The sequence below is a fragment of the Streptococcaceae bacterium ESL0687 genome (assembly GCA_029392475.1).
Classification (GTDB): Bacteria; Bacillota; Bacilli; order Lactobacillales; family Streptococcaceae; genus Floricoccus.
In genome coordinates this window covers 575,163-632,833 of sequence record CP113940.1, presented here as the reverse complement: position 1 = coordinate 632,833, position 57,671 = coordinate 575,163, and the positions used below count along the sequence as shown (strand labels likewise).

General features: G+C 37.9%; 61 protein-coding genes and 1 other annotated feature (2 of these 62 cut by a window edge). Of the genes, 15 read left to right on the top strand and 46 right to left on the bottom strand.

What is annotated here, in order from left to right; translation table 11 throughout:
• Nucleotides 1-787 carry the 5' portion of an acyl-CoA dehydratase activase-related protein gene (locus OZX60_03235; protein WEV45758.1) on the bottom strand. The gene continues 3,470 nt to the left of window position 1, outside the view, so the window shows 787 of its 4,257 coding nt (coding positions 1-787); it begins with the start codon at nt 785-787; its stop codon lies beyond the left edge, outside the window.
• A gap of 130 nt (nt 788-917) precedes the next feature.
• Between OZX60_03235 and OZX60_03230 the strand changes: the two genes are divergently transcribed.
• Nucleotides 918-1,529, top strand: coding sequence for a TetR/AcrR family transcriptional regulator (locus tag OZX60_03230; GenBank protein ID WEV45757.1), 612 nt, complete (start codon nt 918-920; stop codon nt 1,527-1,529).
• A 350-nt stretch (nt 1,530-1,879) separates the two neighbouring features.
• Nucleotides 1,880-2,146, top strand: coding sequence for a hypothetical protein (locus OZX60_03225; protein WEV45756.1), 267 nt, complete (start codon nt 1,880-1,882; stop codon nt 2,144-2,146).
• A gap of 50 nt (nt 2,147-2,196) precedes the next feature.
• Here OZX60_03225 and OZX60_03220 read toward each other — a convergent pair whose 3' ends face one another.
• Both OZX60_03220 and OZX60_03215 read right to left on the bottom strand, forming a co-directional pair.
• Nucleotides 2,197-3,165 carry a ketopantoate reductase family protein gene (locus OZX60_03220; GenBank protein ID WEV45755.1) on the bottom strand — a complete coding sequence of 323 codons (969 nt, stop codon included), beginning with the start codon at nt 3,163-3,165 and terminating at the stop codon, nt 2,197-2,199.
• Nucleotides 3,166-3,290: 125 nt separating this feature from the next.
• Nucleotides 3,291-4,286: a linear amide C-N hydrolase gene (locus OZX60_03215; protein ID WEV45754.1), complete on the bottom strand. Its 996-nt coding sequence runs from the start codon at nt 4,284-4,286 to the stop codon at nt 3,291-3,293.
• A 163-nt stretch (nt 4,287-4,449) separates the two neighbouring features.
• Between OZX60_03215 and OZX60_03210 the strand changes: the two genes are divergently transcribed.
• Nucleotides 4,450-4,689: a hypothetical protein gene (locus tag OZX60_03210; protein ID WEV45753.1), complete on the top strand. Its 240-nt coding sequence runs from the start codon at nt 4,450-4,452 to the stop codon at nt 4,687-4,689.
• A 13-nt stretch (nt 4,690-4,702) separates the two neighbouring features.
• Here the strand turns inward: OZX60_03210 and OZX60_03205 are convergent, their stop codons facing one another.
• The 4 genes from OZX60_03205 to OZX60_03190 form a co-directional block, all read right to left on the bottom strand.
• Nucleotides 4,703-5,269 (bottom strand): hypothetical protein, encoded by a 567-nt coding sequence (locus OZX60_03205; GenBank protein WEV45752.1) that lies wholly within the window; start codon nt 5,267-5,269, stop codon nt 4,703-4,705.
• Nucleotides 5,266-5,886 (bottom strand): hypothetical protein, encoded by a 621-nt coding sequence (locus tag OZX60_03200; protein ID WEV45751.1) that lies wholly within the window; start codon nt 5,884-5,886, stop codon nt 5,266-5,268. The genes OZX60_03205 and OZX60_03200 overlap by 4 nt, the downstream gene beginning before the upstream one ends.
• 215 nt (nt 5,887-6,101) lie before the next feature.
• A complete protein-coding gene (locus OZX60_03195) occupies nt 6,102-7,295 on the bottom strand; it encodes a restriction endonuclease subunit S (GenBank protein WEV45750.1) in 1,194 nt (397 codons plus the stop codon).
• A 10-nt stretch (nt 7,296-7,305) separates the two neighbouring features.
• Nucleotides 7,306-7,926, bottom strand: coding sequence for a DUF1054 family protein (locus OZX60_03190; protein ID WEV45749.1), 621 nt, complete (start codon nt 7,924-7,926; stop codon nt 7,306-7,308).
• A gap of 204 nt (nt 7,927-8,130) precedes the next feature.
• On the opposite strand from OZX60_03190, the gene OZX60_03185 reads away from it, so the two are divergent.
• The 3 genes from OZX60_03185 to OZX60_03175 all read left to right on the top strand — a co-directional run bounded on the left by OZX60_03185 (nt 8,131) and on the right by OZX60_03175 (nt 9,586).
• Nucleotides 8,131-8,727 carry a hypothetical protein gene (locus OZX60_03185; protein WEV45748.1) on the top strand — a complete coding sequence of 199 codons (597 nt, stop codon included), beginning with the start codon at nt 8,131-8,133 and terminating at the stop codon, nt 8,725-8,727.
• Between the two features lie 24 nt (nt 8,728-8,751).
• Nucleotides 8,752-9,336, top strand: a complete 585-nt coding sequence (locus OZX60_03180) for a DUF5067 domain-containing protein (protein ID WEV45747.1) — start codon at nt 8,752-8,754, stop codon at nt 9,334-9,336.
• A gap of 103 nt (nt 9,337-9,439) precedes the next feature.
• A complete protein-coding gene (locus OZX60_03175) occupies nt 9,440-9,586 on the top strand; it encodes a hypothetical protein (protein ID WEV45746.1) in 147 nt (48 codons plus the stop codon).
• 73 nt (nt 9,587-9,659) lie between these two features.
• Here OZX60_03175 and guaC read toward each other — a convergent pair whose 3' ends face one another.
• The 9 genes from guaC to OZX60_03130 form a co-directional block, all read right to left on the bottom strand.
• On the bottom strand, nt 9,660-10,646 hold the full coding sequence (gene guaC / locus OZX60_03170) for a GMP reductase (GenBank protein WEV45745.1): 987 nt from the start codon (nt 10,644-10,646) through the stop codon (nt 9,660-9,662).
• Nucleotides 10,647-10,831: 185 nt separating this feature from the next.
• Nucleotides 10,832-11,716 (bottom strand): 4-hydroxy-tetrahydrodipicolinate synthase, encoded by an 885-nt coding sequence (dapA, locus tag OZX60_03165; protein WEV45744.1) that lies wholly within the window; start codon nt 11,714-11,716, stop codon nt 10,832-10,834.
• Between the two features lie 10 nt (nt 11,717-11,726).
• A complete protein-coding gene (locus tag OZX60_03160; protein WEV45743.1) occupies nt 11,727-12,809 on the bottom strand; it encodes an aspartate-semialdehyde dehydrogenase in 1,083 nt (360 codons plus the stop codon).
• A 371-nt stretch (nt 12,810-13,180) separates the two neighbouring features.
• Nucleotides 13,181-13,471 (bottom strand): 50S ribosomal protein L27, encoded by a 291-nt coding sequence (gene rpmA / locus OZX60_03155; GenBank protein WEV45742.1) that lies wholly within the window; start codon nt 13,469-13,471, stop codon nt 13,181-13,183.
• Nucleotides 13,472-13,486: 15 nt separating this feature from the next.
• The gene (locus OZX60_03150; protein WEV45741.1) at nt 13,487-13,813 is read right to left on the bottom strand and encodes a ribosomal-processing cysteine protease Prp; all 327 of its coding nucleotides are present in this window, start codon (nt 13,811-13,813) and stop codon (nt 13,487-13,489) included.
• 1 nt (nt 13,814) lies between these two features.
• Nucleotides 13,815-14,126, bottom strand: a complete 312-nt coding sequence (gene rplU / locus OZX60_03145) for a 50S ribosomal protein L21 (protein ID WEV45740.1) — start codon at nt 14,124-14,126, stop codon at nt 13,815-13,817.
• A 38-nt stretch (nt 14,127-14,164) separates the two neighbouring features.
• Nucleotides 14,165-14,237: a sequence feature (ribosomal protein L21 leader region), on the bottom strand.
• A gap of 31 nt (nt 14,238-14,268) precedes the next feature.
• Nucleotides 14,269-14,643: a DUF1934 domain-containing protein gene (locus OZX60_03140; protein WEV45739.1), complete on the bottom strand. Its 375-nt coding sequence runs from the start codon at nt 14,641-14,643 to the stop codon at nt 14,269-14,271.
• On the bottom strand, nt 14,633-15,598 hold the full coding sequence (locus OZX60_03135; GenBank protein WEV45738.1) for an alpha-ketoacid dehydrogenase subunit beta: 966 nt from the start codon (nt 15,596-15,598) through the stop codon (nt 14,633-14,635). Before OZX60_03135 ends, OZX60_03140 begins: the two co-directional genes overlap by 11 nt.
• A complete protein-coding gene (locus tag OZX60_03130; GenBank protein ID WEV45737.1) occupies nt 15,588-16,547 on the bottom strand; it encodes a thiamine pyrophosphate-dependent dehydrogenase E1 component subunit alpha in 960 nt (319 codons plus the stop codon). The genes OZX60_03135 and OZX60_03130 overlap by 11 nt, the downstream gene beginning before the upstream one ends.
• Nucleotides 16,548-16,749: 202 nt before the next feature.
• Between OZX60_03130 and OZX60_03125 the strand changes: the two genes are divergently transcribed.
• The 4 genes from OZX60_03125 to OZX60_03110 all read left to right on the top strand — a co-directional run bounded on the left by OZX60_03125 (nt 16,750) and on the right by OZX60_03110 (nt 21,609).
• Nucleotides 16,750-18,054: an HD domain-containing protein gene (locus OZX60_03125; GenBank protein ID WEV45736.1), complete on the top strand. Its 1,305-nt coding sequence runs from the start codon at nt 16,750-16,752 to the stop codon at nt 18,052-18,054.
• Nucleotides 18,051-18,866, top strand: a complete 816-nt coding sequence (gene yidA / locus OZX60_03120) for a sugar-phosphatase (protein ID WEV45735.1) — start codon at nt 18,051-18,053, stop codon at nt 18,864-18,866. Before OZX60_03125 ends, yidA begins: the two co-directional genes overlap by 4 nt.
• A gap of 165 nt (nt 18,867-19,031) precedes the next feature.
• Entirely contained in the window at nt 19,032-20,255 is a 1,224-nt protein-coding gene (locus OZX60_03115) for an aminoacyltransferase (GenBank protein ID WEV45734.1), read from the top strand.
• A gap of 115 nt (nt 20,256-20,370) precedes the next feature.
• Nucleotides 20,371-21,609, top strand: a complete 1,239-nt coding sequence (locus OZX60_03110; protein ID WEV45733.1) for an MFS transporter — start codon at nt 20,371-20,373, stop codon at nt 21,607-21,609.
• Between the two features lie 38 nt (nt 21,610-21,647).
• Here OZX60_03110 and metK read toward each other — a convergent pair whose 3' ends face one another.
• The gene (gene metK / locus OZX60_03105; protein WEV45732.1) at nt 21,648-22,841 is read right to left on the bottom strand and encodes a methionine adenosyltransferase; all 1,194 of its coding nucleotides are present in this window, start codon (nt 22,839-22,841) and stop codon (nt 21,648-21,650) included.
• A gap of 338 nt (nt 22,842-23,179) precedes the next feature.
• On the opposite strand from metK, the gene OZX60_03100 reads away from it, so the two are divergent.
• The 3 genes from OZX60_03100 to OZX60_03090 all read left to right on the top strand — a co-directional run bounded on the left by OZX60_03100 (nt 23,180) and on the right by OZX60_03090 (nt 25,894).
• Entirely contained in the window at nt 23,180-23,647 is a 468-nt protein-coding gene (locus OZX60_03100) for a hypothetical protein (GenBank protein ID WEV45731.1), read from the top strand.
• Between the two features lie 109 nt (nt 23,648-23,756).
• A complete protein-coding gene (locus OZX60_03095; GenBank protein ID WEV45730.1) occupies nt 23,757-25,109 on the top strand; it encodes a Mur ligase family protein in 1,353 nt (450 codons plus the stop codon).
• A 5-nt stretch (nt 25,110-25,114) separates the two neighbouring features.
• Nucleotides 25,115-25,894, top strand: coding sequence for a type 1 glutamine amidotransferase (locus OZX60_03090; protein ID WEV45871.1), 780 nt, complete (start codon nt 25,115-25,117; stop codon nt 25,892-25,894).
• A 28-nt stretch (nt 25,895-25,922) separates the two neighbouring features.
• On the opposite strand, the gene OZX60_03085 is transcribed toward OZX60_03090, so the two are convergent.
• The 4 genes from OZX60_03085 to OZX60_03070 form a co-directional block, all read right to left on the bottom strand.
• Nucleotides 25,923-27,164, bottom strand: coding sequence for a TPM domain-containing protein (locus tag OZX60_03085; GenBank protein WEV45729.1), 1,242 nt, complete (start codon nt 27,162-27,164; stop codon nt 25,923-25,925).
• Between the two features lie 150 nt (nt 27,165-27,314).
• Complete coding sequence (gene pyk, locus OZX60_03080) at nt 27,315-28,817, bottom strand: pyruvate kinase (GenBank protein WEV45870.1); 1,503 nt, start codon at nt 28,815-28,817, stop codon at nt 27,315-27,317.
• Nucleotides 28,818-28,892: 75 nt separating this feature from the next.
• Complete coding sequence (gene pfkA / locus OZX60_03075) at nt 28,893-29,855, bottom strand: 6-phosphofructokinase (protein ID WEV45728.1); 963 nt, start codon at nt 29,853-29,855, stop codon at nt 28,893-28,895.
• An 81-nt stretch (nt 29,856-29,936) separates the two neighbouring features.
• A complete protein-coding gene (locus tag OZX60_03070; protein ID WEV45727.1) occupies nt 29,937-33,047 on the bottom strand; it encodes a DNA polymerase III subunit alpha in 3,111 nt (1,036 codons plus the stop codon).
• A gap of 129 nt (nt 33,048-33,176) precedes the next feature.
• On the opposite strand from OZX60_03070, the gene OZX60_03065 reads away from it, so the two are divergent.
• A complete protein-coding gene (locus OZX60_03065; protein ID WEV45726.1) occupies nt 33,177-33,353 on the top strand; it encodes a YjzD family protein in 177 nt (58 codons plus the stop codon).
• A gap of 34 nt (nt 33,354-33,387) precedes the next feature.
• Here OZX60_03065 and OZX60_03060 read toward each other — a convergent pair whose 3' ends face one another.
• Nucleotides 33,388-34,998 (bottom strand): CTP synthase, encoded by a 1,611-nt coding sequence (locus tag OZX60_03060; protein ID WEV45725.1) that lies wholly within the window; start codon nt 34,996-34,998, stop codon nt 33,388-33,390.
• Between the two features lie 205 nt (nt 34,999-35,203).
• Here OZX60_03060 and OZX60_03055 point away from each other — a divergent pair, with 205 nt between their 5' ends.
• Entirely contained in the window at nt 35,204-35,443 is a 240-nt protein-coding gene (locus tag OZX60_03055) for a GlsB/YeaQ/YmgE family stress response membrane protein (GenBank protein WEV45724.1), read from the top strand.
• Nucleotides 35,444-35,829: 386 nt separating this feature from the next.
• On the opposite strand, the gene OZX60_03050 is transcribed toward OZX60_03055, so the two are convergent.
• The 24 genes from OZX60_03050 to rarD all read right to left on the bottom strand — a co-directional run.
• Nucleotides 35,830-36,798 carry an ETX/MTX2 family pore-forming toxin gene (locus OZX60_03050; GenBank protein WEV45723.1) on the bottom strand — a complete coding sequence of 323 codons (969 nt, stop codon included), beginning with the start codon at nt 36,796-36,798 and terminating at the stop codon, nt 35,830-35,832.
• Nucleotides 36,799-36,926: 128 nt separating this feature from the next.
• Nucleotides 36,927-37,610 (bottom strand): hypothetical protein, encoded by a 684-nt coding sequence (locus OZX60_03045; GenBank protein WEV45722.1) that lies wholly within the window; start codon nt 37,608-37,610, stop codon nt 36,927-36,929.
• 139 nt (nt 37,611-37,749) lie between these two features.
• Nucleotides 37,750-38,295 (bottom strand): TIGR01440 family protein, encoded by a 546-nt coding sequence (locus OZX60_03040; protein ID WEV45721.1) that lies wholly within the window; start codon nt 38,293-38,295, stop codon nt 37,750-37,752.
• Nucleotides 38,286-38,753 carry an ECF transporter S component gene (locus OZX60_03035; protein WEV45720.1) on the bottom strand — a complete coding sequence of 156 codons (468 nt, stop codon included), beginning with the start codon at nt 38,751-38,753 and terminating at the stop codon, nt 38,286-38,288. The genes OZX60_03040 and OZX60_03035 overlap by 10 nt, the downstream gene beginning before the upstream one ends.
• The gene (locus OZX60_03030) at nt 38,743-39,516 is read right to left on the bottom strand and encodes a bifunctional hydroxymethylpyrimidine kinase/phosphomethylpyrimidine kinase (GenBank protein WEV45719.1); all 774 of its coding nucleotides are present in this window, start codon (nt 39,514-39,516) and stop codon (nt 38,743-38,745) included. Before OZX60_03030 ends, OZX60_03035 begins: the two co-directional genes overlap by 11 nt.
• A gap of 24 nt (nt 39,517-39,540) precedes the next feature.
• Complete coding sequence (gene truA, locus OZX60_03025; protein WEV45718.1) at nt 39,541-40,299, bottom strand: tRNA pseudouridine(38-40) synthase TruA; 759 nt, start codon at nt 40,297-40,299, stop codon at nt 39,541-39,543.
• 121 nt (nt 40,300-40,420) lie between these two features.
• Nucleotides 40,421-40,945: a DUF308 domain-containing protein gene (locus OZX60_03020; protein ID WEV45717.1), complete on the bottom strand. Its 525-nt coding sequence runs from the start codon at nt 40,943-40,945 to the stop codon at nt 40,421-40,423.
• Between the two features lie 127 nt (nt 40,946-41,072).
• The gene (locus tag OZX60_03015; GenBank protein ID WEV45716.1) at nt 41,073-42,191 is read right to left on the bottom strand and encodes a DUF2961 domain-containing protein; all 1,119 of its coding nucleotides are present in this window, start codon (nt 42,189-42,191) and stop codon (nt 41,073-41,075) included.
• Nucleotides 42,191-44,164, bottom strand: a complete 1,974-nt coding sequence (locus OZX60_03010) for a glycoside hydrolase (GenBank protein WEV45715.1) — start codon at nt 44,162-44,164, stop codon at nt 42,191-42,193. Before OZX60_03010 ends, OZX60_03015 begins: the two co-directional genes overlap by 1 nt.
• A gap of 143 nt (nt 44,165-44,307) precedes the next feature.
• On the bottom strand, nt 44,308-45,129 hold the full coding sequence (locus OZX60_03005) for a PTS system mannose/fructose/sorbose family transporter subunit IID (protein ID WEV45714.1): 822 nt from the start codon (nt 45,127-45,129) through the stop codon (nt 44,308-44,310).
• Nucleotides 45,126-45,935 carry a PTS sugar transporter subunit IIC gene (locus tag OZX60_03000; GenBank protein WEV45713.1) on the bottom strand — a complete coding sequence of 270 codons (810 nt, stop codon included), beginning with the start codon at nt 45,933-45,935 and terminating at the stop codon, nt 45,126-45,128. The genes OZX60_03005 and OZX60_03000 overlap by 4 nt, the downstream gene beginning before the upstream one ends.
• 38 nt (nt 45,936-45,973) lie before the next feature.
• Nucleotides 45,974-46,468, bottom strand: a complete 495-nt coding sequence (locus OZX60_02995; protein ID WEV45712.1) for a PTS sugar transporter subunit IIB — start codon at nt 46,466-46,468, stop codon at nt 45,974-45,976.
• 12 nt (nt 46,469-46,480) lie between these two features.
• Nucleotides 46,481-46,912 (bottom strand): PTS fructose transporter subunit IIA, encoded by a 432-nt coding sequence (locus OZX60_02990; GenBank protein ID WEV45711.1) that lies wholly within the window; start codon nt 46,910-46,912, stop codon nt 46,481-46,483.
• 28 nt (nt 46,913-46,940) lie between these two features.
• Nucleotides 46,941-48,425 (bottom strand): PTS transporter subunit EIIC, encoded by a 1,485-nt coding sequence (locus tag OZX60_02985; protein ID WEV45710.1) that lies wholly within the window; start codon nt 48,423-48,425, stop codon nt 46,941-46,943.
• A gap of 40 nt (nt 48,426-48,465) precedes the next feature.
• Entirely contained in the window at nt 48,466-49,884 is a 1,419-nt protein-coding gene (locus OZX60_02980) for a family 43 glycosylhydrolase (protein WEV45709.1), read from the bottom strand.
• Between the two features lie 120 nt (nt 49,885-50,004).
• A complete protein-coding gene (locus OZX60_02975; GenBank protein ID WEV45708.1) occupies nt 50,005-50,985 on the bottom strand; it encodes a LacI family DNA-binding transcriptional regulator in 981 nt (326 codons plus the stop codon).
• A gap of 164 nt (nt 50,986-51,149) precedes the next feature.
• On the bottom strand, nt 51,150-52,223 hold the full coding sequence (locus tag OZX60_02970) for an ABC transporter substrate-binding protein (protein ID WEV45707.1): 1,074 nt from the start codon (nt 52,221-52,223) through the stop codon (nt 51,150-51,152).
• Between the two features lie 2 nt (nt 52,224-52,225).
• Nucleotides 52,226-52,819, bottom strand: coding sequence for a LemA family protein (locus OZX60_02965; GenBank protein WEV45706.1), 594 nt, complete (start codon nt 52,817-52,819; stop codon nt 52,226-52,228).
• A 33-nt stretch (nt 52,820-52,852) separates the two neighbouring features.
• Complete coding sequence (locus tag OZX60_02960) at nt 52,853-53,713, bottom strand: TPM domain-containing protein (GenBank protein WEV45705.1); 861 nt, start codon at nt 53,711-53,713, stop codon at nt 52,853-52,855.
• Nucleotides 53,706-54,476, bottom strand: a complete 771-nt coding sequence (locus tag OZX60_02955) for an ABC transporter permease (GenBank protein ID WEV45704.1) — start codon at nt 54,474-54,476, stop codon at nt 53,706-53,708. The genes OZX60_02960 and OZX60_02955 overlap by 8 nt, the downstream gene beginning before the upstream one ends.
• Before the next feature lies 1 nt (nt 54,477).
• Nucleotides 54,478-55,275 (bottom strand): ABC transporter permease, encoded by a 798-nt coding sequence (locus OZX60_02950; protein WEV45703.1) that lies wholly within the window; start codon nt 55,273-55,275, stop codon nt 54,478-54,480.
• On the bottom strand, nt 55,259-56,422 hold the full coding sequence (locus OZX60_02945; GenBank protein ID WEV45702.1) for an ABC transporter ATP-binding protein: 1,164 nt from the start codon (nt 56,420-56,422) through the stop codon (nt 55,259-55,261). The genes OZX60_02950 and OZX60_02945 overlap by 17 nt, the downstream gene beginning before the upstream one ends.
• Before the next feature lie 30 nt (nt 56,423-56,452).
• A complete protein-coding gene (murB, locus tag OZX60_02940; protein ID WEV45701.1) occupies nt 56,453-57,361 on the bottom strand; it encodes a UDP-N-acetylmuramate dehydrogenase in 909 nt (302 codons plus the stop codon).
• Between the two features lie 116 nt (nt 57,362-57,477).
• Nucleotides 57,478-57,671, bottom strand: partial view of an EamA family transporter RarD gene (gene rarD, locus OZX60_02935; GenBank protein WEV45700.1) — the 3' portion only. The gene runs 748 nt beyond the window's last position; only the last 194 of its 942 coding nucleotides appear in the window; its start codon lies beyond the right edge, outside the window — the gene reads right to left on this strand; its stop codon occupies nt 57,478-57,480.

Below are 57,671 nucleotides of genomic sequence, written 5' to 3'. Positions count from 1 at the left end.
TTTTTGTTTGGCGGTTTGAATCATCATCAAGGGCCGCTCCCATGGCCACAAATAATTGCGGATTTTCAGGGAAAACAACATTTTCCTCTGCTATATTTAAAGTTTCAATGAAGCGCCTACGGAGCTCACTCATAAAGAAGAGAGGGCCTCCTAAAAAGGCGATGTTTCCTTTGATTTTTCGCCCAGCAGCAAGACCTGCAATGGTCTGATTAACCACGGCCTGAAAGATTGAAGCTGCAATGTCTTCCTTTCTAACTCCTTCATTCAGAAGGGGCTGAACGTCGGTCTTAGCAAAAACCCCGCAACGACTGGCAATCGGATAGATATTTTGGTAATTTTTGGCCAGCTCATTAACACCTGCTGCATCTGTCTTCAAAAGGGCAGCCATTTGGTCAATGAAGGCACCAGTACCACCAGCACAGGTCCCGTTCATCCTCTGCTCAAGCGTCCCATCAAAGAAGGTCATCTTGGCATCTTCTCCTCCAAGTTCAATCATAACGTCAGTTTGAGGAATGAACTTTTCAATAGTTAAGGTAGAAGCAATAACCTCCTGGATAAAGGGGACGTCAATCACGTCAGCAAGACCCATTCCACCAGACCCTGTAATAGAAAGCTCAAGTTCCAAATTCCCAAGCTCGTTCTTTAGTTCTTCCAATACCTTGATGGTCGCATTTTTAACATCTGAAAAATGCCTCTCATATCTTGAAAAGATTAACTCATAATCCTCATCAAAGACCACTACTTTTACCGTGGTCGAGCCTACATCAATCCCTGCCCTATATTTCATATTTCTCCCTTTCAAGCATACATTCAAACAACACTGTGTCGCATATCTATTATATTACACCGCTCATATTTGAATGCAACCATCAAATTTGATATCATATTGCTTAAACAACACTTTGTAGGAGAATGTCGTGAAAATAAAAAAAGATTTAAGGGTAGTTAGAACAAATAGGCTGATTATCAATTCATTTTTACAACTTTTAAGGGAAAAAAGCTTTGATAAAATAACCATCAGTGAAATTTCAAACCATGCCATGATCAACAGGGCCACATTCTATGCCCACTTTAAAAATAAGGATGACCTGTATGAGAGTCTAATCGACTATTTTTTCGAGGACATTTCAGACATCATCAACAGGGAAGATTTGACTGATGAAAGAACCGTCAATGTTAAAAATATTGAAGGGGCCCTTGAGGAAATTTACCACTTTATCAAAAAAAATCCCGAATTTGGCCTGATCCTTCTTGATAGCGGAAATGAACGGCTAATTCGTAGAAAGCTCCTTGATTTTTTAGATGATAAATACCTTGAGCTCCTTGCCCAGCTTGATATTAGAGAAGATGGCCTTCAAGTGCCAACAGACTTTGTTGTAAGTTATATTATAGGCATCTTCACCTCAAGCCTTAAGTGGTGGATGGACAATCTTGATAAAATCACCCCCCAGGAGCTCAGTCATCTGGTGATTAAGCTTATAAGTAATGGTCATTTAACCGTTCTTGGAGTCAATATTAATAGGAGATAAAAATAGCCCCGGCTATTTTTTTATTTACCGGCTGCAAAACAGATAAAATATGTGAAAAACAGGTATACCAATCCGACAATTATTGTGAAAATTAATGATTGGGCTATCTGTTCCTTTGTATAATATTTATCAAAAAATAAGGAAAAATTATCTTTTTTATCAAAGTCCCGGAAAGCTCTAACTCCTCTAAATTACATGGATTTTACTCAAATATTACAGGAAAATATCAGGTTTATGAAAGCGCATAAGAAAATTTATGAAAACGACATATTCATTTTGAAAGCGATTGATTTTATAAGAAAATTAACGTATACTGGTGTCTATAACTTATCAAGGAGATAGAAACAACAATGAACCAAAACAGAGAAAACTTCATCAAATACCTAGGTATCGTAGCATCAATCATCGCTGTAGGAATGTATGTTACCTATATCTCACAAATCAATCTTAACCTTACAGGACACAAAGGTTCAGCCATCCAACCTTTCGTTGCAGGTCTTAACTGTACTTTATGGTCAATCTATGCCCTTTCAGGTGAGAAAAAAGAATGGCCAATCTTCGTAGCAAACGCACCAGGCGTTATCTTCGGCTTCCTAACATTCTTTACAGCCCTATAAGAAATGACAATAAAGGCTAAGGGGATTTTCCTCTTAGCCTTTTTAGCTGTCTATCTAGCAAGTTTATTTACAGGTGGATCAAAGTCCCTAAGTTTTTCTGATAGATGAACCAAATGGGTAACAAATTTTTGAGTGGGAGCCTTTAGACCATGCTCTTCGGCCAAGGATACGAGATAGCCATTAATATAATCAACTTCTGTTGGACGTCCCTTAACAAAATCCTGATACATGGAAGGAAAATGATCTGGTGATTTCACTCTTGAAACTAAATCCATTGATTTAAGCATCCTGGCAGGGGATTCAATAAGTTCAATCCCTGCTGCATGAGCTGCAGCATAAGCTTCTTCAACCATGGGCCTTGCAATATCCTCTAAAAAGTCATCATACTGGATTAGTTGACCAAGTCTTGCCTGAAACATGGTTGCTATCGAATTTTCAACGGAATTAAAGGTAAGCTTGGTTAAAACAGTCCCCATAAGATTATCAGAATACTGAGGTTCTAGACCTGCTTTTTCAAAATCCTTCAAAACTTGGTCCAAGGTCTCTGTTGGCTCCTCGCAAAGGTTGGCATAAACTGAGGCACAAGAACCTATAAAGTCAACATCACCAAAATCATTTAAGATAGTAGCAATCATCGCAGTCCCACCAATAATGCGGTCATCTGAAAAATATTTCTGAAGTTTCTCCAAGTGACCCATGCCGTTCATGGCACCAAGAGCCACTTGCCCCTCCTTAAATTTAGGAGCCAGACGCTTTAAAGTATCCTCCAGCTGCATCTGTTTCATGAAAAAAATCCAAATATCAGGATTGCCTTCATAATCCTCTGGCGAGTAGATACTTACCGGGATAAGCCTCCTATCCTTATGGTCAATAGACCTATAAACCTTATTACCCTGCTTCCTAATAACATCTAAGGACTCTTTGGTAGGTTCCACAAAATCAACCTCAAGACCTGCATCCTGTAATAAAAGTCCGTAGCGTAAGCCCATAGCTCCGGCACCAACAACTGCATATTTCATTTTCCGTCCTCCACTAATCTTACAAATACTTTTGTCTAGGATACTAGCAATCCTCAAAACTTGCAAGAATTTATCGGTTGAAAGCAAAAAGACTCAAGCTGAGCTTGAACCTTTTTTACTCGCTGCTAGTCCTGTTCTTCCAGGCAACTTTCATAGGAAATTTCTTTTTGGTAGGGGTCAAGCTGCCGTTTTTTAAGGGCTGATTTTTTATTGGTCTTAAGATAAAGAGCCTTCTTGGTCAAATCATAAGACACCCAGTAGACAGTGTTGGCCTCCTTAAAGACCCCCTCCTCTTTTTCAAGATTCACCGGAAGCTTCAAAAACTGAAGGAGTCTGCTAATATGCCAGGGGCCATCCTTGGCCTTAAAATCATCCAAGGAATTTACCAGCTGGTAGGCCCGTTTAAAGCGCTCGATAGAAGCTCTAGAATCATCCTGGCAAGCATCTTCTGCTCCTTCTTTTTTCTCCACAAAAAGCCCCCTGTGATTAAACTTCTGAACCCCATTATCAAAGGGAGATGAACTTGTAAGATCCTTAATTATCCTAGCATGCTGGCGGTAGCTAGGACTATTAGTCATAACCCCAAGCCCCGTAAAAAGCCTAAGCCTTCCACCTTTTGTCGGTTCAAGAACAATCATGTCACCACTTGGATCAAGGAAGCTGTAATGAAGGGGATACATAACCTCCTGACCACAAAGTTCAAAGGGCATGTTTACAAGAGCATAATTTTTATAGGCCGCCCTGATTTCTTTCACCGAAGAAAATTTACTGAGAATATAGGTTACAAATTCTTCACCAATAAAAGGAGTAAGTCCCTGCTCTTTAATGGTATCAAGTTCTCCTCTTAGGGCTTCGTCAAAGACCTGATTATTACCAGCAAGTCCACATTCATTTACCCCGTCATAAAGGTCAAAGGAGTCTAGGGCACCAAGCCCCATGATGCTGTATTTGGCCGTCCAGTCCTTAAGTTGGCTTTTAATCCTTGTTCCCCGAGGAATCTTTATAATACCCGAAGGAATGGGGTTTTGAGGACTATCTTCAAAGATGTCCAAGGGAAGATCCATGGTTCGCCCAAAGAAAACTTGCCCCTCAGCTGATTTAATCCGAATACCAGTACACATAATCCCTCCATTAGTAAACTATATAAATTTTAGTAAGTTAACTAATTATAGCACAAAGGAAGAAGTTTAGGCAAAAATCTACTTTGATTATTTGATATTAAGAATTGACTTTTAAATCGCTAGGTTTATAATGGTACCAAACAAGGAAAGTCGAGGAGTTTTTATGATGATTTTTGCGGTAAGCATGTTGCTTTTGAGTCAAATTTTAAGGAAATGGCTTGTACCAAAGATTCCAGCCAAATACTTAAAGTACAAGGGGCTTGCCCTTAGTTTGCTTATCCCTATCTTAGCCCTTATTTTAAGGCTACCTCTTGATTTTAGTGCCCTAAATCTACCCTTCTACATTCTAGCCCTAGCAGGACTTGGAATTTTTATAAGGGACATAAACAAAAAAGGACTGTAGGTCCTTTTTTTGCTTACTTTAATAAACGCCAATCATTATCAATTTTATTATTTGATTTTTTCCAACAATTTTCTATATCAAATAATTTACATTCTTTATATCGATCTTTAGAATCAAAATATGAAATTCTTACTTCATCAAAATCACTATTTACTACATCTGGTTTAGCACAAAAATATAAATCATATTTTGATACTGTAATAGGTTCAATCATAAAAGAATATGTTCCATTATTTCCGTAAGGTTCTTTGTTATTATTTAATTCGAAATGACTACATTGCACTGTTTCACCAACCTTTTTACCTTTTAAGTACAACTGGAGGTTCATATTTCTTACAATTTCATTTTTATTCTTAGTATTACAAAGTTCTAACCATAGAGGAACCTCAAAAACACCGTCTGAATTAAAACCCCATGCATCCCCACTCATTTTACTATAAACTGATTTTACACGTACATTTACCTTTCCTCTGTTATCAAGAACAGCTCGTATTACTGTTTGGACAATATATCCAATATTCGTAGCAACAATTGAAATAACTGCACCAATTATTAGTGAATTAATATCAGCCGTTTTCATCTTTCCTCACTCATTCCATCATAATGGATTCTTTTCTTTATAACTTCATTGATGGTTTCAATCTCTGGAGTATCAACTTTTTCTAAATCTATATCTAAACTATCTAAATTTCCAAAAGTCTTTTCTAAATCATTCAAAACAAAAATAAGTTTATTTTTCACATTACTGATAATCGTCAAAAAAGAAGAAATACTATACTCCTGGGTAATGCTTAAACAAACTACTCCAACTTTATTGTAAACAGATCCAGCTATATTAGTTAAATCCCGTCCTACCTTTGCATTAGTTCGGATTATTTCTTCTATGGTTTTAATATTATCAAGGATACCAACTTCTACTATATACTTTTGTAATTCATTAGGAATATAACTTGCTGGTAAAGGAATGTTAGTAACCTGATAACTCCCATTTATACCAGTATATGATATTTTGTAAGCTATTTTCTTTCGGTAATTAGGAAGTTTTTTATTATCAGGGTAGCCATTCAATTCATTTTTAATCCAGTTCTGAAGACTTTCGTTTTCCAATGAAAATGAAATAATTAAAAGTCTTTGTAATCCTTCTTCTAATGTAATTTTATCTGTAACAATATCCTTAATAAGTTGACTTTTGGCCATCTATATTATCCAACTTTCATTTAGCTTTACGCTCTATATTATAACAGAATTCAATGCATTTATATAATACTCCCATATCATTAATATATCCAAAACAATTCATTAAGTTTTAATTTATGAGTAACATCTAGTAAATAGATATTGAAAAATAAAATTTTTCATCTCATAGTATCGGTGAATTAATGAAGCAAAAAAGGACTTTAAGTCCTTTTTTGTTAGATAAACATCTGCTGTAAAAATCCTTTTTTAAGGGCTTTAAGCTGGTTAAGTTTTCCCTCTGCCTGATTGATATTCTTATCAAGATTTGCGAAGAAGGTGCCGATTTTTTCTTGTTCCTCAAAATCGAGAGTAAAAGATAATAATGTATTTTTCAAGATAGTTAAATGCCTTTTGTAACCTTCTGAATGTGGTTTAAATCGCTCTAAAGAATAAAATAAATAATCACTACCCATATAGTTAGAAGATAAAATTTTAATCCCATCGGTAGATATAAAAAATGGTGTATTTGGTTTATATATGGATAAAGTATGATCTCCAAAAACAACTACTTTACTGTAGTCTTTGAAAGGTTCTCCATTTGCATATCCATCTAAAGGATTGTCACCTTGTTTAAGAACTGGAAATTTTCCATCAGAACTAATACCTGAGATATATTGCTTAGCTGAATAGAACTTCAAAATATCATTAAAGATTACGTTCTTCCACTCCCCTTCAAATCCTTGGAATCTGAGTTGTGGGATTTTTTGCCCTGGGGCTGGGAACATCTGTTGGAGGTAGCCTTTTTTTATTTCTTTAAGGTCTGCCAGTTTCTTTTCATGTAAGGCAATCAATTTATCAAGCTGAGCAAAGAAGGTACCGATTTTTTCTTGCTCTTTATAATCTGGAAAACAGACTGAAGTTTTAGATATATTTGTCTTACTCAATGATAAAACTTTTGTACCCTGCATCAATCTATATAATGATTCATGATAAATTTTACTATTAAGATAATGCCCTAAATATAAGGGAGCAAAAATATTTTTTGGACGGGCTACAATGGTGTGTAAACCTGCTACAATAGGATGTTTTTTAACATTACGTACTTCTATGGATTTTCCAACACTCTCATCTTCGGCAGCATCTGCTATGACAATATCTCCATCGTTTAAAAAAGATTTTTTAAACTTATCCTCAGATGCTCCCCTTATATATGGAATCATCTTATCTGAAGCATCTAAAACAGAATTAAATTTTGTCAAAATATCACCATAATGGATATTTTTAACTTTTTCTTCATCATATACTAGATTTTCACGTGATAATGAATTAGTCGGAACTGACAAATCAAATAAATTATCAAATTTATCTTCTTCCCACTCTCCTTCAAATCCCCTAAATCTAAGTCTTGGTACTTGTTTTTTGTCTGCCATGGTTTTTCCTCTAGGCATCTTGGGCTTTGTTTACAGCTAGAAGATCCTTGTAGAAATCAAGCAGGTAGCTATAGGTTTCTTTGATATAGCTTTCAAGTTCTGCGGGAGTGTTCCACAGGTCTGAGTTGATATCAACGATTCTACCAAATTCAAACTCACCTTTTTTAACATCCCTGAAACGGATGAGGGCTTTTTCAAGGCCTTGATTCATAGGATAGTAGTCATCTTTGGTGTGATCTTTTGAGTAAACAAAGTCATCCGGTAAGGACTCAAGGGCCTCTAGATTATCTAGAAGCAAGTTGGCCATGGCTTCTTCACCTCTTGGGTTGTCAATCATTGATAGGTACATAAAGATATAATTTTTCCAAATACCCAGCTGAAGATGAGGCTCTGACTTGTAGCCACGTTTATTGGTCGAGATGGCCGACCAGGTGTTGTCTGGGGCGTTTTTGGTCCGTCTTCTGTGTTGGGCGATGTGGACGTAGGTTTCGTCTCCTACCTTGTCACTTGCAAGCGGGGCAAGCTCGTCTAAAATCTCCTGGAAGGTTGGTTGGATGACCCTTCTAATCTCAGCCATGCGCCCGTCTAGGTCAAGGGGTTCAAAAACTTTAAATGAATCTTTGGTAAACATATTTTCTCCTCACTGATTGTTTATTTCATTATATATAATCCTCGCTTAAATGAATAGCCTTCTGTATTATTTTTTAGCCCGTTTATTTCTCTTTTAATAAAAACAGAGCACAAAATTGACTTTAAATGAAATATTTACTAATATTATGAAAAGGTTTTCTTTTTTTAAGAAAGTCAATTAGAACGTTTACCACGGGAGGTAATTATGAAAAAGAAAAGTTATATGGCTCTAACCCTTTTATCCCTTTTAGTTCTTGGAGGATGCTCTTCGACAAGTAAAAATACCGAATCTTCGACATCTGAAAGCTCGACAAGTACAAGCACCTCAGTAAGCTCTGAAGCTTCTAAAACTAGTGAAAGTTCAACTAAGGATAAGGCAAGTGATGGCTACACTTATGACGAAGCAACCAAGACCTTTACTAATAAAAGTGGATCTGTCCAAATCCTTAAAGTCGCACGAGTTACCGACTTCCTTGGTGATCCTGCAGTTGAAATTGATGTGAATATGGAAAATAAGACAGATACAACAAGTCCCATATCTTATTTTGATAGAAAACTATTATTCTTTGAACAAAAAGATGATAGAGGACCTAACCGCATGTTCTTAACCCTTCTTCCTGGTGAGGAGCAAGAAGACTCTGCCCAAGGGTATCAAGATCCTTTAGATAGTATTCAAATTACCCCTGGTGAAAAGGTTTCAACTCACTATGTCTTTTATACTGAAAGCAGTAACCCTATCATTGTTCATTTCGTTGATAATTCAGACGGAATTGCTAAGTCAGTTGAATTTCCAATTGAATAAATTACCTTAGGAGGTAAATTAATTATGAAAAAGAAAAATTATATGGCTCTAGCCCTTTTATCCCTTTTGGTTCTTGGAGGATGTTCTTCGACAAGTAAAAGCACCGAATCTTCGACAAGTGCAAGCTCTTCAGTAAGCTCTGAAACTTCTAAAACTAGTGAAAGTTCAACTAAGGATAAGGCAAGTGACGGCTACACTTATGACGAAGCAACCAAGACCTTTACTAACAAGAGTGGAAGCATTCAAATTCTCAATGTTTCAAAAGCAATAGATATTATCAACGACCCTGCAGTAAAAATCGATGTGACTTTGGAAAATAAAACAGACAGGACACTTCCAATATATGAACTAGGTAGCTTATTACTAGTTTTCGAACAAAAAAACGGAGCTGGCCCAAATACATTGGATTCAACTAGTCTTCCAGGTGATGGAATGGTAGAAGGCGATGGGGTTGATGAGTATATAGACCCTCTGTCAGTTGACATCGCACCTGGTGAAAAAGTTTCTGTCCACTATGTCTTTTATACTGAAAGTAGTGAACCAATAATTGCAGATTTCCTTAATAATTCTTACAAAATCGTTAAGGCAGTCGAGTTCCCAATCCAATAATCTTAAGGGAAAAATATTTTTACTTTATCTTTGACTATTATAAGATATAATCTTATAATTTCCCTATAAAGAATTTATATTAATACTAATGAGGTAAGACAATATGGAAAAGAAACATGAATTTGAAGCACCAGATGCACGCGAAGTTGAAACTGCAAAACGTAAGGAAGAACGCTTAGAAAAACAATCAAAATTTGTATTAAATTCTAAGGAAGAACGCGAGCATAAGGCTCAAGGCGATAGAAAATAAGAAACAAATAAAAAGGAGTAGCTCTTAGGCTACTCTTTTTTCCTGTTCACTTTTTAATAAATCTCTAAGAGATTTAGATTGAATCCCCGTTCCAGATTGAATTTTTAACAATTACATAATCAACCTTAGTAAGGGATTTAAGATCACGTCCACCGGCATATGAGATTGATGACTGAAGGTCTTGCTGCATCTCAATTAAGGTGTCTTTTAGGTGACCCTTGTGAGGCAAGATAATCTTCTTACCTTCAACGTTTTTGTGCTCACCCTTTTGGTATTCACTTGCTGATCCGAAGTATTCCTTGTAAAGTTTACCGTCGATTTCAACAGTTTCCCCTGGAGATTCTTCATGGGCTGCAAAGAGAGAACCAATCATAACCATAGTTGCACCAAAGCGGATTGATTTTGCGATATCTCCGTTGGTACGGATTCCACCATCAGCGATGATTGGCTTACTTGCAGCTTTTGCACACCAGCGAAGGGCTGCTAGTTGCCATCCACCTGTACCAAAACCAGTCTTAACCTTGGTAATACATACCTTACCAGGGCCAATTCCGACCTTAGTTGCGTCAGCTCCAGCATTTTCAAGCTCACGAACTGCCTCAGGTGTTCCAACATTACCTGCAATTACAAAAGTTTCAGGTAATTTTTCTTTGATGTGTTTAATCATATTGATTACTGAATCTGAGTGACCGTGGGCAATATCAATTGTGATATAGTCTGGTACTACTCCTTCTTCAGCTAATTCATTAATAAAGTCATATTCATAATCCTTAACACCTACTGAAATAGAGCTGATAAGGCCTTTTTCTGCCATTTTTTTAACAAAAGGTTTACGTCCCGCTTCATCAAAACGATGCATTACATAGAAGTAACCTTCAGAGGCAAGTTTTTCTGCAATTTGTTCGTCGATAATTGTCTGCATGTTAGCAGGAACAACCGGTAATTTGAAGGTATGCTTACCTAAAACTACACTTGTATCCGCCTCAGAACGGCTTTTAATGATACATTTATTTGGTATCAATTGGATATCTTCATAATCAAAAACTGGTAAATTATTCATTTTATCTCCTGATAATCTGTTTTCAGGGGACCGACCCGACCATCCAAAACACGAACGGTTTCGCTACTCCACCATGTAAAATCCCTGTTTTTAGTAGAGCTTCCTAATATATTGTATAAAATATGGACCATATATACAAGAAAAAGTCACTCAAAAGAGTGACTTAACAGATAAATGTTCGTCTTTTACTTGTTATTAATAATTGAAATTATCCTAGTTGCTTCCTCTTCACTTGCGGCTACAAGCGGTAAACGAAGGGGACCAACTTCAAATCCTTGGCTATTTAGTACAGCCTTAACTGGAGCTGGACTTGGTAGAGAGAACATAGCTTTAACCTTTGGAAGTAGTTTTCTTTGAATTTTTGCAGCTTCTTGAACTTTACCTTCATCAAGATTTTCAAAAATTTGGAAGAAATCGTCTCCTGCAACATGCGAGGTAACACTGATTACTCCTTGAGCTCCTAAAGCTTTAGCATGAAAGGCTAAATCATCTTCTCCTGTATAAACTAAGAAGCCTTCTGGCGCCCCTTCAATAAGTTCACTTAAGCGGTCAACACCTGTACATTCCTTGACCCCAATAATATTAGGATGGTTAGCCAGTCGCAAGGTTGTTTCCACCTCTAGGCAGGCCACAGTACGTCCTGGTACATTATAAAGAATGATTGGCAGATCACTTGCATCAGCTATGGCCGTAAAGTGCCTGAATAGTCCTTCCTGACTAGGCTTGTTGTAGTAAGGTACAACAGCAAGGCCTGCAGCAAAACCGCCAAAAGTATCAACTTCTTTAACAAAGTCGACTGAGTCCCTTGTATCATTGGTACCCACACCTGCAATAAGAGGAACACGACCTGCGACAATCTCTTGGACTGCCTGGAATAATTCAAGCTCCTCATCGTGGGTTAGGGTTGGACTTTCTCCAGTTGTACCTGCAAGGATTAGACCTTCAGTATGGTGGGCAAGGAGGTGTTCAATTAATTTTGGCAGGGCCTTAAAATTAATGTCACCACTCTCGGTAAAAGGTGTTACAAGTGCTGTAATTATGTGTGAATCTTTCAAAGGGTTAGCCATCATTTATCTCCTTTTAGTATAGATCAAAAACTACTTCTTCAGTTGGTCTTACAAGGTTTCTTTCGTGGAGGGTTTCAGCAATTTGAACTGAGTTCCAGGCCGCTCCCTTAAGGAGGTTATCTGAAACAACCCACATATGAACCCCATTTGCGACATCTAAGTCCTTTCTTAAACGTCCAACAAAGGTTTCTTTTTGACCACTAGCTGTAATAGCCTGTGGATAAATTTGATTTTTAACATCATCTTCAAGGATGGCACCAGGGAACTGGGCAATAACCTCTTTAATTTGAGCAATATCTGCTGCTTCTTCTGTCTCAATGTAAATAGACTCAGAATGTCCTGTTATTACTGGAATACGAACACAGGTAGCTGAAACTTGAATGTTATCATCTTCCATGATTTTCTTAGTTTCATTGGTCATCTTCATCTCTTCATAGGTGTAGTCATTATCTGTGAAGACATCGATTTGTGGTAGGGCATTGAAGGCAATTGGATAGTGTTTTTTATCCCCTGCTGACGGAAGAATCTGAGCTTTCAAGTCTTTTGGATCAACTCCGTCATTAACTACATCTTTTAGTTCATTGATGGTCTCTTCAATGGCCTTAGCTCCTGCCCCTGATACTGCCTGATAAGTTGAAACAATAATTCTTTTAAGACCAAAATTACGGCGAACTGGCTCAAGAGCTACCATCATTTGGATGGTTGAACAGTTAGGACAGGCAATAATCCCCTTGTGGTCATCAAGAGCTTGTGGGTTTACCTCAGGCACAACCAAAGGAGTATCCTTGTTCATTCTAAAGTGACTAGTATTGTCGACTACAACAGCTCCTGCCTTAACGGCATAAGGCGCAAACTTAGCTGAAACACTACCACCTGCAGAAAAGAGGGCAATATCTACCCCTTCAAAGGAATCTTCTTTGGTTTCTTCGACAACGATATCTTGGCCCTTATATTTCAAAACCTTACCAGCTGAATTGATTGTTGCTAACAATTTAATTTCTTTGATTGGAAGGGTTGATTCTTCAAGCATTCGAATCATCTGAGTCCCTACTGCTCCTGTAGCACCTACAACAGCTACTGTGTATGATTTTGACATATTAAGCTCCTTTTGGAAAATTCTAAATTTTTTATTAATTATACTATGAAAATTTTCGACATTCAACAAAAAGATTGGCTTTTCATAAACTTACAAAAAACTTTCACACAAGCTAAATTTTTTCTACAAAAAAAGACCTATTTCTAGGTCTTCTAATATGGCAGGTATTAAACCTGTGTCCAGCGAGGTTCACACAAGCTGGTCAATATCTCATCAATCCTTGACGGGCTAAGCCCCAGATATCCATGCTCGAAACCGGTACCTAAGTACCAATACTCGACTCATCGCATATATTAATTATAGCCTATCTGAGGCAAGTTTACAAGGGGTAAAATAAAAAGACACTGACCGAAGTCAGTATCTTTCACTTATTACGCTTTTTTAGCTACTGGGTAAACAGAAACTTGTTTTTTATCGCGGCCTTTACGTTCGAAACGAACAACACCTTCGATTTTAGCGAATAAAGTATCATCTCCACCACGACCAACGTTAGCTCCTGGGTGAATATGAGTTCCACGTTGACGGTAAAGGATAGATCCACCAGTTACAGTTTGTCCATCAGCGGCTTTAGCACCAAGACGTTTTGATTGAGAATCACGTCCATTTGATGTAGAACCTCCACCTTTTTTGTGGGCAAATAATTGAAGATTTAATTTCAACATTCTTATTTCCTCCTATTAGTTTTTGTGGGTGAATTCTAAGAAATCACCATACTCAGATGCAATATCTTCCATTGAGAGCTTAAAGTTCTTTAGAAGGATCTGAGCGATTTGATCTTGCTCGGGCGCCATATCAGCTGCGACCTCAAAATACAGGTAACCATCAGAGGCATCAACTAAAGATTTAACTCCAGTCATGCGTTCGATGTTATTTGCAGTTGTGATGGCCATAACTGAAACAGCTGAGCATACGATATCATGACCGAACTCGCCGCTTTGGGCGTGGCCAGATAGCTCATAAGAAACAAACTTACCGTTTTTTTCCTTAATGAAAGCTTTAATCATATTAAGCGTTGATAGCTTTGATTACAACTTTAGTGTAAGGTTGACGGTGTCCTTGTTTACGGTGAGAGTGTTTTTTAGGTTTGTATTTGAAAGTTACAACTTTCTTTTGTTTACCATGTTTTTCAACTTCACCAACTACAGTAGCTCCTGATACGAATGGAGTTCCAACAGTAGTGTTCTCACCACCAACAAGAACAACTTCAGTGAAAGTTACTTCGCTCCCAGCTTCAACATCAAGTTTTTCAACGTAGATAGTTTGACCAACTTCTACTTTTACTTGCTTACCACCAGTTTTTACGATTGCATAAGTCATTGTGATTCCTCCTTATTAGATTTTTATTAGGCCTTAAAGCCTTTAGTCAGACTCGCCTCAGGATGTGGGCCGAAACCTCTTCTACATCTCTTCGAGCGGTTGTACTTCATGAAGGTATCACAAAGTCAACGTTTATATTCTATCATAAGCTAAATCTAATTTCAAGCTTATAATCAGCAAATTTTAAATTATTTTGCAGGAGGCTATAGTCGAGTTCAACAAGTCCTTCTCCCTGCCTAAAGGCACGGGTTTCCGTAACTAACTCTTGAATACCTACAGGAGTTATGATGGTTGCTGGAGCCTGTCCTAGTCTAAATTCCATCTTAGTTTTTGGGTTTGAAAAACGAGTTAAAACCAGACTGTCAGCTCCTATTTTAATAACATTCTTTCTTTCTTCCTCATCCACATAAGACAGGTAGATATTATCCTTCTTCTGGATAACCTCCCCCTGATAGGCATTTTCAATGACCTCTTTTTGGCCTTCGACAAGGATGGTATTTTTGATTTTAATTTTCATGCATTAATTCCTCAATGGCTTGTTTAATTTCTTCTTGGGTCGGGATGAGATTTTCCTCGATTGATTTTGCGGCTGAAATCGGAGAAAATTTTCCACCCAAACGCTTCATAGTACCTTTAAAACCTGCCTCATATAATTGAGTGAAAATTTCTGCTGAAATCCCTGATCTTGCAATACTTTCTGTAAGAATTAAAACTTTATTCGTTTTATTAGCTTCTTTTAACAGACCTTGGATATCCAAGGGGCTTATGGTAACTGGGTCAACGATATTTAAGCTGGGGTTTACATCCATATTTTTAATAATATCAACCATGCGTCCAAGGGCAATAACTGTTAGGTCACTTCCTTCTCTAACAAGTTTTGCCTTACCAAGCTCAACCTCGTAAAGCTCTTCTGGAATATCAATATCTGAGGGCTTTTTATATAGGGACTTGGGTTCAAATAAAATGACCGGATTGTTATTTTTGACAGCTGCAAGAAGGATTCCTTTGGCATCATAGGGATTACTTGGCATGGCAACGATTAGTCCAGGAACATGAGCCAGCCAATTTTCTAGGGACTGGGAATGCTGGGGGCCTGCTCCAGTACCACTGCCTGAAGCTGTTCGAATAACCATGGGAACTTTTTCCTGGCCGTTACTTAAATAATAAATCTTTGCTGCCTCGTTAACCAGCTGATCGATGGCTACGGTTAAGAAATCTGAGAACTGGATTTCAAGAATCGGTCTTTTGCCCATAATGGCAGAACCTGTGGCAATACCTGTGATAGCTGCCTCACTGATTGGCGTTTCAAGCACGCGCCCGGGATATTTTTCAATAAGCCCTGCAGTGGCTCCGAAGCCTCCCCCGTAAGCTCCTACATCCTCACCTAAAAGATAGCTCTCTGGCACTTCCTCAAGGATTTGATGAAGACTTTCATTCACTGCTTGCAGGTAGGTTAATTTTCTAGTCGGCATAAATCTCTCCCTCTAGATTATTTAAATCAAACTCAGCTGGTTCGTCGACCCAGGCCCTTTTAGCATCCATTTCCATCTTCTTATAGGCCTTCTCATCAAGAAGGGCTAATTGATCGGGCGATACATTGTAGTCAGTGATTAAAATATTTCTTAGCTTCAGGATGGGATCTTCATACTTTAAAAATTCATCCTTGCTACGATATTTTTCGGCATCACTTCTTGAATGACCACGAAAACGATAGGTCATGGCCTCAATAAGAACGGGTTCTTTCCTAGCAATCCCTCTTGCTTCTTCAAAAACTCTATCCACTTCAAAGATGTCCTGACCATCTACCCTAAAGCTTTTCATCTTGTAGGCGTCAGCACGGCCTGCGATATTGCCTGCAATCATCTTGCTGGCATCACTTGACATGGCATATTGATTATTTTCGATAACAAAGATAATAGGAAGCTTCCAAATACTTGCAAGGTTTAGGGATTCATGAAAGGTTCCCTCATTGGTTGCACCGTCCCCTGAAAAACAGATAACAACCTGATTCTTGTGGTCCATTTTAAAAGCTGTAGCAAGTCCTAAGGCTATAGGAAAATTCCCTCCAACAATTCCATTTCCTCCCATATTACCGATTGATGGGTCACTAATGTGCATGCTGCCCACCTTACCACCATTGGTTCCTGTTTTTTTTCCAAAAATCTCAGCAAACATCTGATAGCTATCTGTTCCCTTAGCTAGGGCATGACCATGATTTCTGTGGGTCGAAAGGATTAAGTCTTCATCCTCAAGCTGCAGGCAAATTCCAGTAGCTACAGCCTCTTGTCCGTTATATAGATGAGTAGTTCCGTACAGGTTTCCAGCCCGGTTATAGTCATCTAAAATATTTTCAAAGTGCCTAATCTCAAGCATGGTTGAGTACCATTTAAGGAGGCTACTGAGTTCATATTTATTATTCATTACTTTCCTTTCTATTGAATTTAAGCGTGTGGGTCAATTATACCATAAAGCTTAAGCCTGAAAGGAAATCTTTTCCTTCTTTGTTGTACTTTAATGTATTTTAATATACTTTCAATTACCCTTTCAAACTTTGATTTGTTTTTCACAGCAAATTCATGTAATTTAAGGGCTTTTTTCGTATAATAAGGCAAGGAGGTTTCCTATGACCAGTAAAATCGAAAAAGTGTTCAGAGATCCTGTTCATAACTATATCCATGTTGATAATCAAATTATTTATGATCTAATAAATACCCCTGAATTTCAGAGGTTAAGGCGGATTAAACAACTTGGCACTAATAGTTTTACCTTCCACGGTGCAGAGCACAGTCGCTTTTCTCACTGCATGGGTGTCTATCATATCGCCAAAGAAATCACCGAGATCTTTACAGATAAGTATCCAGAAGTCTGGAATCCTGAAGAAAATCTTGTAACCTGGTGTGCTGCCCTCCTTCATGACTTGGGACATGGTGCCTATTCTCATACCTTTGAGACACTTTTTGACACCGACCATGAATATATCACAGTTGAGATTATTACAAACCCTACAACTGAGATTAATAAAATCCTTAAAAGAGTATCTCCTGATTTTCCTGATAAGGTGGCAAGTGTCATCACTCATGCCTATCCTAATCAGCAGGTTGTCCAGCTTATTTCCAGCCAGATCGACGCTGACCGAATGGACTATCTTTTAAGGGATGCTTACTATACAGGGGCTCTTTATGGTCAATTTGATCTAAGAAGGATTCTCAGAGTGATTGAACCCATTGAAAACGGCATAGCCTTTAAAATTCAGGGAATGCACGCTGTAGAAGACTATATAGTCAGTCGTTATCAAATGTATATGCAGGTTTATTTTCACCCGGCAAGCCGGGCCATGGAGGTTTTGCTTAAAAACCTCCTAAAAAGAGCTAAGAAACTCTACTTGGAAGAGCCTACTTATTTTGAACTTTCTTCGAAAAAGCTAATCCCCTTCTTCAAAGGTGACTATAACCTCAAGGATTATCTGGCCCTTGATGATGGTGTCATGAATACCTACTTTCAAGACTGGATGGATTATGATGATAGTATCCTATCTGATTTGGCCAAGTCTTTTATCAACCGAAGGGTTTTGAAATCTATAAAATTTGACCAGGAAGATTTTGGTGAACTTAGTATTCTAAGAAACCTAGTCAGTAACTGCGGTTTCAATCCGGAATATTACACAGGGATTAACTCAAATTTTGATCTGCCCTATGATTTTTATCGGCCCAACCTTAAAAAATCAAGAACTCAAATTGAGATTATTCAAAAGGACGGCAGTTTAATCGAGCTATCAAAATTATCACCTATTGTATCCTCACTTGCAGGTACAACACACGGTGACAACCGCTTCTTCTATCCCAAAGAAATTACTAGCGACAATAACCTTTTCTCCCAGGAGAAACTTGTATTTGAAAAATATATTAGAAATGAGACCTTTATACCATGATTAAACTAGTTGCAATCGACCTTGATGGAACCCTACTAAATGACCGCCACGAGATTACTGATGAAGTTAAAAAAGCCGTCAATGAAGCTAAGAAAGCTGGCGTTAAAATCGTAATTACATCAGGTCGACCACTTCCAGGTGTTGAGCCTATTTTAAAAGAGCTAGGGCTTACTGATCCTGGTGATTACGCTATTACCTATAACGGTGCCCTAGTTCAGGCGACCGATACTGGAGAAGAATTTGTCCGTGAAACCATGAGTGCCCAAGACTTCCTTGACATCGAACTTGAGGGAAGAAAAAGGGGTATCCATCTTCATGCTATCACCTCTGATGGTGTCTACACTCCAAACCGCGATATCGGAAGATACACAGTCAGAGAAGCTTGGTTAGTTAATATGCCTTTATTTTATAGAACGACAGATGAAATCTGTGATTTAGATATCGTCAAGGTTATGTATGTTGATGAACCTGAAATCATTGACCAAACCATCGAAAGCCTACCAGGTGAATTTTACGAGCGCTTTAATATCGTTAAAAGCTTCCCAGTATACTTGGAACTTCTTAATAAAAATGCAAGCAAGGGACAAGCAATTGCTCATCTAGCTGAAAAATTAGGAATCAAAATCGAAGAAACCATGGCCATTGGAGACGAAGAAAATGACCGCTCAATGCTTGAAATGGTTGGTACTCCAGTTGTTATGGAGAACGGGAATCCTGAAATTAAAAAGCTTGCCAGCTACATTACAAAAACAAACAATGAAAGTGGAGTTGCCCACGCCATCAACAAATTAGTCTTAAACAAGGAAGTTTAAGAAGGTCCTCCCTTGATAATAACTGAATTTATTATAAAATAGTAGAAGATCATCTTGCGGGATGGTCTTCTTAAAAATATTTGAGATGTTTAATCCTAAAAAATTCTAAAAAGGGACTAACCTCAAGTAAAAACATAATAAAAAAGATTAGTATTTGGAGAAAAAATGTATACCTACAAAATTGGAATTGATAAGAAGGATCACGATGAGTTTATAAAATCCTCAGAGCTTGTAAACCTCCTCCAATCAAGTTCCTGGGCAAAAATTAAAGATAACTGGGACAATGAGCTTATTGGCTTTTATAAAAATGGCCAAATGGTCGCAAGTGCAAGCCTACTGATTAAAAAACTTCCCCTAGGAATGTCCATGATTTATATTCCAAGAGGACCAATCATGGATTATAATGACGAAAACCTAGTAGCATTTGTAGTCAAAACCCTTAAAAAATATGGTAAAAAAAGAAGGGCTCTTTTCATCAAGATTGATCCGCCAATAATCTACCAGGCTGGAATGCTGGGGCAAGATATGGTCAAGAACAATCAGGCAAAACTTGCTATTGATAATTTAAGAGGGTCCGGAGCCCACTGGAGTGGTTTGACTACTGATATGGCAGCTACCATCCAACCAAGATTTAACGCCCTCATCTACAAGGAAGACTTCAAGGAAGAGGATTTTTCTAAGAAAACCCGTCAGTTTTTAAGGAAGGCCAGAAATAGCTACCCTGTAATTAAATACGGGCAGACTGAGCTTGTTGAAGATTTTTCTATTCTGATGAAAAAAACAGAAGATAGAAAGGGAGTTAGCTTGCGTGATAGCGACTACTATACCAAGCTTCTAACAACCTATCCTGATGAAGCAAGAATTACCATGGTTTACTATGACTTTTCTAAGTTACTAGAGGATGCTCAAAAGCGCCATGACAAGGCTCAAGCCTTCTTGGATAAAAACTCAGCAACTAACGGTAAAAAAATCGCCCACTACCAGGAAGAAGTTAGCCATGCCCAAAAGGATATTGAAAGTATCAGCCAAATAATCAAAACAAATGGGAATATCGTCCCTGTAGCCGGTGGTTTAACCATCAACTTCGCTGGCCATTCTGAACATCTGTATGCTGGAATGGATACTAACTTCCAAAAATACTACCCTTCATATCTAGCCTGGTATCAGTCAATTGAAAATGCCTTTACTAATGGAGCCTCTAGCCTAAATATGGGAGGGTTAGAAAATTCCCTGTCAGAATCTGATGGACTTCTAAACTTTAAGAAAAATTTCAATCCAGTAATTGAAGAGTACATTGGTGAATTTGACATTCCAGTCAACAAACTACTCTTCTCTTTAAGTGAAGCAGCCTATAAGGCCCGTAAAAAATTACGCAATCGCCATAAATAGGATAATAAAAACGACCAGTTGGTCGTTTTTTTGTTTATATAGTCCAGCTATTATTATCTAATCTTTTAGATAAATGATAAAGTTAACCTATTACTTTATTTAAAACGGAGGATTTATGAAAAAAATATTAACCAATAAGCTTTATATGGTCTCCTGGATATCAGACATGATATCAAATTTCGGAGACTCCCTGTACTACTTGGCCCTAATGAATTATGTAATAAGTTTACCCCATAGTAAATTCGCCATATCTATTATTACTATTTCTGAGACTGTACCCTTATTTGCCAGCTTCTTTACAGGCTACTTAGCAGACCGAACAGCTGATAAGGTTAGAAAAATTCAAGAAACTTTAATTTTCAGGATAATTCTTTACCTATTTGTAGCTCTAGTTATGGGATTCAACCCTTCCTTGGCCATTGTTCTAGTCGCAAGTATCGTAAATTTTTTAGCCGATCTGGCTGGACAGTACGAAAATGGTCTATTCACACCCATATCAAATAGAATTGTCACGCCAGAAAATAGAGAAGAAACAATGGCCTTTAGGCAATCAGTTTCAAATGCCTTATATATTGGATTCCAATCTGCGAGTGCCATTTTAATAACTTTTCTTAGCTATCAAACTCTAGCCTTCATTAACGCTTTGACCTTCTTGATTAGTTATCTGGTTTTGATGACGATTCGAAAATCCCTCCAAAATATCCTACAAGAAAATCCTATTCCAGTCGTTCAAGAGGAAGAAAGTAAGCTGATTGATAATCTTTGGAAGCAGCTTAAAACTTCTATCAATTACCTTTTCTCAGTCAAGGAAATTAAAAGCACCTTACTCGCTATACCTATTTTAAATGGTTGTTTGGCTATAGTCATCCCTCTCTTACTTCTCCTCTTTTCTGAAAATAATAATTTAATAATTAAGACGTCAGCCATTACAATTGCTATTTTAACAACTACAGAAGTTTTAGGTGGAATTTTAGGAGGGATTGCTGCCCTATCCATTTTTAAAAACGCTAATCTTTTTACCATACTAAAAGCCAGCCTCTATATTAATCTTTTCCTCTTTGGAGCAATTTTTTTTAAAAACATATATTTGATTGTTGGACTTATCTTCATTTTGAATATTTTGATTGGAGTTGTAAATCCGAAAATGGGAGCTTTAATTTATAATGGAATGCCCGAGGACAAGCTTGCAACAATCTTTGGTGGAATGGTTACCTACTTTTCACTGGGTAATATTATTGCACGAACTCTTTTTTCAATCTTAATACTTTTTCTACCACTTAATTTTTTAGTTTTTCTAATTTTAATATTTGCTACTGCTGCTTTAATTACCTTATATTTAACAACCAATAAATAAAAACGACCAGTTGGTCGTTTTTTTGTTTATATAGTCCACTATTTATCAAGCAGTTTTTTAAGATTTTCAACTTTATCAAGACGTTCCCAAGGAAGGTCAATGTCAGTTCGACCAAAGTGGCCATAGGCTGCTGTTTGACGGTAGATTGGGCGACGTAAATCAAGCATTTGAATAATTCCAGCTGGACGTAAATCAAAGTTTTCCCTGATAGCTTCAATCAATTTATCATCAGAAACCTTTCCTGTTCCGAAGGTATCAATGTGAATACTGATTGGTTGGGCTACTCCAATGGCATAAGACAGCTGGATTTCAGCTGTGTCAGCAAGTCCTGCTGCTACAATGTTTTTAGCAATATAGCGGGCAGCGTATGAGGCTGAACGGTCTACCTTGGTCGCATCTTTCCCAGAAAAGGCTCCTCCACCGTGATGGGCGTAGCCCCCATAAGTATCTACAATAATCTTACGTCCTGTAAGCCCTGAGTCCCCTTGAGGGCCTCCAACTACAAAGCGGCCAGTTGGATTAATGAAGTACTTGGTTTCTGAATCCAGAAGCCCTGCTGGAATGACTGCTTTAATCACCTGTTCAATCACATCATCTTTAATGGTTTCAAGCGTGGCTTCAGGTGCATGCTGGGTTGAAATAACAACAGTATCAATCCTTTTAGCAGATCCGTCCTCATTGTATTCAACCGTTACCTGACTTTTGGCATCGGGTCTTAAATAATCAAGAACCCCCTCTTTCCTCAAATCAGCCAGGCGTTTGACTAGCTTGTGACTAAGTGAGATGGCAAGAGGCATAAACTCCTCTGTCTCACGAGAGGCATAGCCAAACATGATACCCTGATCTCCTGCACCAGTTAAATCGAGCTCATCGATTGTTTGATCTCCGCGCACCTCAATGGCCTCATTAACACCTTGAGCAATGTCTGGCGACTGCTCAACTAGACTAGGATGAACCCCCACAGTCTTGTAGTCAAAGCCAAAGTTTGCATCAGTGTAGCCGATTTCCTTGATGGTATTTCGAACCACACTGTTGATATCAACATAGGCATTAGTTGTTACCTCACCAAAAACATGGACGCTTCCTGTATAAACAGCAGTTTCTGCCGCCACCCGTGCATATGGGTCTTGGGTTAAAATTGCGTCTAAGATGGCATCAGAAATCTGATCAGCAATCTTGTCTGGGTGCCCTTCTGAGACACTCTCACTTGTAAATAAAATCTTCTCGGTCATTATATTCCCCCTACTTTCGTATTTCGGTTACAGGTAGTGGACACAATTATCCAACCATCGGGACTGTAGCCTGCTTATTAAATAGTTAATATTTTATCAAATAATTAACTATCCGATTATAACACAAAAATACCTTGCCTTCTAGGGGACAAAAAGCTTATTATAAGTATCAATTTTAATACTTACAGGAACTAATGTTTTCCTAACTTAAAAATTTATGAGTTTTTTTCTTTAAGCTTTTAAGATTTACATGCCAGTAATTAAGATCCTAATTCCATGGTATAATAGTCACTAATGAAATATCCATACAAAAATATTATTAGCCAAGGAAAAAAGATATGAACAAATTAATTATTAAAGGACTAGTGCTTGCAGGTACACTTTTTACAGTAGGAAGCATGACTGCCTGCTCCTCAAAAGATACTTCTGAATCTTCAAGCTCAATTTCTTCATCAGTAAATAAAGATACCAACAGTGAAACAGACTTTTATACTATTAATAAGATTGCTGAAAATGGCAAGGTGGGAAATGACATTCTTGATTCTGACAAATACAATGACTTAAAGGTAAATGAGACGACCCTTGAAGAAGTAATTGCAGACTACGGACTTCCGACTAATGTCACTGGAGCAAAAGATGGCGATACGGTACTTGAAGCCAGCTGGATAGCAAATGAACCTGGTTATAGTATTGGCCTAAGCTTTAAGAATGGTCCTACTAGTTCCACTTCAGGGGAATGGATTCTGACAGACAAGTATGTCGTTAAAACAGACGAAATTACTGCTCCTGAATATCAAAAACCTTAATCCAGCAAAGAGTCTTTACTGGATCTTTAGGTCTAAGTCCAGTAGACAAAGGAATCCAAATGCGTGAGGATTCCTTTTTTAAAATCTAAAATTATGCTAGAATATCAGTATGAAAATACAATCAATTTTTGCGAGTTCAATGGGTAAATCGGCCCATTTCATATTAAAAAATTTCTTCAAGAGGGGATCTACCTACCCAGGTTCGTTAGCCCTTAAACTTGATCCAAACATTCTTGATTCACTTGCGACAGGTTATGATGAAATTATTGTTGTCACTGGAACTAATGGTAAAACACTAACCACTGCTTTAACTGTGGGTATTTTAGAAGAAGCCTATGAGCTTGTAACGACCAATACAAGTGGGGCAAATATGATTACTGGAATTGTCTCAACCTTTTTAACAGCTCCTAAGGGGTCAAAAAAAGGCAAGAAGGTTGCAGTCCTTGAAATTGATGAGGCTAGCCTGCCAAAAATTACCGAATACATAAAACCAACCCTCTTTGTTTTTACAAATATTTTTAGGGACCAAATGGATAGGTACGGGGAAATTTATACAACCTACGACTTTATCCTAAAGGGTGCAGCCAATGCCCCTGAAGCTACTGTTTTAATGAACGGGGACAGCCCACTCTTTAATTCAAAACCCATCAAAAATAAGGTGCTTTACTACGGATTTGATACTGAAAAACATGAGCCTAAACGGGCCCACTACAATACAGAGGGTGTTCTCTGTCCTAAGTGTCATTCAATCCTTGAATACAAACTAAACACCTATGCCAATCTTGGGGATTATCTCTGCCCTAACTGCGGCTTCAAACGTCCCCCACTTGACTATAAACTAAGTCAGCTGGTTGATATTAAAAACACTTCAAGCGAATTCATCATTGATGGACAGGACTACAAAATTAATGTTGGAGGCCTGTATAATATCTATAATGCTCTTGCTGCTGTAGCTGTAGCTGAATATCTGGGACTAGATAAAAAAGTTATTAAAAAAGGATTTGAAAATAGCCACGCTGTTTTTGGACGCCAAGAAACCTTTAAACTTGGAGATAAGGATTGTACCTTGGTACTTATTAAAAATCCCGTTGGAGCCAATCAGGTTCTTGATATGATTAAGATGGCCCCTTATCCTTTTGCCTTAGCTGTCCTTCTTAATGCCAATTATGCAGACGGAATTGATACCAGCTGGATTTGGGATGCGAATTTTGAAGAAATCACCGAAATGGATGTAACTGGTATTATAACTGGTGGAGTTAGACATTCTGAAATGGCCAGGAGGCTCCGTGTAGCTGGTTTTGACCAAGATAAAATTAAGGAAGAGGAAAACCTAAACCAAGTCCTTGAGGAAATCCTAAAGCAGGACCAAAAGCATGTCTACATCCTTGCAACCTATACTGCCATGCTTGAGATGCGTGAACTTTTAAGAAATAAAAATATAATCTCAGGCGAGATGAAATAGGAGGAATTATGTACAAATCTATTGAATCAAAGGGTGACAACTATACATATTCCCTCAATGGCGCCCACCTTTATGGGGATCTGATGAACACCTACGGGGATAACGGAAATATCCTCATGCTTAAATATGTAGGTGAAAAACTTGGAGCCCATATGACCTTTAACATTGTAAGTTTAGGCGATGAGTTCAAGGCTTCAGACTTTGACCTAGCCTTCTTTGGTGGTGGTCAGGACTATGAACAAGAAATCATCAGCCATGACCTCCCAAGGCAAAGTAAGGAAATCAAAAAGTACATTGAAGACGAGGGTGTCATGCTTGCCATCTGCGGAGGCTTCCAGTTTCTAGGAAAGTACTATGAAAATGCCCAGGGGCAAAAGATTAAAGGACTAGGAGTCCTAGGTCACCATACCCTGAGCCAGAAAAACAATCGCTTCATTGGAGATATTGAAATCTATAATGAAGACTTTGATGAAACCTATTATGGTTTTGAAAACCATCAGGGAAGAACCTTCCTTTCTGAAGATGAAAAACCTCTAGGAAAGGTCGTTTTCGGCCAAGGGAACAACGGAGAGGATCAAACAGAAGGACTTAACTATAAAAACGTCTTTGGAAGCTACTTCCATGGTCCCCTTCTTTCAAGAAATGCCAATCTGGCTTACCGCCTGATTAAAACGGCCCTTATTAAAAAATACGGAGAAGACATTAGCATTCCCGAATTTTCTGAGGTACTGGGGCATGAAACGGGCGGACAAACCGTTAAAGACATAAAAAGAAAGGCTGAGTAAAAACTCAACCTTTTTTCTTTACTATTTTTTACCAACCACCAGAGGCACCGCCCCCACCTGAGGATCCTCCGCCAAAGCTATCACCACCTGACGATTTATTACTTGGATTATAAGAAGATTTAGAATAGTTGTTAGTGATGACTGCACCACTACCGTTATATAACTTGTCCCCCACTAAGATTCCACTTGCAAGAAGGGCTGTATCAGGATTCTTTTCCTTGAATTTCCCAAAGGTTATATTCTTATAGATTTCGTTTAAGGTCAAAAGAACCAAAGGGCCTGCGACAAGCAAATAGTAGAAATCAGTCTTTCCAGGATCACTAGTCCTTTGGTAGTCATCATAGAGATTAGATAGTTCACCATCAACTTTTTTCAAATAATTAAGATAGAAGAAAATAGCAATCAGAAGACTAAGGCTTAGGAACAATAAACCTGATGGAACTATCCTTTTAACCAGTAAATCCGTCTTTAATTTATCAATTCCTTCATTATAGTCATTAACCTTAATATTCATAATAGCAACGACCTTCTCTGATACTTTTTTAATGGCCTGACTGTAGTTTTTATCCTTGAAATCATCCACTACAGAGTCATCATTTATAATGCGGCCGGCCTTGGCATCATTTAGAACTCCTTCCATACCATAGCCGACCTCCAAACGAAATTTTCGGTCACTTACACTGATTAGATAAAGAACCCCATTATCAAGCCCCTTTTTACCAATCCCTACCTTCCTAAAAATCTTAGTAGCATAGGACTCAATACTTTCATTCTTAGGAAGGCTATCAATGGTTACAACCATATACTGAGCCCCATCAGTAAACTGGGCCAAATTTTTATTTAAATTATAAATCTCCTCCCTGGTTGACTGATCAATGATTGATGCATTATCTGATACAAAGATGTTATTATCATCTATCTTAATTGTTTCCCCCTTGTCAATTTCAAGGGTATGTTCGTCCTTGGCTGAAAGGGTGTAGTCTCCCATACCTGCTGCTTGACTTTCATAGGGTGGATTATCAAGCAGGGCCTTTTTTTCTTGTTCAAGAACCTTGATTGAATCATTTATTTTTGTGGCCTGAGGGGGTAGGATAAAGAGGAGATAGACCAGGGAAGTAAAGGAAATAACCGAAAGTATGACCACAGTTATTAGACTGGCCTTTTTAACTCCTTTAATTTTATCCAAATAATAATCATACCTATCTCTGGCATAATTTATATCTAGTGCTTGGTCCAAACTCTTTTTTTGTTTTTTACTTAAATCTTTCAAATTTAGCTCCTAACTACATTACTCCTAGAATATTAATGAATAGCTTGGGTCAATTTTATCATACTAGGAGGTAAAATAAAAAGAGTAGCCAAATTTATTTATAAATAAAAAAACATGACCCGAAAGTCATGCTTTTTTTATCTTTGATGATTAACGAACAGTGCGGATACGCATTGTGTTAGTACGTCCTTCACCTACTGGTACACCTGCAACGATAACAATGTTATCTCCTGATTCAACCATACCTGATTTACGAGCTACTTCTTCAGCAACATCGTACATATCGTCAGTTGATCCTGGACGTTCAGCTACTACTGGGAATACTCCCCAGTTAACCATTAGAGATTTTTGGATTTCTTCGTCAAAAGTGATAGCTAGGATATCAGCATCTGGACGGTATTTAGAGATTAAACGAGCTGTGTTACCAGATTCAGTGATAGCCACTACAAGTTTGATGTCCATGTTAGCTGTAGCATCTTTAACTGCTGAAGCAACAACTTCAGTTACAGTTGAACGGTCGAAGTCTTCTGGGTTAAGACGTCCGTATTGACCTAGAAGGTTTTGAGCGTTTTTGTCGATAGTTGCCATAGCGCGAACTGATTCAACTGGATATTTACCGTTAGCTGACTCACCTGAAAGCATTGTAGCATCAGTTCCGTCGATAACAGCGTTGAATACGTCAGATACTTCTGAACGAGTTGCACGTGGTTTGTCAGTCATTGTTTCAAGCATGTTTGTTGCTGTGATAACGAAACGTCCAGCAGCGTTAGCTTTAGTAATGATTTCTTTTTGGTAAACTGGAACCATTTCAAATGGTACTTCGATACCCATGTCTCCACGAGCGATCATGATACCGTCAGAAACTTCAAGGATTTCGTCTAGGTTGTCGATACCTTGTTGGTTTTCGATTTTTGGAATAAGTTTAACGTTAGTGTTTCCAGTTTCTTCAAGGATAGCACGAACTTCGTTAACGTCTTTTGCAGAACGTACGAATGAGATCGCGATGAAGTTGATTCCTTGCTCAAGACCGAAACGGATATCAGCGTTATCACGTTCAGCAAGTGCTGGGAAAGGAATTTTAGTGTTAGGGATGTTAACACCTTTTTGTTTAGCGATGATTCCGTCGTTTTGAACAAGAACTTCAAATTCGCGAGTTGCTGGGTCTTTAGCTTCAACAGTAAGACCTAATTTACCATCGTCAACAAGGATAGTTTGTCCAACTTCAACGTAGTCGAAGATATCGATTCCACCAGCTACGTTAAGAGCGATAGTACCTTCAGTTGATTTGATTCCTTGCTCAGTAGCTACACGTAGTTTATCACCAGTTTTGTATGAATATTCTTTAGCGTCGCCTTCAAATAATTCTGTACGGATTTCTGGACCTTTAGTATCAAGTAGGAAACCAACTTTTTGTCCAGCAATGTCTTCTGCAAGACGTACAGTTTTCATGCGTTCACCTTGTTCAGCGTGATCACCGTGTGAGAAGTTGAAACGGAATACGTTAGCACCTTCTTCGATTAGTTTAGCAATGTTTTTTGCACTTGCTTCAACGTCTAGTGATTCACCCCAGTAACCATCTTCACCAAAGCGTTTTCCGCCACGGATTTCAACAGCTGGTCCAAGTGTTGCAACGATTTTAACACGTTTATTCATGTTTTGCATGTTTTTGAATGCTCCTTTTTCTTGTAAAGTTAAAGTTTATATATAAATATTATTTATATAGCAATTTTAAGAAATTTCTTGACTAAGCTTGTATAATGCTTTGTCAGCTTGGTGTTTGTGGTTAGTAAGTGTATCAATGATATCACGTGCTACTAAGGTATCTCCATCAACACCAATGGCAAGTCCACCCTTGTCTTCTTTAAGAAGATCAACAGCGTATGCTCCCATACGGCTTGCAAGAACGCGGTCACGAGCAGTTGGAGCTCCACCACGTTGCATGTGTCCAAGGACAGATACACGTAGGTCACCAACATCACCTTGTTCTTGAAGTTTTTCAGCAAATTCTTCACCACCCATAGCACCTTCAGCTACAACGATGATATTGTGTTTCTTACCACGTTTGTAACCTTCTTTGATACGACGAGCAATGTCTTCAAAGCTAAATTCAACCTCAGGGATGATAATTTCATCAGCTCCACCTGCAATACCAGCATTAAGAGCGATGTCGCCAGCTCCACGACCCATAACTTCGATTACGAAAGTACGGATGTGGCTACGAGATGTATCGCGGATTTTATCGATTACATCAAGGGCAGTATTAACTGCAGTATCGTATCCGATAGTGAAGTCAGTACCTGGAATATCATTATCGATAGTTCCTGGAACTCCCACAGCTGGGAAGCCGTGCTCAGTAAGACGCATAGCTCCGTGGTAAGATCCGTCACCACCGATAACTACAACACCTTCGATACCGTGTTTTTTCAACTGCTCGATACCTGCAAGTTGACCTTCAGGTTCCTTGAATTCAGGGTAACGAGCAGAATATAGGAAGGTTCCACCTTGAGATAACTTATCAGCAACATCTTTAGCTGTTAACGGGAAGATATCGCCAGCAACCATTCCAGCGTAACCATAATTAATCCCGAAAACTTCCATGCCTTCAAATAGTCCTTTACGAACAACGGCACGGACAGCTGCGTTCATTCCAGGAGCGTCTCCACCACTGGTTAAAACAGCAATACGTTTCATTAATAAAATTCCTCCATCAATATTTTGACCATTAGTATTATAGCATTATTTATCTCATATGTCCTAGTTTTTAACAATTAATTATTTGTAAATCGCTTTCAAAATGTAGGGTGATAGTTTTTTGTCTAGTAAAACGTTTTCTTCAATGGTAATTTCCAGTTTTTTGGTCATCCCACTGTCTTGCCAGTGAATAATTACCGGTACAAAACCAGGAAACTCCCTTAAAATAGTCGCAAGCTGTTTGTTATGACTTTGGTCCTTAACATTTAGCCATAAATTTTTTTCGCTCTTAAAGCCTTTGATTATTTTTTGAGCGACCATTTGAAGGTTGCCATTACGGGTATTTACTTGACCATTTATCAGATAAACCCCTCCTTCTTCAAGGATCTTCCGGTAAAGGCGGTAGTTTTCTGGAAAAAGGGTTACATCTAAATCACCTGTTGGATCTTCGACCTTCAAGAAGGCCATCTTCTCCCCTGTTTTTGTCTTGTGCTCCCTAAGACTTATCAGTTCAACTAAAATAGATACATCACGCGCTTCAGAAATACTATCAATACTTGTTACCTCACCCTTATAAGAGGCTCTAATATCAGCCAATGGATGGGGGGTTAGGGCAGCCCCTAAGATTTCTGCTTCAAAATTGTAACGCTCTAGTTGGCTGTAATCTTCATAATCCATGTAAGAAAAACTTAGGGCAGTTGTCGCAAATAAATCAAGTTGAATGGTCTGACTGTAGTCAATTAGTTTGGGAAGGTTTTCAAGTAACTTTCTTCTATTGGTATCAAATAGGTCAAAGGCGCCAATTTGAATCAGGGGATTTATCTGGGCTGTTTTTTGAAAATTATCTGGGAGTTTTTTGATAAAATCACTAAAGTCCTTATAAGGCCTATGATTAATAATATGAAGGGCCAAATCCCTACTGACTCCCTTAACATTCTTAAGTCCCAGATAAATTTTTCCGTGGGCTACCTTGTCATAATAAGGCATGTCATTTATAGATAATCTTGTAAAATCCAGATGATTTTTCCTAGCGTCCTTTAAATACAAATCCCTTTTACCATCTTCTAAAAGGACCTCGTAAAAAACTTCCTTATAATAGGTCTTAAAATAGGCCAATTGAACCGCTAGAGCCGCATAGGCATAGGCATGGGATTTATTGAAACCATAGTTGGCAAACTTTTCAATTAGCTCATATATATAGAGGGCTTGATCCCTTGAATGTCCATTTTTTACAGCCCCTTCTATAAAGTCTTCCTTGAGGGCTTCAATCTCCTTCAAATTCTTCTTAGATATGGCACGTCGTAATAAATCTGCCTTGGCCAAAGAAAAGCCTGCATAGATATTTGCAATTTGAATGATTTGTTCCTGATAGATCATAATCCCGTAGGTTGGTTCAAGAATAGGAGCAATTGACATATCTGGATAGGTTATTTTTTCTAAACTATGTTTTCTTCTAATAAAGCTATCAATGTTTTGAGAGGGACCTGGTCTGAAAATTGATGTGGCACTAACAATATCATTAAAGGAATCCGGTTGAAGCTTCCTAAGCATCTTGAGCATTTGAGGATTTTCAAACTGGAAAATCCCCATGGTATTTCCCTCCCTAAAAAGGGACAATACTTCCTGATCCTCTAGGTCTATTTTAGTAAAGTCAATTTTTTTACGGAATCTTTCTAAAACCAAGTCCCGCATTTTTTCAATAAGAGAGAGGTTACGAAGACCTAAGAAGTCAATTTTTAAAAGGCCAATTTCCTCAACGATGTGGGCATCATATTGGCTGATGGCCAGATTATCACCTGGAGCTAGGGGGATGTAGTCTGTTAAATTTTTCTCAGAAAGAATAACACCTGAGGCATGAATAGAGGTCTGCCTTGGAAAACCTTCAATTTTTTGGGCCATTTCATAGACCTTTTGCAGGCGAGGGTTCCTAAAAATCTCGTCTCTTAGGCGATTATTTTTAGCATACTCTTCCTGTAAACCATCCCTACCCGTGATTAACTTAGTAAGACTTATGGCTTCATGATCTGGAAGGCCATAAGCCTTGGCTACGTCCCTCAAGCTTTGCTTGGCGCCAAAGGTTGAATAGGTAACAATTTGGGCTGTGTGCCCCTTGCCGTATCTTTTGTCAACATAAGTTAAAAGCTCTTCTCTCTTGTCTTGGGGAATATCTAAGTCAATATCTGGCATGCTGTTTCGTTCAGGATTTAAAAATCGTTCAAAGAGAAGGTTGTTTCTAACCGGATCAACATGTGTAATCTGAAGGGCATAGGCTACAAGGGAACCTGCGGCAGATCCCCGACCCATTCCCGTATAAATGGAATGATTGCGGGCATAACTTAAAATATCTGCAACAATTAAAAAATAATCATCAAAGCCCATCTTATGGATAACAGATAATTCATAATCAAGTCTTTCCTTGTAGCTGTCGTCAACTCTTCCTAGCTGTTCATTAAGCCCTGCATAGGCATCTTCCCTTAATTCAAGTCTTGCCTCCTTTTGAGGATTAAAATTTGGTAGGGGTAAATTAGATTCCAAATCATAATTAATGGGGGCAAGAAGTTCCCTTAAATTTTCAAGGCTTGCAGGAAAATGACTTGAAAAATAATCTGAATAAGCTAGCCTATCTTTGAGGTATTTGGTATTTTCATATAATATGCTCTCATCAACAATACTTCCACTTTTAATGGCTGAAAGAAGATTTATCGTTTCAATCTCATTTCGGTAAAGGTAGTTAATCTCAGGCAGGGGCAAAAGCGGATAGGGAGAGGTCAAATTCTTAGGACTATCTAAATCAATCCTAGTGTATATCTTGGGCGCATCAAGTTCAAAACCTTGGGGTAGAACAAGGGCTATCCCATCAAGAAGTTCGGTAAACTCTGAAAATTCCCTTCTTTTATAGTTATACTTGGTAGAAATTTTTAATAGATTTTTATAGCCTCTAGTGTTTTCTGCAATAAAACAAATATCAAACGGTAGACCATCCAGTAAAAGGCCAAGCTCAATCCCAATCACAGGCTTTAGGCCCTTCTTTTTAGCCTCCTTTATGAAAGAATATGCTGCGTGCAAATTTCCAAGATCCATAAGTCCTACATACTCATAATTCATGTCATGAGCCAGGTCAATGTAAGCCTTGGGATTGATAGTACTTGATAAAAAACTATAAACTGATTTCACATTTAAAGGGGCAAACATAGTCTTCCTTTCCGTTACTGAATTACTTGCTCAAAGCAAATCTTTATGTTAACATTATAGCGGAATTTGAGGAAAAATGCTGAAAGTATTTTCCAGTATTTTTAAATGATTTGTAGAAAAGAGAATGTTATGAAATTTTTTACAGTGCTTTTTTGGGCTTTAATCTTAGGGCAAGTTATGGGTTACATCTTAAGTGCCCTTCAAGGAACTCCTGATGATTTTAAACTTGTAGCCATTGTTTCAGCAGCTTTTGCTGTTGTTGTCTACATCATCGGAAGCCTAATCAAACCTATGAAGAAGGCTTAATTGCAAAAAAATAAGGACCTAGGTCCTTATTTTTTTATTTTTCTTCTGCGTTTTCAACCGAAGCTTTAATGAAGGCTTTGAAAAGCTCTTCTGGACGGTTTGGACGGCTTGATAATTCTGGGTGATACTGGCAGGCTACGAAGAATTTCTTATCAGTGATTTCAACAATTTCAGCTAGACGGTTGTCAGGAGACACACCTGAGAAGACAAGTCCTGCTTCTTCAAATTGCTCACGGAATTTATTGTTGAATTCATAACGGTGACGGTGACGGCGTTGAACAACCTCTTGATTGTTGTAAGCACGTGCTGCCATACTATTTGCCTTAAGTTTAGCTGGATAAAGTCCAAGTCTTAGAGTTCCACCCATATCTTCGATATCCACTTGGTCACGCATAAGGTCAATAACTGGATAATTTGTTTCTGGATTTAATTCAGATGAATCAGCTCCCTCAAGATTTAAAACATTTCTTGCAAACTCAACGCAGGTTAACTGCATTCCTAGACAGATTCCAAGCATTGGAACATCATTTACACGAGCATATTCAATGGCTGCAATTTTTCCTTCAGTTCCACGTTGACCAAATCCACCAGGAACGATAATTCCATCGGCATCTCCTAGAAGAGTCTCAGCATTTTCACGAGTAAGTTCTGCTGCATTAATCCAGTTTAGATCAATCTCTGTATCATTTGAGTAACCGCCATGTTTAAGGGCTTCAACAACTGAAAGATAAGCATCAGGGAGTTCTACATACTTACCAACAAGAGCAATTTTTGTAGTTTTCTTAAGGCTCATAACGTGATCAACCATGTTAGTCCAATCAGTCATATCAGCAGCTGGTACGTCAAGTTTCAAGTGGTCACAAACGATTTGGTCCATATCTTGAGCTTGAAGATTCAGTGGGATTTGATAAAGGTGTTCAACGTCCATAGACTCAATAACTGCTTCTGGTGCTACGTCACAGAATTGAGCTAATTTATTCTTGATTCCTTGTTCAACAGGCTCTTCTGTACGAATAACTAGCATGTCCGGTTGGATTCCAAGACCACGAAGTTCTTTTACAGAGTGTTGAGTTGGTTTAGTTTTCATCTCTCCTGCTGCCTTAAGGTAAGGAAGAAGGGTTGTATGAACGTACATTACATTGTCACGACCAACATCAGCCTTCATTTGACGAAGGGCTTCAAGGAAAGGAAGAGATTCGATGTCACCAACTGTTCCACCAACCTCAGTAATGATTACATCAGAGTCAGTTGTAGTTGCTGCACGTTTGATTTTTTCCTTAAGGGCGTCTGTAATGTGTGGGATTACCTGAACTGTTGCCCCAAGGTACTCACCACGACGTTCCTTACGTAAAACCTCTGAATAGATTTTACCAGTAGTAACGTTTGAATACTTGTTAAGGTTAATATCAATGAAACGCTCATAGTGACCAAGGTCAAGGTCTGTTTCTGCTCCATCATCAGTAACATATACCTCACCATGCTGATAAGGGCTCATTGTTCCTGGGTCGATATTGATATATGGGTCAAATTTCTGAATGGTAACCTTAAGACCACGATTCTTTAAAAGTCTACCTAAACTTGCTGCTACAATACCTTTACCAATTGATGAAACCACACCACCTGTAACGAAAATGTATTTTGTCATAACTTCCTCTTTCTTATATTTTACAATTAAGGGGATAAAATAAAAAAATTAGCATCCCCGGGGGATGCTACTGTCTGACCTCAAATAGAGGTGCCCGAATTATATACTACCCTAAATTACACAAATGGTCAATAAATAAATCTTCAAATTTGTTATTTATAGGGAATTGTAATATTATGTAATAAAGAAAATGGAGGAAAAAGATATGATCTGGTCACTAATAATCGGAGCTTTAATCGGACTCGTTGCAGGAAAAATTACCAACCAATCTGACAACATGGGAGTCATTTATAAAATTTTCGCAGGTCTTGCTGGTTCTTTTATCGGCCAAAGATTATTCGGAGATGGTGGCTTCAAGCTTGCCGGAATGGCAGTTATACCATCAATTATTGGGGCAGTTATCCTAATAATTGTTATCTCATACTTCACAGATAGAAGAAACTGATTCTCAAAGTAAAAACCATGTTGAGTATAAAATACCCCAAGGTTGAATGGTAAATCATTCAACCTTGGGGTATTTTTTATTAAATTAGCTTACAGAGATAAAGTTATAATTTATAAAATGATTAGTGCTGAAAACATCAGCACAGGGTTTACCAACGATTTTTGGAAACCAAAGATATTACTCAATTAATGTCCCCTAAACGTATAGTCCAGATGATAAAATTCTGAGAACAACTAGAAAAACTATAATCGCTTGCTACAATAGGAAACAAATTAAAGTAAAATTAAAAGAACTTAGTCCTGTATAATACAAAACTAGGTCCCTTAATTAAATTAATCATCCAACTTTTGAGTCATACTATGTTGCTCGGTTTTTTATACTATGGTCTAGTTAGTGGAAACCATATTTACAAGGGCACTTTCAACTAGAGGTGCATTGCTTTCACCATTGGTGATGTCATAGACATTTCTAGTAAGTCCATTTACATATTCAGCAGTAAAGCTCCCTGTTCCCCAGATCCTAAAGGCCTCTGCTCTTTTTGTTATCAACCACTTGTCTTCTCCCTCCCACTTTTCGGCTCCTGGAAGTTCGTTTTCAAGTTCGCGCTGAACTCTGATGGCAGAGTAAAACTCATATTTGCTGGTTCCAGTACCTCTTGGCTTGTAAGGGAGCAATCCTTCCACTTGGCTGGTAAGTTTAACGTCCCCGCGGGCGACTCCTGTATTTACCAACCACTCAACCTTGTATTTTTTTCCCGCAGGAATGTACAGCCTATCCTGAGTTACTATCCAATTTTTAGTGCTTGTGGTCGTCAAGGGTTTAATGCTGTCATAATCGTACCTTGCATTAATTGATGTTGATCCATCCATCTGGAAGGGTAGCTTCAGCTCCTTTTCCACCTGATACGCGACATTTGTGGTCCGGTTAGTCATCGCGGTGACTGAGTCCTTATAATTAAAATTGAAAACAGGGGTGGGAAGGGTATTATCTGCCCCACTTGTGTTTGAAAACACCTGGGTACGGACCGCGCTAGATTTTCCCTTATTTACGGATATCTTATCATTTTCAATAACTACAGGTATGGTATAACGGATTGATGGATTGGTTTGATTTGCTGAGAGTTTATCATCAGGTGAAAGCTCCCCAGACTTAATCATATTGCTATTTAAGATAGCTGAAAGAGCCTTCAACTCCTCCTTGAGAGTTTTGTCCTCATAAGTTGCCCGGCTGTCAATTTCAGAAAAAGGTGCATTTGAATCATTAGCACCATCTTCCAAAGCCAAGGTAGGCTGAACAAAAATTGTTGCTGATAGACTCAGCAGACCGATTGCCACTATCTTTTCTTTTTTAAACACAAATAATCTCCTTTTCAAAGATGATGTAGAACACCCCCAAAATTGAATGATAAATCATTCGACTTTTGGGTTATATTACAGGGAAATGGTTTTTTGTTTTATAAAATAATTTCCTTTAAAACAAAATATTATTTTGACTCTTCTACTGATTCAGCAACATTTCCAGCAAGCTCAACATCATACTCGTATTCAACTTTGTCCTTGTCTCCTACTTTGCCCTTGAAGTCAACCTTGATTTTTTCAATGTTTGCTAGATCATCAGATTCTGATTTCTTGAATTTAAATTGGATATTTCCTTCCTTACTACCCTTTTTAAATTTACTAATCAGGCTTGTAGAGAATTTTTTAGCCTTGATTTCTGTTCCATCCTTTAAAACAATAACGGCATCTTCTGGATGAATGCTAATCTCCTCATCTCCAGTATTTTTCACCTTATAATGAAGGGCTAAAGCGCCTGTATATTCATCCTCATCATCTTTTTCTTTAAATTTATCCGTCTCAACAACTTTAGCCTTATCAATTGAAAAGTCAACATTATCCCAACTACTATTGGTATAGTCAACATCAAAGGTATAAGTACTTGTGATTTTTGGATTTTTACCATCTACAAGCACATCCTTAAATTCACCTACAGTTGAGAAATCCTCCTCACCGCTTATTTCCTCTACCCCAGATACATCGGTTGAAGAAATAGAAGCATCACTTTCTTTAACAAGAACTCCTTCACTTGTTTCCTTTTTTGAACACCCTGCAAGTCCTGCTACTAGTAAACCCGCAGCAAAAGTCATAGCTAAAACCTTACGCTTATTCATCCTTTTCTCCTCATATTCTTTCAAATTCATAAGTAAATTCCTACCCGCTTATTCTATCAAATTGTGATAAATATTACAAAAAAGAGCTTACTTTAGAGAAAGAAATAATATAAGGTGTTTATAGATGCATTCAGGGAAGTTAAACTGAATAAGTCGCCCTTTGACCTCCGATTAATTTAGGCCTACTTGTAAGAGCCGTCACATGAGCAAAGCCCAGTTCTTTTAAAAGAGGTCTAATAGGGATTTGCACATGCTTTATATGCATACCGATACTTGTATCCCCAATATCAAGACCTGCAAAGGCCTGAACATATTCTACTTCTACAGGATTCTTAAATAGTTCATAAGCCGCAACCTGACCACTTCCCCCGGCATGAAGACTTGGGAGCACTGAAACAATCTCAAAGTTGTTTTTAAGAGCTACTTCTTCCTCCAAAAGAATGGCCCGGTTTAAATGTTCACAGGCCTGAACCCCTAAGAATATACCTCTTGAACTAAGTTCCTCGTAGATTACTGAAACAATAACCTGACCTATTTCCTTACTTGAGTCCTTTCCAATATGAGCTCCTTTGACCTCACTTGAAGAAAGACCGAGGACAAAAAGCTGACCTTCTTTAATGGCTGACTTTTCAATTACATCCTTAATTATTAATCTGGTTTCATCTGCAAGTTTGTTTAAATCCATTTGATACCTACCTTATCAATTATTTTATTTAAAATTAAAGCCCCTAAAATCCCTGCTACATTCTGTAAGATATTAGTTGAAATACCTGATAAAGCTGTAGGAAGGTTGTAAATCAAAAGGGTGGCCAAGAAGTAACCAAGAACCATGAAGGCTGAGGCTAGCACAAAGGTAATTTTATGGGGTTTATAGGAAGCAATGAATCCTTGAAAACCGTGAATTAGAAGGGAGAAAATCATCCACTGGGGATACCCTGCCAAAAGATCTAGTAAAAAGGCTGCAAGACCACCTATCAAAAAGACATCGGTTTTTGAGGACAATCTTAAGGCTGCAAGGAAAATCCCAGCGTCAAGCAAGGTAATAAAACCACTTGATGTAGGTAGTGGAATTAATAGGAAGCTTGAGATCACCACTAGTAGTGCTATATATATGGCCATAAAGGTAATTTTTTTAATTTTCATGTTTTCCAAATACTCCGTATTCATTTGAATTTTTTATTGCCTGATAGACATAGTCCTTAGCATCTTTTACAGCATCTAGAGCTTTTTTACCTAAAGCTAAATTTGCTGCGATACTTGCTGAAAAAGCACAACCAGCACCAGTATTATTGGCTTTAATTATATCCTTGTCTAAAAAGTAAAAATCAGCTCCATCATAGAAAAGATCCAGAGCTTCTTTTTCAAGTAGCCTTGTCCCTCCTTTTACAACCACATTTTTAGCACCTAAGGCATAAAGCTTTTTAGCAACCTCTACCATATCAGAGGGATTTTTAATCTCCATTTGAGCTAAACTTTCAGCCTCTAAAAGATTTGGGGTAATAAGATCAGCCACTGGCAGCAACCTTTTATTCATTTGTTCAGCAAGACTTATGACCTTCTGATCCTGACTTTCCTTAAAAACCAAAACTGGATCAACTACAATTTTAGTTCCTTCTTGTTTTTTAAACTCCAAAAAGTCAGCTGTTAAATCAAGTAGTTCTTGACTAGGAAGGAGGCCTACCTTTATCACATCAAGATGAACATCTCTTAAGCTATCTAGCTGACTGGCAAATAAATTTGAATCAATCTCTGATATCATCAAACTTTCACCGTCCACAGTCACAATACTTGTAAGAACAAGAAAGGAAAATAGACTGTAGTTGTTCATTGTCGCAAGATCTACTTGCAAGCCTCCCCCGCTTAAGATATCACTTCCAGCTATGGTTAAAGCCCTTTTAATTTCCATAAAATCTCCTTATCTCTTTTACCTCTAATCTTTGTCAATATACCTAACTTCTTTTAAATATAAACCTTCTGGGGCGGCGGTTGGTCCCGCTAAATTACGGTCCTTTGATTGCAGTATTTTTTCAACCTGACCTATATCCATCCGGTTATTACCTATCTTAAGAAGAGTTCCTACCATATTTCTTATCTGTTTATATAAAAAACCGTTGGCTGAAAAAGTAAACTTAATGGTCTCCGCATCAACCCTTGAAACCTCTGCTTGGGTAATGGTTCTAACCTTATCTTCCACACTGGTCCCACTGGCCGTAAAACCTGTAAAATCGTGTTGACCCAAAAGATATGAGGCAGCCTCCTGCATCCGCTCAAGGTCAAGTGGATAGCGGAAATGAGCCATAAAATTTCTCTTAAAGGGATTTCTTGATTTTGCTGTATCTACAAGGTACTCATAGGTTTTTTCATGCTTGTTGTATCTAGCATGAAAGTCCTCATCGACCTCTTCAACTGAAAGTACCGCAATATCTTCTGGTCCCTGGGTATCTAAAGCAAAGCGAATTTTTTCAGGATCGCGCTTTCCTGGTAGATCAAAGTGGACAACCTGAGCTATGGCATGGACTCCAGCATCAGTACGGCCACTACCATAAACAGTAACTTCTTGTCCTGAATTTATTTTTTTTAATACTTTTTCAAGCTCTCCCTGGATGCTTCTAACCTCCTGCTTGGTTTGAAGCTGAAAACCTGAAAAATTTGTTCCATCATAGGAAATTATTGTCTTATATCTAGTCATCCTTCTATTATAGCAAAAAAAGAGGAGAATCTCTTTAAAAGTCATATCCCAAACTTTCCTAAATTTTAAAAACAAAAAAAGATATGTAGCTAAGCCACATATCTTTAATACTATAGGTAATCTAGTCATCACTTGGGATTAAGAAACCGCTGACGATTGAGGCAACCCCTTGAGCAATAAGGAAGAATCCAACAAACCAGATGAATGATGCTGCTGAAACTCCCCAGTTAAGCAAGAGACCAATACCTGCATAAAGACCAAATACACCGATTAGGACATAAAGAATACGAGTGAATCCACCAATTCCAAGTCCTGAGAAGGCAATGGTCATGTTTGAAATAGAGATAAAGATAATCCAGAAGGCAAACATTAGAGCAATTGTATCAGCTCCTGTTTCCTTTGAAAATAGGAAGATTAATCCAACGATTCCACTTAGGAAGGCATTTAGGATTTCTCTACCACGAATCTCTTTTGAACCTGTATTATAGGCAATATAGATTGACACTAAAGCATTGATAACGTTTAAGATACCAACCATAAAAATAATTGCAACAAATGTATGCTCAGGATGTCCAAGAGTCAAGAACCCTAAAATTAGAAAGACAATACCTGCAATGATAAGCCCAATTTTTTCGCTTTTAAACATAGCATAACTCCTTTAATATTTTTTCAGACATTCAATAATCTGATGTTTAAAGAATAAACTAATTACATGTAAGTGTCAAAATAAAAGTCGCCCATTTGCTTATTTCACAAGCTTTTGATGGATATTTTTAACGAGGGAGACGGTCACGCTCACTAAACTCTCTTTTACCTTCACCAGATGCTTCAGTTGAGTACCAGTAGGCAACGCTTGAAACATCATCTTGACGCTCAAATAATCTTACATCATCATTACCAATTTGTTGGAGGGTAACTGTCAAATCCTTACTAAAACAAATAGGATCTTGAAGGTGCCAGCGGTAGAGCCCGTGCATAGGTAGGGCATCATCACCAAAAGCATGAACTGCATTTAATTTACCTGTTTCAAAACGATCACGGGTCGCATCTCTATTTGATTGGAACGGGTATCCTAAAAACGGAGTACAGTAATTTTTAGCATGCGGTCTACCCTGTTCGTCATACTCATGAAAGGCCCAAGCACCCCCAAAGTAGTCTTCTGAACCAGTAGATGTTACTGTAGGGTAATCGTCATCACCATCAATGTAGAATTTAAATTCACCCTCGCCCCACCAGTATCTTTCCAAACAAGTTAGGGCCAAATAAGTTCCGACATAGTATCCTTGCCCTTGCAAATTATCAATTAACTTATAATCCTTTTGCAATTCAGTTATTCTCTCGCGCTTCCAATTAGCATGGAAATACATGGTATTGTCTTCCAGTTCTTCAACCAAGGCATAATTAATTGTATAAAAGAATGAGGTCATATCTTTTGGATGAAGGTTTTCAATAGTAACTTTTGCTGATTTATTAAATGGCATTTCAAAATATGAATTAAAACCACCTGTAGGATTTACAACAATTGGCAGTGAGTTAATATCACACCTCTCCCCAAAACCATTACAGAAAAAATCGCCCAAAGGACTTTCAACTGCAGGTTCAGCTGATCCGTCCCAGTAAATTCTTAAAATCAAATCCCGTAAAACAAAGCTTCCAAATTCTGTCTTGTCCCTGATAGTCATCCACATATGCTTGATAATTCCTGGACCAGTAATATCAGCGATAATTGTTTCCTCACCAGACTTCAAAGGAATGGCTCCTCGTCCCTTTCTGCTCGGTCCTAGAGAACTAGGAAGCATGGCAGCTTTCCCCTTCTCACCTGTTGGGTTTTCAGGTGTTATTGCTCGACTTTGAATTTTTTTAAATTTTGTTATTTCATTTAATATGCTCATTAGTTTTTCCTTCTAATTTTTATACTATTATCTTTTTTAAAGTTTAAAACAGTGCTATCTGAATAAATCTCAAGTGGTGTTTCTGATAAATTAAGTACTTCAATGTAGTCCCTACTACATTCAATTGATACATAGGCTTTCCCTATATGAAGATTCTTCCAAGTAAATTCCAAGTAGTCAACTGGATTAATTTTTAAGGCCCCTTGCTCAAAGCTAAGACCAAAATATTGGGTTAACATAGTACTTACAAAAATTCCCGATGCCCAGGCACATTTCCCGCAGCCAAAATCTCTAACCACATCTCCCTTAGATGCCTCAAGTTTATATGGCCACCACCACCAAGATCCATCTAAGTCTGCCAGGTTAAAAAGTTCCTGCAATCTCCTAGAAAATTTATCTTTTTCTAAAAGAGAACTCATTAGCACTGTAGTAAATCCAGGGAAGGTTGCACCTGATTCTAACCCCCATGTTATACCTTCTATGTCTTCACTATAAGTAGGGTTAAATTTACTAGCAGTAAATTCTAAGGTCTGCTTGTAAATAGAATCCTCCTGGGATAAAAATTGGTAGAAGGGAATCAGGGTAGTATCTGACTCTTCTCCATCATGCATTAATAAATTTATCTGCCCGTCTTCTATGACATCACTTAAAAAGATTAAACCCTGCTCTAAAATTGGCTTTTGATAGTGTTTGATACTATATTTATCCTTTTCAATATCGCCTATACCCTCGAGGAATTGCCTACCAAAGGGGCCATCTGTTGTCATATTTTCTAAAATTGAATTTTTTAAACAATCTGCCAGCTTCTGGTAATGAATTCCTTTTTCCTTCATATCTAAAGCTAGTAATATTTTAGAAACTCCTTGGCAGGCCTTCCATAAGCAAATATTGCTTCCCGTATGATATTTTCCTAAAGAGAAGGCATCAGAAATCCAGGTGGACTGAAATAAGAAAGGATCTTCTTCATTTTTTTGACTTATGACCGTATCAATAATATTTGTAATAACTTCTAAAACATGAGTATGCTTTTTAAAGAATTCTAAATCACTCGTATATTCAAAATATAGGGTAGATAAAAGGGCGCTAGATAAAGAATTACTGAGGGAGTGGTTTATGCCTCCTGGAAATTTTGATCCAGGAAATTTCACTCCAAACTTAGTAAACCAAAGAATAGTTTCCTGACATAAATTTTCATCAAAAAAGATAAAAGGCAATGATGCGTAGTACATATCCTTGTTCCAAATCCTATTTGTAGCTGGGTAACTACCCCAATTGCTACCTACCATTTTGGAACCACTGTCCATTCCAAAGCTTGAAAAACTTTGATAAAGTGCTCTCCTATAAAGATGAGCAAGCTTTTCATCTTCTAATTTAAGATCCCCGTAAATTCCGTCAAAATAATCAAGGGTATCATTAAGCCACTGGTTAAGGTCTGCATCCTTAAAAGACTCAGACTGTGCATAGGAATTTGGATCCACCAAGGCCACAGAGTATTCACCACTCTCGCCTGGCTCGATTTCTTTTTCTGAAGCCTTATTAAATATTAAAATATTCTGTTGATCAGAATATTTTTTTTGATAGAGGGGAATATCCCTTAAGATTGCCTTTATTTTCTTACCACTGGTATTGACTATAAAGACCTGCTCAATCAGCATACTTAATCTTTTGCCTTCTGTAATTGGGGCAAAAGGAACAAGATATACCGTAAATTTTGGATAGGAATGAATAAATCTAGGCAGACTATCTTTAATAATATCTGCTGTGACTAAATGATCTGGTTTAGATAGATCATAAATAACTCCGTCTACTTCAAGAGTTAAAGAAATATTTGAAGTTTGGGACAATTGTTTATTGACCCAAACTCCAGGTTTCTCTTCTGTTAAAAGGTTCTCCCTATAAAAGGTAAGCATTTTAAGGCTACCATAGGCATCAAAGTTAGCTAAGGTCTTTTGATTACTAACATCAAAACTCAATCCTTCAGTCGAACCTAAATCTGTGTAGTAACTAAATTTATTATCGCTAGTAACCTGCCCTAATTCATTAACTTCAATATTGAAAAAAGGATGTTTTTTTAGATTAATAATTGATTTGATAACAGTATTTCCTTCCTTAGTTCTTAAGCAATTTTAAGCAATGAAAGGATGATCCCTAGAGCAACTATACCAAAGATAATTTTTATGATTCCAACTTTTTTATCTAGTAGTTTGAAACATCCTAGAGTAACTAATAGTGGGATAATTCCTTTAAAAATGCTGTCCAAAATCTCCTGAACGCTCATAAGCTCTTCACCTTTCATAGAAAAACTTAGAGTTGTATTGAATTTGACCATACTAATTGTCATGGCTCCCACCATGATTAGACCTAAAATACTTGCGGCCTTTGTTAGAATTTCAATCAAACCATTAGCATATAATTTTTCGATATATTTTGATCCAAGAGAGTAACCCAATATTCCACCGTAATATCTTGTAAGGTAGTTGGGAACGTTAAACATGATCAAGAAAATAATAGGAGCTAGGACATTTCCTGCATTTGCAAGGTTTATCGCTAGACCTGCACTAACCACTCGCCATACCCCCCAAAAGAGAGAGTCACCAATACCTGCAAGTGGTCCCATTAAACTGGTTTTAATGGCATTAATACTTTCAACATCAAATCCTTCTTTTTCAGAATTTTCCTTTTCCATTGAAGCAGCTATCCCCATAATGAACGAAGCACAGGGAACTGTTGTTGAAAAATACTGAGTATGACGTTCAAGAGCAGCCACACGGTCTTCTTCATTCTTATAAAAATGATTGATGAATGGCATCATTGAGTAGGAAAATCCTCCTCCTCCCATGGTTACGGGATTAACAGATGCGTACATGGTCATAGAACGCCAAAACATTTTTCTAACTAATTTTTTTTCATCCTTAGAAATACCTTCAGTTAATTTCATTGAAAGAAATCCTCCTCTTCTTGATTACCGCTAACAGTTGTAGCTTGTCCCTGTTGAGCAGGGCTAGCCTGCATACCTTTCAGTTGTAAGTCTCTTTGAGCCATCACAATTGCAATGATTGTTCCAATTGCAGCAATGGCAATAAGTGGTAATTCAAAGTAGGCCATTACAACTGCACCAAAGAAGAACCAAACTGCCAGATTTTTACTCCAAAGCATGCGAAGCAACATAGCCATACCCACAGCAGGAAGGAGGTTACCAGCAACAGTAAGTCCATTCATAATAACTGGTGGAATACTATCTAGAACAGTCATCACTACATTTGCACCAAATAAAACTGCAAAGAATGGAATAAGTGCGTATAGGCCGTAGTGAACAAACCAAATTACATAGTGTAGTTTTACTATTCCTTTTTCATCACCCTCTTTTGCCAGTTTAAGGAAGTTTGTTGCCATCGGTCCACAGACGAATGAAAAAATCATATTAAGTAATTGTAAACCTAACACGGCAAGCGGGAATACGATTGGAATTACCGCATCAACATTACCTCCCATTTTAATGGCAAAAGCTGTTGCTAGACCTGCTGCTAAAGCAGGTTCAGCTGTACTTGAAATACCAATATTTACAACTCCCATAAATATGGCTTCAAGGGATGCCCCGATGATTAATCCCGTCTGGATGTCTCCCATTAAAAGCCCTGCAAGAGGCGCCACTACTATCGGGCGGCTTAACATGGACATCCCAAACATCTCATGTCCTGCAACCCCAACAAATACAGCTAGGGCCACTACAAATGCATCATACATATTATTATCCTTCTCTCCTTTTACTTAAAATAAATATTTTAATGACTGCTTAAAATTGCTTTTGCTGAATGTTTTTCCATTGCAGGTGTCGGTTGGAAAACTGTTTCTGGATATATTTCGACCAATTCCTTTAAGCTATCAAGTTCTGGCTGGGTAAGCATTACTTCTTTTGTTAAAGTTACTTTTTCTTCACTTGGCCCTGACATCTTTCCAGCATTTCCAACATTCATAAGTTCAACTTCTGTTGGGAAAGCTTTTGCGACCTTAACTGCATCTTTAACGGTCGGAACTAAAACCATAAGGTTCATCTGACTTGCCCTTGGATCTTCTAGTAGTTTAATTGCATCATCAACATTTTTAATAATTACTTTTACGTCTGAAGGCGCTGACATTTTTAAGGTCATCTTTTGAATATCATTGTTTGCTGCCTCATCACTTGCTACAACAAGACCTGTTAATTTTAAGCTTTTAGTCCAAGTCATAGCTACTTGCCCATGTATTAAACGTTCATCAATTCTTACTGCTTTAATCATAATTATCTCCTTTTAAAAAAATACTTCTTCTTCGTCTTCTTCAGCTACTAAATTAAGATCCTCTAGGATATTAACTGTCAACTCCTGCTGACTTCTTTGGACTATTTCATTAAGGCCTTCTTTGGTTAGATCTTCTCCTGCAAGTAGAACCTCCAAAATAACTGGTAAATTCATTCCTGAAATAATATTTGCAGCTAGACCTTCCTCAAGGCACCTTTTGGTAATCTTTTGATTAACACTACCACCAAATAAATCAGTAAAAATAAAGATTTCATCTTCATTTGAAACTGAATCAATAAATTGATTCAATTCTTTTTCAAAATCATTGTCGTCAACATAAGCATCGATAGCTACTATTCCATCCTTTATACCAGCTAAGAGCTCGATACTACTTAATAAACCGCTGGCTAGCTTTCCGTGACTTGCTATTAAAATTTTTCTCATTTTTAATTCCTTTTCTATCCACCCACAATCAAACTACTGCTTTCCTAGCTTTATTTGCTTGGAGGGAATTTTTTGTATTCTTGTTTTTAGATTTTTTATGTTTTCCTTCAGGGATAAACTGTTTGTACTTGTCATATGACAGGATAAATATAATTGGTAAAGTAAAGGCAACCAGGTTTCCTAAAATATAAGGGAGAACTGGATTTGCGATTGTAAGTCCTGGAAGAACTGTCAGGCCTTGGCCAATTGCTTTCACATCAAATATCTTCATAACAACACCCCCAAATCCTGCTCCGATGAATGAGCAGACAAAGGGTACAATTGAATATTTAAGATTTACAGCAAAGATTGCAGGCTCTGTAATCCCAACAAGGGTTGGTACAAAACTCGATAGGGCAATCTCACGATCTTTAGATTTCTTCTTAAATAGGAGATACATTCCAATACATCCCCCACCTTGGGCAATGATTGATACTGACCAAATGGGCTGAATATAGTTAAAACCAGTTGTGGCAATTAGATTTGCTTCAATACCTTGAATGGCATGTTGGGTTCCTGTAACTGTCAGTGGCTGCAAGGCTGCAGCAAAGACAAAGGCTCCAAAGACTCCCATTTTCATGTAGAGGAAGTCAATAATTCCACCAAGAACTGCTCCAACAAAGTTACCCAGAGGACCAAAGACCAAGAAGAGGGCCAAATTGGCTAGAATAATGGTTAGGGTTGGGACCAAGATGTAAGACAGGGCCTGCGGCGAATACTTACTGGTCAATTTTTCAACCTTAGCCAAGAACCAAGAGGTTAAAATAGCTGGGAAAACTCCGCCTTGGAAACCAACCATTGGAACACTTAGACCAAAGAGGTGCCATGAATCAGGAGTTAAAGCCCCACTTGCCAAATCATTTCTATTGGCAAGTCCCGGATGAATCATTACAAATCCGACCAGAAGACCCAGAATAGGATTTCCTCCAAAACGCTTGGTAGCTGAATACATGATAAGAACAGGCAAGTAGTCAAATGTTGTTGCAATGATTCCAAAGAAACTGGCCAAATCATTTAGGAAGACACTCTTATCAGCTAAGGTTCCCTCCATGCCAAAGATTCCAGGAGTAGTAATTAGGGAACGAAGCCCTAAAATCATCGCTGCTCCTATGAAGGCCGGGATAATAGGAATAAAAATGTCAGAGAAAATCTTAAATCCTTGTTGGAGTTTATTTCCTGAGTTACTTACTCCCTCGTCCTTCATCTGCGAAAGTGAGACTTCCTTTACACCTGTCAGCTTAACAAATTCATCATAGGCTTGATTAACAGCACCTGCTCCAAAAATTATTTGAACCTGGCCACTATTAAAAATTACCCCCTTAACCCCTTCGATGGATTCAAGGGCATCATAATCAACCTTATCATTATCCTTTAATATTAATCGTAAACGTGTTACACAGTGGGTGACACTCGTAATATTTGATTTACCACCAACCTCAGCTAGTACCTTTTCAGCAATCTTTTTATAGTCCAACTTCTACTCCTTCTCTTTGTCAATTTAAGTTTTTACCAACCTACTTAACAATCCTATTTGAAAAGTTTATATCCCTTGCTAGCAGACAACCATTAGTTGCAGTCAGGCTAATTGCTGACCCAAATTGATTGTAGACACGCACATTTAAAGCAACTCCGTCAATATAAAGTGTCATGATATTATCGTCTACAATGACCTTGATAGTATAAGAATTACCTGCCTTGAGATCAAGTGGTCTTCGTAAACCTTTATCCATATATTGGAACCACGGGTAACAAGGATTTTTATCAAAACTTAAGTAACTTTCATCAAGATTAAAACGGAATTCGTAAGATTCGTCTGTTTCAAGATTTTTATAAAATCTTAGGGAGAAGTCACTTAGATTTTCATCAAAGGAAATAGTTGTTTCTAAGCTGAAAAACTTACCACTATCTTCAACTAGCACTACCTCTTCCCGAGTATCAACTGTTAAGATTTCAACATTCTCTAATTCCTTTTTATCAGTGAAAACTTCCCAAACCTCATCAATTGGCTTAACTCCGAGGGTAAAGTCCTCTCTTTGATAAACTTCATGAGGAACAAAGGTTCCACCCCATAGGTAGTTGTTCATGTCATCATCCTGATCCTTGGTTGGTACCCAACCAAAGAGAACCCGGCGTTTCCCGTCAAAGGCTGTACGACCTGCATAGTAAGCACGACCATCAAAGGCTTCATCCTTTGGCTTAATCCAAGGGCCTTCTAAGCTTTGACTCATCCGGTAAAGAATCTTATTGCCATCAGAGTATTCAGAGTAGACCAGATACCACCAGTCGCCAATCTTAAAGAGTTCAGGCATTTCAAACATGGTGTAAAGTCCTGGGGCCCAGAAGTCGCCGCCAAATTTCCAGTCCTTAAGATCCTTAGAGGTAAATTTTACCAGGCGACCAGTTTGCAGGTGCTTGTCTTGTCCCTTACGAGCCCCGAGAATTAGAAGATATTCTTCTTTTTCATCATCCCAAACAACAAATGGATCGCGCCAGTTACGAATATCGTAGCCTTCTTGTGGTTCAAGTTCTAAAGCTTTTTCTGATTTTGTCCAATGAACAAAATCATCACTTTCAGCATGAAGAAGAACCTGTGAGGTTTTCCCTTCCTTTAAAAATTCACGATTGTAACCTGTATAGAAGGCATGAATTTTACCATCAGCTTCAAAAACTGATCCTGCATAGATGAATTGATCCCGCTCATCATCTGATCCCCTTAAAAGTGACTCACCAAAATCTTCATATTCAATAAAATTTTCTGTTGTAGCTAGTGCCCAACCAAAGGGTTCACCGAAGGGACCTGGATTTCTTGTATCTCGTTGATGGTAGATATAGAACTTCCCGTCCTTCCCGTAAGGCATGATGTCTCCCACCCAAATATCTTTTGGCTGATAGTAAATTTCGTGCCCATTACTCACCCTAGAATTCTCTTTCATTTTCTCTCCTTTTTATGAAAACGTTTTATTTACAGGTTCAGTATATAGCAACCGGTTTCATATGTCAACCCGTTTCATAAAATTTTTTCAAAAAAACTGGATTGATAGAACAAATCCAGTTTAAGCAGTTTTATTTTTAAGAAGTTTAACTGGCAAAAGAAGGTCATCAGTTTCTACCTGGCCAGAAATCATATTTAAAAGTTTTTTCACAGCGATTTCAGCAATCAAACCAATGGGCTGTTCAATCGTTGTCAGTTTGGGATTATAAACCATGGTTTCTTTAGCCCCATCAAAACCTACAAGTTTAACCTCATCTGGTACTGATCTGGATAAATCTTCTAAGTTTTTGAGGGCTAGACTTGCTAGCAAATCGTCTCCCGCAAAGATTCCATCAATTTCCTGGTGGTTAGCCAAATAATCACCTATAATCTGATTCTTACTTTCAATACTATCAGTAAAGGGAACCTCTAAAATGTGTTCTTCAAGTTTGTTGGCAGCCATTATATTCTTATAGGCCAAGGTTCTACTGTTTGCTGGCAGTTTAATCTTACTATTTCCCCTAATACATAGAATATGCTTGCACCCTTCTTCAATTAGAAGGGTGGTAGCAATTTCTCCGCCCCTATAGTTATCACAAGACACAGTTATTGTTCCCTTGCCAAGACTTCTATCAATAGCAACTATTGGAAGTCCCGGAATATTATAGTCGTCAATATTGTTATTATGGGTTCCCACAATAATGCCGTCAACCTGATTCTTCCTCAGCATGCTCAAATAAGCCTTTTCCTTTTCCGGATTATTTAGGCTATTACACAAAAGAACCTTGTAACCCTGATTTGAAAGCTCAAGTTCAATACTTTGAATAAGCTCAGCATGGAAGGGATTGGTAATTGTTGGAAAAATAAGCCCCACTGTATAGGTTTCATTTTTAAAAAGAGCCCTGGCCAGTTCATTAGGATAGTACTGTAATTTTTCCATGGCCTCTAAAACCTTAGTCTTAGTCTCCTCACTGATATAGCCCCTATTGTTTAAGACCCTTGAAACAGTTGTTGGTGATACCTGGGCTTCCTTTGCTACCTCCCTAATACCAATTTTCTTCATTCCTTTACCCGTCAAGCTAACTTGCTTTCCTTCCCTTTTTACTATATTAAACTTAAGTATAACATTATATTAGGCCCAATCGAAATATTAATAATAAAAAAACTGAATCCCTTGTCAAAGGAATTCAGTCATTTGTGGAATTATGAAGCTAGAAACTAGATTCATTATTTTCTATACATCTTGAACTGGAGGAATTTGTCGTTATAGATTCCCAACCATTTTTTACCCAGATCCTTGTAGACTTCTAGGTGATTCATTGTTTCATCATCAAGGTAAAACTGCTTGTCATTTTTAACATCATCTGGCAGCAATTCTTTTGCTGTGTCATTAGGAGTGGCATACCCTACATATTCAGCATTTTGAGCTGCATTTTCAGGACGCAACATAAAGTTTAAAAAGTCATAAGCTGCTTTTTGATTGACCGAAGTTTTAGGGATAACCATGTTGTCAAACCATAGGTTACTTCCTTCCTTAGGAACTACATAATGAAGATTTTCGTTTTCTTCAATCATTTCAACTGCTTCCCCACTGAAGGTTACAGCAGCCATGGCTTCTTCACCAATCATATACTGCTTGATTTCGTCAGCAACAATTGCCTTAACATTAGGCGTAAGTTCCTCTAGGTGCTTGGTTGCCTGGTCAATTTGATTGATATCTGTTGAGTTAAGGCTGTCACCTTGGGCATTTAAGGCCATTCCGATAATTTCACGGGCCCCGTCTACAAGCATTATATTGTCCTTGTAGTCGCTTGACCAAAGATCATCCCAGCTGGTTGGTGCCTGGTCAACAAGAGCATCATTATAGACGATACCAACTGTTCCCCAGAAATAAGGAATTGAGTAGGTATTTCCTGGATCAAAAGGCAGGTCTAGGAATTTTTTGTCAATATTTTCTAGACCTTTGATTTTAGACTTATCAAGTTTTTCAATCAAACCTTCATCGATTAGTTTTTCAATCATGTATTCACTTGGAATTGCGATATCATAAGAGGTTCCCCCCTGTTGAATCTTTGTATACATGGCTTCATTACTGTCGAAGGTTTCATAATTTACCTTGTAGCCTGTTTCTTCTTCAAATTTCTTTAAAAGGTCGGGATCAATATAATCCCCCCAGTTGTAAATGGTCATTGTATTTTCTGCGGTAGCTGCACCAGATTTTTTTTCAATTCCGGTAGAGACTGCTGCTAAAATAATTATTATGGCTAGTATTCCGCCAAAAAACGATAGTAATTTTTTCATATTTAATTTGAGCTGGTACTTTCTGTACTTCCAAAGCTAACAGTTGGAACTTCTTTAGCTGATTCGCTTGCCTTGAAGTATTCTTTCTTGTGAAGACCACGCATGCTAGCTACAATACTTCTTGGGAAGGTTGTAATTCCGTTATTGTAGTTTTTAACAGCGTCATTGTAGTCCTTGCGGGCTACGGCAATACGATTTTCAGTTCCAGCAAGTTCATCTGCTAGCTGGGTAAATTGTTGGCTTGCCTTTAGATCAGGGTAACTTTCTTGAAGGACAAGCAAGCGACTTAGGGCTCCAGTAAGTTGATCATTGGCATCTGAAATTTGGCTTACATCACCAGAATTTCCAGCTTGGATCATTTTCGCACGAGCATTGGCAATATCTGTATAAATCTTTTCTTCATGGCTAGCATAACCTTTTGTTACCTCAACAAGGTTAGGAATCAAATCATTTCTTCTTTGAAGCTGAGTCTCGATATCAGCATATTTTCCTTCAACTTCATTTTCTGATCGAACCATCGAATTACTCATAGTAAAGAAAGCAACAACTAAAAGTAAAACAACACCGAGGCCTGCTAAAAGTCCTTTAAATTTCATAAGATTCTCCTTTATCTTAATTCTCGAGTAGTCCTAGCGGGAAGCACCGCCTCCGCCTGAACTACCACCACCAAATCCGCCGCCGGTAAAGCCACCGCCACCAGAACCAGATCCTCTACCGCCTCCGCCTAAAAGGGAAAGCAAAATGAAGAGGAAATCGCCGCCTGAACCACCACCAAAGCTAATGATTAGGATAATAATGATAAAGGCTACGAATAAAAATTTAGCCACCTTTGAAAAATTTGATGACCCACTTCTACTCTGATTATTTGCCTCAGCTGAGCTTTCACTTGAGCTTGAAGATTGGTCAGATGAGAGATCTTCTCCTTTTAAGGCAGATGTTAGGGCAAGAATGGTATTTTCTAAGGCTGCATCATAGTCTCCCTTATTCCTATAAGGAACAAAGGATTGATCAAGAATACGACCGGCTTTTCCGTCATTAATTTGACCCTCTAGACCGTAGCCGACCTCTATTCTGACCTTGTTTTCATCTTTTGCAATCAAAAGTAGGATAGCCTTGCTGTCCTCTTTTTGACCAAATCCTGACTTATTAAAAAGCTCATTTGCGTATTCTTCAATGGAATAACCTTTGAGATTTTCAACTGTTACAACATCAATTTGATCTCCAGTTGCCTGTTCAAGATTTTTCAATTGAAGGTTTACTTGACTTTTGGTCTGATCCTTAAACATACCTGCCTGATCATAGACATAGGTATTTTCAATCCAGTCAATTTTTTCAATTGATGAACTACTAGAGTCCTTTGAACTAAAATAGGATAGACCAAATAAAGCAGTCACGGCTATTAAGGCCAGGGTTAAAAGTAAGATGAGTCTGGTTTTCTTGTGGGGATTATTTCCGGAGGCAGATGTACGTCTAGGCGTAACATCACGCATCTTTTTTCTCCTTGCTGATGAAATAATAACCTATTACAAGTATAACCGAAAATAGGAATACTAGGGTACTTAAAGCATTGATTTCAAGACTAATTCCCCTACGGGCCCTAGAATAGATTTCAACAGATAGGGTTGAAAAACCATTTCCTGTAATAAAGAAGGTTACTGCAAAGTCATCTAGAGAGTAAGTGAAGGCCATGAAAAATCCTGCAATAATACTAGGAGTTAGATAAGGTAAAATTACCTCAGTCAAGGCCTGAAGTGGGCTTGCCCCTAGGTCAAAGGCCGCATCAACTGTTGAGTAATCCATATCCTTAAGACCTGGTAAAATCATCAGAACAACAATTGGAATTGAAAAGGCGATGTGACTTAGTAAAACAGAAACAAAACCTAATTTAAAACCTACCATGGTAAATAGGATTAAAAAGCTTGCCCCAATCATAACGTCTGGCGATACCAAAAGGATGTTATTTAAACCAAGCAGGGAATTTTGTCTTTTCTTCTTAATATTATAAATATACAAAGCCCCAAAAAGTCCAATAAAGGTAGCTAGACTGGCTGATAAAAAGGCCAAGAAGAAGGTTTGAACAACGATTAGGATAAGCCTTGTATCCCCAAAAAGTTGCTGGTAATAATCCCAGGTAAATCCTGTAAAACCGTTCATATTCCCACCCTCATTAAATGAGTAGAAAATCAGGTAGAAAATCGGAATATAGAGGATCATAAAGACTAAGGCTAGGTATAATTTAGATAGTTTTTTCATCTTAGTGAACCTCCTTGTCGCGTGTCAGATAAACAATAACAAGCATGGCAACAATTAGGACCATACCGATAGTTGCCCCCATCCCCCAGTTTTGTGTAACCAGGAAATTTTGCTCAATGGCAGTACCAAGCGTAATTACCCTGTTTCCTCCAATCAAGCGGGTCAGCATGAAGAGACTCAGACTTGGAATAAAGACAGCTTGAAAACCTGCCTTTATACCCGGGACTGATAGGGGAAGGATAACATTCTTAAAGGTCTGAAACTTGGTTGCCCCAAGGTCATAAGCTGCATTTACCAGATTATGATCAATTTCTTCCAAGGAATTAAAAATTGGAAGAATCATGAAGGGAATTTCAATATAAGCTGCAACAAAGATAAAGCTAAAGTCTGTAAATAGGATTTGTTGAGACCCAATCCCTATAAACTCAAGAAAAGAGTTAACAGAGCCGTATTTTCCAAAAATCCCTATGAAAGAATAAGCCTTTAAAAGTAGGTTTATCCAAGTAGGTAGGATAATTAGCATCAGCCAAAGCTGCTTGTGTTTAAGTCTAGTTAAAATGTAAGCTGTTGGGTAGCTAATAACCAAAGTTGCTAGGGTTATGATTCCCGCATAAAGAACGGAATTGAAGGTCATCTTTAAGTAGGTTGCACTTGTAAAGTAAGTCCTATAATTATCAAGACTTAACTTACCAGATATATCAAAAAATGATTGATAAACCAGAAGAATTAAGGGGGCAATTACAAAGAGAAAGATCCACATGAAATAAGGAATAGCAAATAATCTATTCGTTTTCTTCATTCTCGTCTCCTTCCTCCTCTTCGAGGCCGTGAACGATTCCTTCATCAGATTCGTCCTCTTCAACATACTCCTCAATTCGGGCGTCAAAGTCTTCTTCACTTTCATTAAATCTCATGATATGAAGGTCTTCTGGCTCAAAGTCAAGGCCTATAACCTCACCTACGATGGCTTTTCTCCTTGAATGAATCATCCACTCATTACCTAGATCATCAACTGCGATAATCTTATAGTGAACTCCCATAAAGAGTTGAGTTGTTACACGGACATTAAACTTACCTTCATCAGGTAAGGTAAACTGAAGGTCTTCTGGTCTGATAACAATTTCTACAGGTTCATTTTTTCTCATCCCACCATCGACTGCTTCAAATTGTTTACCATTAAACTCAACCAGGTAGTCTTCAATCATCCGACCTTCAACAATATTACTTTCTCCAATAAAGTCAGCAACAAAGTGGTTGATGGGCTCGTCATAAATATCAACAGGGCTTCCTGACTGAACAATTTCCCCTTCATTCATGACAAAAATCCAGTCACTCATAGCAAGGGCTTCTTCCTGGTCATGGGTAACAAAAATAAAGGTTATTCCAAGACGCTGTTGCAAGGTCCTAAGTTCATACTGCATCTCAGTCCTAAGCTTTAAGTCAAGGGCTGAAAGAGGTTCATCTAGTAGGATTACCCTTGGTTCATTGATGATAGCACGCGCAATAGCAACCCTCTGTTTTTGCCCTCCAGACAGCTTATGGATACTTCTTTTCTCATAGCCAGTCAGACGCATCATTTTTAAAACTTCTGTAACTCGCTTCTTAATCTCTTCCTTTTCAACCTTTCTTATTTTTAAAGGAAAGGCTACATTATCGAAAACATTTTTATCCGGGAAAAGGGCATAAGACTGAAATACTGTATGGACATCCCTTTTGTTGGTTGGTATATCATTAATTCTTTTCCCATCAAGAAGGATATCTCCACTTGTTGCTTCTAAAAATCCTGCAATCAAGTTTAAAATGGTTGTCTTACCACTTCCAGAAGCCCCTAGTAAGGTATAAAATTTTCCCTCTTCAAGCTCAAAATTTATATCCTTTAAGACAACTGTCCCTGTATCCTCAAAGACCTTACTTACATTTTTAAATTCAATAATATTTTTAGTCAATTTTTTCTTCCTAATCTATAATTTTATTAACTAGTCTCTTTCTTCACCCAAAATTCGAACCTCTGGTTCTAGTCTTACTCCACTTGTTTCATATACCTTTTCTTGGACATATTTGATGAGTTCCTCATAGTCACGAGCTGTTCCTGAAGCTACATTAACCATAAATCCTGCATGCTTACGGCTAACCTCAACTCCGCCTATCCTATGACCTTGGACTCCTGCCTCTTGAATCAGTTGACCTGCAAAGTATCCTGGTGGACGTTTGAAGACTGAACCACAACTTGGATATTCAAGGGGCTGTTTGGCCTCACGTAGATCATTTAACCTAGTCATTTCTTCCTTAATGACCTCATGGTCTCCTGCTGACAGGCTGAACTTAGCTGACAGGCAAATATATCCCTTATCTTGTAAGATGGTATGACGGTAGGCAAAATTCATATCCTCACCTGCAATGGTTATAATTTGTCCTTCTTTTGTCATAACCTTACATGAAGCTAGAATGTTTGAAATTTCTCCCCCGTAGGCACCAGCATTCATAAAGACTGCACCACCAATACTTCCTGGAATACCGCAGGCAAATTCAAAGCCAGTAAGGGAATTATCAAGAGCAAAGTTAGTTACCTCTGTAAGAATGGCCCCAGCTTGCGCCTTAATTACATAGCCGTCAATCTCCACCTGGTTCATCTTCTCCAAAAGGATAACAAAACCTCTAATTCCACCGTCCCTAACAATCAAATTACTAGCATTTCCTAAAACAAGAAAGGGAAGGTCAAATTCATTTGCAAATTTTACTATCCTTTGAAGCTCATCTTCATTTTTAGGAAACATTAGAAAGTCCGCCGGACCCCCTACCTTGGTAAAGGTATACTTGCTTAAATTCTCATCAATTCTTATGTCTATTCCTGGTAAATTTTCAACAACCTTATTCTTTTCAATCATTATTCATCTCTCTCCTATGTATAAAAATAAAGAAATCTTTATCCTATTAATTTTAACATAAACCCAATCTTTCCTAAAGGACTTGCAAAAATTTAGGAGCGATTATCCTAAATATCCTACTTTTCAAGCTTAATTTTTTTCATATCCTTAACCTGACCATATGAAAAAATTAAAATTGAAAGCCAGATAAAAATGAAGCCATTTAAATTACCCTGATTAAGGGGCTCCTTAAAGATAAAGACTGCAATCAAGAGCTGGATGGTTGGGCTTAGATACTGGATAAAACCTATGATATTAAAGGGAGCAAGCT

Bases quoted from the DNA above. Each gene is read 5' to 3' on its own strand.
- OZX60_03020 (WEV45717.1), bottom strand. From the start codon at position 40,945: ATGTTTAAAAGCGAAAAAATTGGGCTTATCATTGCAGGTATTGTCTTT.
- OZX60_03110 (WEV45733.1), top strand. From the start codon at position 20,371: ATGAAAAAAATATTAACCAATAAGCTTTATATGGTCTCCTGGATATCA.
- OZX60_03095 (WEV45730.1), top strand. From the start codon at position 23,757: ATGAAAATACAATCAATTTTTGCGAGTTCAATGGGTAAATCGGCCCAT.
- yidA (WEV45735.1), top strand. From the start codon at position 18,051: ATGATTAAACTAGTTGCAATCGACCTTGATGGAACCCTACTAAATGAC.
- murB (WEV45701.1), bottom strand. From the start codon at position 57,361: ATGATTGAAAAGAATAAGGTTGTTGAAAATTTACCAGGAATAGACATA.
- OZX60_03185 (WEV45748.1), top strand. From the start codon at position 8,131: ATGAAAAAGAAAAGTTATATGGCTCTAACCCTTTTATCCCTTTTAGTT.
- OZX60_03135 (WEV45738.1), bottom strand. From the start codon at position 15,598: ATGCCGACTAGAAAATTAACCTACCTGCAAGCAGTGAATGAAAGTCTT.
- OZX60_02980 (WEV45709.1), bottom strand. From the start codon at position 49,884: ATGAAAGAGAATTCTAGGGTGAGTAATGGGCACGAAATTTACTATCAG.
- OZX60_03175 (WEV45746.1), top strand. From the start codon at position 9,440: ATGGAAAAGAAACATGAATTTGAAGCACCAGATGCACGCGAAGTTGAA.
- OZX60_03035 (WEV45720.1), bottom strand. From the start codon at position 38,753: ATGAAAATTAAAAAAATTACCTTTATGGCCATATATATAGCACTACTA.
- OZX60_03055 (WEV45724.1), top strand. From the start codon at position 35,204: ATGATCTGGTCACTAATAATCGGAGCTTTAATCGGACTCGTTGCAGGA.
- truA (WEV45718.1), bottom strand. From the start codon at position 40,299: ATGACTAGATATAAGACAATAATTTCCTATGATGGAACAAATTTTTCA.
- OZX60_02950 (WEV45703.1), bottom strand. From the start codon at position 55,275: ATGAAGAAAACGAATAGATTATTTGCTATTCCTTATTTCATGTGGATC.
- OZX60_03045 (WEV45722.1), bottom strand. From the start codon at position 37,610: ATGAATAAGCGTAAGGTTTTAGCTATGACTTTTGCTGCGGGTTTACTA.
- OZX60_03065 (WEV45726.1), top strand. From the start codon at position 33,177: ATGAAATTTTTTACAGTGCTTTTTTGGGCTTTAATCTTAGGGCAAGTT.
- dapA (WEV45744.1), bottom strand. From the start codon at position 11,716: ATGATGGCTAACCCTTTGAAAGATTCACACATAATTACAGCACTTGTA.
- OZX60_03225 (WEV45756.1), top strand. From the start codon at position 1,880: ATGAACCAAAACAGAGAAAACTTCATCAAATACCTAGGTATCGTAGCA.
- OZX60_03200 (WEV45751.1), bottom strand. From the start codon at position 5,886: ATGGCCAAAAGTCAACTTATTAAGGATATTGTTACAGATAAAATTACA.
- OZX60_03210 (WEV45753.1), top strand. From the start codon at position 4,450: ATGATGATTTTTGCGGTAAGCATGTTGCTTTTGAGTCAAATTTTAAGG.
- rplU (WEV45740.1), bottom strand. From the start codon at position 14,126: ATGACTTATGCAATCGTAAAAACTGGTGGTAAGCAAGTAAAAGTAGAA.
- OZX60_03180 (WEV45747.1), top strand. From the start codon at position 8,752: ATGAAAAAGAAAAATTATATGGCTCTAGCCCTTTTATCCCTTTTGGTT.
- OZX60_03030 (WEV45719.1), bottom strand. From the start codon at position 39,516: ATGGAAATTAAAAGGGCTTTAACCATAGCTGGAAGTGATATCTTAAGC.
- OZX60_03070 (WEV45727.1), bottom strand. From the start codon at position 33,047: ATGTTTGCCCCTTTAAATGTGAAATCAGTTTATAGTTTTTTATCAAGT.
- OZX60_03190 (WEV45749.1), bottom strand. From the start codon at position 7,926: ATGTTTACCAAAGATTCATTTAAAGTTTTTGAACCCCTTGACCTAGAC.
- OZX60_03215 (WEV45754.1), bottom strand. From the start codon at position 4,286: ATGTGTACTGGTATTCGGATTAAATCAGCTGAGGGGCAAGTTTTCTTT.
- OZX60_02970 (WEV45707.1), bottom strand. From the start codon at position 52,223: ATGAAAAAATTACTATCGTTTTTTGGCGGAATACTAGCCATAATAATT.
- OZX60_02955 (WEV45704.1), bottom strand. From the start codon at position 54,476: ATGAAAAAACTATCTAAATTATACCTAGCCTTAGTCTTTATGATCCTC.
- OZX60_03130 (WEV45737.1), bottom strand. From the start codon at position 16,547: ATGAATAATAAATATGAACTCAGTAGCCTCCTTAAATGGTACTCAACC.
- OZX60_02995 (WEV45712.1), bottom strand. From the start codon at position 46,468: ATGATTAAAGCAGTAAGAATTGATGAACGTTTAATACATGGGCAAGTA.
- OZX60_02965 (WEV45706.1), bottom strand. From the start codon at position 52,819: ATGAAATTTAAAGGACTTTTAGCAGGCCTCGGTGTTGTTTTACTTTTA.
- OZX60_02990 (WEV45711.1), bottom strand. From the start codon at position 46,912: ATGAGAAAAATTTTAATAGCAAGTCACGGAAAGCTAGCCAGCGGTTTA.
- OZX60_03125 (WEV45736.1), top strand. From the start codon at position 16,750: ATGACCAGTAAAATCGAAAAAGTGTTCAGAGATCCTGTTCATAACTAT.
- OZX60_03150 (WEV45741.1), bottom strand. From the start codon at position 13,813: ATGATTAAAGCTTTCATTAAGGAAAAAAACGGTAAGTTTGTTTCTTAT.
- OZX60_03195 (WEV45750.1), bottom strand. From the start codon at position 7,295: ATGGCAGACAAAAAACAAGTACCAAGACTTAGATTTAGGGGATTTGAA.
- metK (WEV45732.1), bottom strand. From the start codon at position 22,841: ATGACCGAGAAGATTTTATTTACAAGTGAGAGTGTCTCAGAAGGGCAC.
- pfkA (WEV45728.1), bottom strand. From the start codon at position 29,855: ATGAAACGTATTGCTGTTTTAACCAGTGGTGGAGACGCTCCTGGAATG.
- OZX60_03040 (WEV45721.1), bottom strand. From the start codon at position 38,295: ATGGATTTAAACAAACTTGCAGATGAAACCAGATTAATAATTAAGGAT.
- OZX60_03100 (WEV45731.1), top strand. From the start codon at position 23,180: ATGAACAAATTAATTATTAAAGGACTAGTGCTTGCAGGTACACTTTTT.
- guaC (WEV45745.1), bottom strand. From the start codon at position 10,646: ATGAATAATTTACCAGTTTTTGATTATGAAGATATCCAATTGATACCA.
- OZX60_03115 (WEV45734.1), top strand. From the start codon at position 19,032: ATGTATACCTACAAAATTGGAATTGATAAGAAGGATCACGATGAGTTT.
- OZX60_03060 (WEV45725.1), bottom strand. From the start codon at position 34,998: ATGACAAAATACATTTTCGTTACAGGTGGTGTGGTTTCATCAATTGGT.
- OZX60_03140 (WEV45739.1), bottom strand. From the start codon at position 14,643: ATGAAAATTAAAATCAAAAATACCATCCTTGTCGAAGGCCAAAAAGAG.
- OZX60_02960 (WEV45705.1), bottom strand. From the start codon at position 53,713: ATGCGTGATGTTACGCCTAGACGTACATCTGCCTCCGGAAATAATCCC.
- OZX60_03160 (WEV45743.1), bottom strand. From the start codon at position 12,809: ATGTCAAAATCATACACAGTAGCTGTTGTAGGTGCTACAGGAGCAGTA.
- OZX60_03005 (WEV45714.1), bottom strand. From the start codon at position 45,129: ATGAAATTAACTGAAGGTATTTCTAAGGATGAAAAAAAATTAGTTAGA.
- OZX60_03000 (WEV45713.1), bottom strand. From the start codon at position 45,935: ATGTATGATGCATTTGTAGTGGCCCTAGCTGTATTTGTTGGGGTTGCA.
- pyk (WEV45870.1), bottom strand. From the start codon at position 28,817: ATGAATAAACGTGTTAAAATCGTTGCAACACTTGGACCAGCTGTTGAA.
- OZX60_03205 (WEV45752.1), bottom strand. From the start codon at position 5,269: ATGAAAACGGCTGATATTAATTCACTAATAATTGGTGCAGTTATTTCA.
- OZX60_02975 (WEV45708.1), bottom strand. From the start codon at position 50,985: ATGAAGAAAATTGGTATTAGGGAGGTAGCAAAGGAAGCCCAGGTATCA.
- OZX60_03220 (WEV45755.1), bottom strand. From the start codon at position 3,165: ATGAAATATGCAGTTGTTGGTGCCGGAGCTATGGGCTTACGCTACGGA.
- rpmA (WEV45742.1), bottom strand. From the start codon at position 13,471: ATGTTGAAATTAAATCTTCAATTATTTGCCCACAAAAAAGGTGGAGGT.
- OZX60_03015 (WEV45716.1), bottom strand. From the start codon at position 42,191: ATGAGCATATTAAATGAAATAACAAAATTTAAAAAAATTCAAAGTCGA.